58 protein-coding genes and 1 tRNA gene (1 of these 59 cut by a window edge) are annotated in these 55,711 nt (G+C 64.9%); 34 read left to right on the top strand and 25 right to left on the bottom strand.

The window, feature by feature from the left end:
- Positions 1–93, top strand: the 3' end of a protein-coding gene (locus VVT58_RS12610) for a tyrosine-type recombinase/integrase (protein ID WP_327752790.1). 516 nt of this gene lie to the left of the window's left edge; the window shows 93 of its 609 coding nt (coding positions 517–609); the start codon falls outside the window, past its left edge; the stop codon is at positions 91–93.
- An 80-nt stretch (positions 94–173) separates the two neighbouring features.
- On the opposite strand, the gene VVT58_RS12605 is transcribed toward VVT58_RS12610, so the two are convergent.
- From VVT58_RS12605 to mnmA, 17 genes are all read right to left on the bottom strand, one after another.
- Positions 174–249, bottom strand: a tRNA-Phe gene (locus VVT58_RS12605).
- Positions 250–300: 51 nt separating this feature from the next.
- Positions 301–495 (bottom strand): DNA gyrase inhibitor YacG, encoded by a 195-nt coding sequence (locus VVT58_RS12600; RefSeq protein ID WP_082748736.1) that lies wholly within the window; start codon positions 493–495, stop codon positions 301–303.
- Positions 485–1,474: a ribonuclease gene (locus VVT58_RS12595; protein WP_066561038.1), complete on the bottom strand. Its 990-nt coding sequence runs from the start codon at positions 1,472–1,474 to the stop codon at positions 485–487. Before VVT58_RS12595 ends, VVT58_RS12600 begins: the two co-directional genes overlap by 11 nt.
- Before the next feature lie 5 nt (positions 1,475–1,479).
- Positions 1,480–2,052, bottom strand: a complete 573-nt coding sequence (locus VVT58_RS12590; RefSeq protein ID WP_327752791.1) for a nucleoside triphosphate pyrophosphatase — start codon at positions 2,050–2,052, stop codon at positions 1,480–1,482.
- 12 nt (positions 2,053–2,064) lie between these two features.
- Positions 2,065–2,283, bottom strand: coding sequence for a translation initiation factor IF-1 (infA, locus tag VVT58_RS12585; RefSeq protein WP_003049127.1), 219 nt, complete (start codon positions 2,281–2,283; stop codon positions 2,065–2,067).
- 59 nt (positions 2,284–2,342) lie between these two features.
- On the bottom strand, positions 2,343–3,632 hold the full coding sequence (locus tag VVT58_RS12580; protein ID WP_327752792.1) for an adenosylmethionine--8-amino-7-oxononanoate transaminase: 1,290 nt from the start codon (positions 3,630–3,632) through the stop codon (positions 2,343–2,345).
- A 44-nt stretch (positions 3,633–3,676) separates the two neighbouring features.
- Positions 3,677–4,087 (bottom strand): DUF4168 domain-containing protein, encoded by a 411-nt coding sequence (locus VVT58_RS12575; RefSeq protein WP_066561030.1) that lies wholly within the window; start codon positions 4,085–4,087, stop codon positions 3,677–3,679.
- Positions 4,088–4,303: 216 nt separating this feature from the next.
- Positions 4,304–6,334 carry a M13-type metalloendopeptidase gene (locus tag VVT58_RS12570; RefSeq protein ID WP_327752793.1) on the bottom strand — a complete coding sequence of 677 codons (2,031 nt, stop codon included), beginning with the start codon at positions 6,332–6,334 and terminating at the stop codon, positions 4,304–4,306.
- Positions 6,335–6,516: 182 nt separating this feature from the next.
- On the bottom strand, positions 6,517–7,131 hold the full coding sequence (bioD, locus tag VVT58_RS12565; RefSeq protein ID WP_327752794.1) for a dethiobiotin synthase: 615 nt from the start codon (positions 7,129–7,131) through the stop codon (positions 6,517–6,519).
- Positions 7,128–8,252, bottom strand: a complete 1,125-nt coding sequence (locus tag VVT58_RS12560) for an 8-amino-7-oxononanoate synthase (protein WP_327752795.1) — start codon at positions 8,250–8,252, stop codon at positions 7,128–7,130. The genes bioD and VVT58_RS12560 overlap by 4 nt, the downstream gene beginning before the upstream one ends.
- A gap of 86 nt (positions 8,253–8,338) precedes the next feature.
- A complete protein-coding gene (locus VVT58_RS12555) occupies positions 8,339–9,019 on the bottom strand; it encodes a DUF2490 domain-containing protein (protein WP_327752796.1) in 681 nt (226 codons plus the stop codon).
- A gap of 230 nt (positions 9,020–9,249) precedes the next feature.
- A complete protein-coding gene (locus tag VVT58_RS12550; protein WP_066561018.1) occupies positions 9,250–11,373 on the bottom strand; it encodes a sodium-translocating pyrophosphatase in 2,124 nt (707 codons plus the stop codon).
- A gap of 239 nt (positions 11,374–11,612) precedes the next feature.
- The gene (thiL, locus tag VVT58_RS12545) at positions 11,613–12,527 is read right to left on the bottom strand and encodes a thiamine-phosphate kinase (protein WP_327752797.1); all 915 of its coding nucleotides are present in this window, start codon (positions 12,525–12,527) and stop codon (positions 11,613–11,615) included.
- Between the two features lie 66 nt (positions 12,528–12,593).
- Positions 12,594–13,040 carry a transcription antitermination factor NusB gene (gene nusB, locus VVT58_RS12540; RefSeq protein ID WP_066562086.1) on the bottom strand — a complete coding sequence of 149 codons (447 nt, stop codon included), beginning with the start codon at positions 13,038–13,040 and terminating at the stop codon, positions 12,594–12,596.
- Positions 13,041–13,126: 86 nt separating this feature from the next.
- Positions 13,127–14,416, bottom strand: coding sequence for a histidinol dehydrogenase (gene hisD / locus VVT58_RS12535; RefSeq protein WP_327752798.1), 1,290 nt, complete (start codon positions 14,414–14,416; stop codon positions 13,127–13,129).
- Positions 14,406–15,068: an ATP phosphoribosyltransferase gene (gene hisG, locus VVT58_RS12530; RefSeq protein WP_066561012.1), complete on the bottom strand. Its 663-nt coding sequence runs from the start codon at positions 15,066–15,068 to the stop codon at positions 14,406–14,408. Before hisG ends, hisD begins: the two co-directional genes overlap by 11 nt.
- An 82-nt stretch (positions 15,069–15,150) precedes the next feature.
- Positions 15,151–16,257, bottom strand: a complete 1,107-nt coding sequence (gene mnmA / locus VVT58_RS12525) for a tRNA 2-thiouridine(34) synthase MnmA (protein WP_066561009.1) — start codon at positions 16,255–16,257, stop codon at positions 15,151–15,153.
- Positions 16,258–16,382: 125 nt separating this feature from the next.
- On the opposite strand from mnmA, the gene VVT58_RS12520 reads away from it, so the two are divergent.
- From VVT58_RS12520 to VVT58_RS12510, 3 genes are all read left to right on the top strand, one after another.
- Positions 16,383–16,679, top strand: a complete 297-nt coding sequence (locus tag VVT58_RS12520) for a hypothetical protein (protein WP_046762224.1) — start codon at positions 16,383–16,385, stop codon at positions 16,677–16,679.
- A gap of 109 nt (positions 16,680–16,788) precedes the next feature.
- Complete coding sequence (locus VVT58_RS12515; RefSeq protein ID WP_066561002.1) at positions 16,789–17,088, top strand: DUF1153 domain-containing protein; 300 nt, start codon at positions 16,789–16,791, stop codon at positions 17,086–17,088.
- 160 nt (positions 17,089–17,248) lie between these two features.
- On the top strand, positions 17,249–17,503 hold the full coding sequence (locus tag VVT58_RS12510) for a GlsB/YeaQ/YmgE family stress response membrane protein (RefSeq protein WP_066560993.1): 255 nt from the start codon (positions 17,249–17,251) through the stop codon (positions 17,501–17,503).
- A 68-nt stretch (positions 17,504–17,571) separates the two neighbouring features.
- On the opposite strand, the gene VVT58_RS12505 is transcribed toward VVT58_RS12510, so the two are convergent.
- Entirely contained in the window at positions 17,572–17,820 is a 249-nt protein-coding gene (locus VVT58_RS12505) for a GlsB/YeaQ/YmgE family stress response membrane protein (protein WP_066560991.1), read from the bottom strand.
- Between the two features lie 198 nt (positions 17,821–18,018).
- Between VVT58_RS12505 and VVT58_RS12500 the strand changes: the two genes are divergently transcribed.
- The 9 genes from VVT58_RS12500 (at position 18,019) to ribH (ending at position 28,867) form a co-directional block, all read left to right on the top strand.
- A complete protein-coding gene (locus tag VVT58_RS12500) occupies positions 18,019–19,191 on the top strand; it encodes an efflux RND transporter periplasmic adaptor subunit (protein WP_066560988.1) in 1,173 nt (390 codons plus the stop codon).
- 109 nt (positions 19,192–19,300) lie between these two features.
- The gene (locus VVT58_RS12495) at positions 19,301–22,459 is read left to right on the top strand and encodes an efflux RND transporter permease subunit (protein ID WP_327752799.1); all 3,159 of its coding nucleotides are present in this window, start codon (positions 19,301–19,303) and stop codon (positions 22,457–22,459) included.
- Between the two features lie 226 nt (positions 22,460–22,685).
- Positions 22,686–23,951, top strand: a complete 1,266-nt coding sequence (locus VVT58_RS12490; protein ID WP_327752800.1) for a DUF445 domain-containing protein — start codon at positions 22,686–22,688, stop codon at positions 23,949–23,951.
- A 184-nt stretch (positions 23,952–24,135) separates the two neighbouring features.
- The gene (locus tag VVT58_RS12485) at positions 24,136–24,822 is read left to right on the top strand and encodes an energy transducer TonB (protein WP_327752801.1); all 687 of its coding nucleotides are present in this window, start codon (positions 24,136–24,138) and stop codon (positions 24,820–24,822) included.
- Between the two features lie 83 nt (positions 24,823–24,905).
- Positions 24,906–25,376 carry a hypothetical protein gene (locus VVT58_RS12480; RefSeq protein WP_066562084.1) on the top strand — a complete coding sequence of 157 codons (471 nt, stop codon included), beginning with the start codon at positions 24,906–24,908 and terminating at the stop codon, positions 25,374–25,376.
- On the top strand, positions 25,373–26,386 hold the full coding sequence (ribD, locus tag VVT58_RS12475) for a bifunctional diaminohydroxyphosphoribosylaminopyrimidine deaminase/5-amino-6-(5-phosphoribosylamino)uracil reductase RibD (protein ID WP_327752833.1): 1,014 nt from the start codon (positions 25,373–25,375) through the stop codon (positions 26,384–26,386). Before VVT58_RS12480 ends, ribD begins: the two co-directional genes overlap by 4 nt.
- Before the next feature lie 66 nt (positions 26,387–26,452).
- Positions 26,453–27,067, top strand: coding sequence for a riboflavin synthase (locus VVT58_RS12470; RefSeq protein ID WP_327752802.1), 615 nt, complete (start codon positions 26,453–26,455; stop codon positions 27,065–27,067).
- An 83-nt stretch (positions 27,068–27,150) separates the two neighbouring features.
- The gene (gene ribB / locus VVT58_RS12465) at positions 27,151–28,434 is read left to right on the top strand and encodes a 3,4-dihydroxy-2-butanone-4-phosphate synthase (protein ID WP_327752803.1); all 1,284 of its coding nucleotides are present in this window, start codon (positions 27,151–27,153) and stop codon (positions 28,432–28,434) included.
- Positions 28,435–28,444: 10 nt separating this feature from the next.
- The gene (gene ribH, locus VVT58_RS12460) at positions 28,445–28,867 is read left to right on the top strand and encodes a 6,7-dimethyl-8-ribityllumazine synthase (protein ID WP_327752804.1); all 423 of its coding nucleotides are present in this window, start codon (positions 28,445–28,447) and stop codon (positions 28,865–28,867) included.
- A gap of 112 nt (positions 28,868–28,979) precedes the next feature.
- On the opposite strand, the gene VVT58_RS12455 is transcribed toward ribH, so the two are convergent.
- Positions 28,980–30,443: a PLP-dependent aminotransferase family protein gene (locus tag VVT58_RS12455; protein ID WP_066562082.1), complete on the bottom strand. Its 1,464-nt coding sequence runs from the start codon at positions 30,441–30,443 to the stop codon at positions 28,980–28,982.
- Positions 30,444–30,533: 90 nt separating this feature from the next.
- Between VVT58_RS12455 and VVT58_RS12450 the strand changes: the two genes are divergently transcribed.
- The 6 genes from VVT58_RS12450 (at position 30,534) to VVT58_RS12425 (ending at position 36,217) form a co-directional block, all read left to right on the top strand.
- Positions 30,534–31,136: a hypothetical protein gene (locus VVT58_RS12450; protein WP_327752805.1), complete on the top strand. Its 603-nt coding sequence runs from the start codon at positions 30,534–30,536 to the stop codon at positions 31,134–31,136.
- Positions 31,137–31,242: 106 nt separating this feature from the next.
- Positions 31,243–31,749 carry a DUF1993 domain-containing protein gene (locus tag VVT58_RS12445; protein WP_327752806.1) on the top strand — a complete coding sequence of 169 codons (507 nt, stop codon included), beginning with the start codon at positions 31,243–31,245 and terminating at the stop codon, positions 31,747–31,749.
- A gap of 65 nt (positions 31,750–31,814) precedes the next feature.
- Positions 31,815–33,104, top strand: a complete 1,290-nt coding sequence (locus tag VVT58_RS12440; protein WP_327752807.1) for a transcription antitermination factor NusB — start codon at positions 31,815–31,817, stop codon at positions 33,102–33,104.
- 68 nt (positions 33,105–33,172) lie between these two features.
- On the top strand, positions 33,173–33,658 hold the full coding sequence (locus VVT58_RS12435) for a diguanylate cyclase (protein ID WP_327752808.1): 486 nt from the start codon (positions 33,173–33,175) through the stop codon (positions 33,656–33,658).
- A 103-nt stretch (positions 33,659–33,761) separates the two neighbouring features.
- Positions 33,762–34,424 (top strand): ribulose-phosphate 3-epimerase, encoded by a 663-nt coding sequence (gene rpe / locus VVT58_RS12430; RefSeq protein ID WP_327752809.1) that lies wholly within the window; start codon positions 33,762–33,764, stop codon positions 34,422–34,424.
- On the top strand, positions 34,421–36,217 hold the full coding sequence (locus VVT58_RS12425) for a heparinase II/III family protein (RefSeq protein WP_327752810.1): 1,797 nt from the start codon (positions 34,421–34,423) through the stop codon (positions 36,215–36,217). The genes rpe and VVT58_RS12425 overlap by 4 nt, the downstream gene beginning before the upstream one ends.
- Before the next feature lie 117 nt (positions 36,218–36,334).
- Here the strand turns inward: VVT58_RS12425 and VVT58_RS12420 are convergent, their stop codons facing one another.
- On the bottom strand, positions 36,335–37,420 hold the full coding sequence (locus VVT58_RS12420; RefSeq protein WP_327752811.1) for an alkene reductase: 1,086 nt from the start codon (positions 37,418–37,420) through the stop codon (positions 36,335–36,337).
- Positions 37,421–37,607: 187 nt separating this feature from the next.
- On the opposite strand from VVT58_RS12420, the gene VVT58_RS12415 reads away from it, so the two are divergent.
- From VVT58_RS12415 to ssb, 5 genes are all read left to right on the top strand, one after another.
- A complete protein-coding gene (locus VVT58_RS12415) occupies positions 37,608–38,273 on the top strand; it encodes a COQ9 family protein (protein WP_066560952.1) in 666 nt (221 codons plus the stop codon).
- An 88-nt stretch (positions 38,274–38,361) separates the two neighbouring features.
- Positions 38,362–38,634, top strand: a complete 273-nt coding sequence (locus VVT58_RS12410) for a FeoA family protein (protein WP_066562076.1) — start codon at positions 38,362–38,364, stop codon at positions 38,632–38,634.
- A complete protein-coding gene (locus VVT58_RS12405) occupies positions 38,631–40,493 on the top strand; it encodes a ferrous iron transporter B (protein ID WP_066560949.1) in 1,863 nt (620 codons plus the stop codon). Before VVT58_RS12410 ends, VVT58_RS12405 begins: the two co-directional genes overlap by 4 nt.
- A gap of 54 nt (positions 40,494–40,547) precedes the next feature.
- Positions 40,548–41,099, top strand: coding sequence for a hypothetical protein (locus tag VVT58_RS12400; RefSeq protein WP_327752812.1), 552 nt, complete (start codon positions 40,548–40,550; stop codon positions 41,097–41,099).
- Positions 41,100–41,157: 58 nt separating this feature from the next.
- Complete coding sequence (gene ssb, locus VVT58_RS12395) at positions 41,158–41,727, top strand: single-stranded DNA-binding protein (protein WP_087574762.1); 570 nt, start codon at positions 41,158–41,160, stop codon at positions 41,725–41,727.
- 250 nt (positions 41,728–41,977) lie between these two features.
- Here the strand turns inward: ssb and VVT58_RS12390 are convergent, their stop codons facing one another.
- Positions 41,978–42,424 carry a VOC family protein gene (locus VVT58_RS12390; RefSeq protein ID WP_327752813.1) on the bottom strand — a complete coding sequence of 149 codons (447 nt, stop codon included), beginning with the start codon at positions 42,422–42,424 and terminating at the stop codon, positions 41,978–41,980.
- A gap of 61 nt (positions 42,425–42,485) precedes the next feature.
- On the bottom strand, positions 42,486–44,666 hold the full coding sequence (locus tag VVT58_RS12385; protein WP_327752814.1) for an AsmA family protein: 2,181 nt from the start codon (positions 44,664–44,666) through the stop codon (positions 42,486–42,488).
- A 157-nt stretch (positions 44,667–44,823) separates the two neighbouring features.
- On the opposite strand from VVT58_RS12385, the gene rpmI reads away from it, so the two are divergent.
- The 8 genes from rpmI (at position 44,824) to VVT58_RS12345 (ending at position 51,472) form a co-directional block, all read left to right on the top strand.
- Positions 44,824–45,027, top strand: a complete 204-nt coding sequence (rpmI, locus tag VVT58_RS12380) for a 50S ribosomal protein L35 (RefSeq protein WP_007689506.1) — start codon at positions 44,824–44,826, stop codon at positions 45,025–45,027.
- 13 nt (positions 45,028–45,040) lie between these two features.
- Positions 45,041–45,403, top strand: a complete 363-nt coding sequence (gene rplT, locus VVT58_RS12375; RefSeq protein WP_007689504.1) for a 50S ribosomal protein L20 — start codon at positions 45,041–45,043, stop codon at positions 45,401–45,403.
- A gap of 92 nt (positions 45,404–45,495) precedes the next feature.
- Positions 45,496–46,116 carry a LysE family translocator gene (locus VVT58_RS12370; protein WP_066560932.1) on the top strand — a complete coding sequence of 207 codons (621 nt, stop codon included), beginning with the start codon at positions 45,496–45,498 and terminating at the stop codon, positions 46,114–46,116.
- Positions 46,117–46,158: 42 nt separating this feature from the next.
- Positions 46,159–46,485: a GIY-YIG nuclease family protein gene (locus VVT58_RS12365; RefSeq protein WP_087575256.1), complete on the top strand. Its 327-nt coding sequence runs from the start codon at positions 46,159–46,161 to the stop codon at positions 46,483–46,485.
- A 61-nt stretch (positions 46,486–46,546) separates the two neighbouring features.
- Entirely contained in the window at positions 46,547–47,638 is a 1,092-nt protein-coding gene (pheS, locus tag VVT58_RS12360) for a phenylalanine--tRNA ligase subunit alpha (RefSeq protein WP_066560926.1), read from the top strand.
- Positions 47,635–50,061 (top strand): phenylalanine--tRNA ligase subunit beta, encoded by a 2,427-nt coding sequence (pheT, locus tag VVT58_RS12355; RefSeq protein ID WP_327752816.1) that lies wholly within the window; start codon positions 47,635–47,637, stop codon positions 50,059–50,061. Before pheS ends, pheT begins: the two co-directional genes overlap by 4 nt.
- A gap of 1 nt (position 50,062) precedes the next feature.
- Positions 50,063–50,731, top strand: coding sequence for an energy transducer TonB (locus VVT58_RS12350; RefSeq protein ID WP_351999984.1), 669 nt, complete (start codon positions 50,063–50,065; stop codon positions 50,729–50,731).
- 24 nt (positions 50,732–50,755) lie between these two features.
- Positions 50,756–51,472 (top strand): DUF4386 domain-containing protein, encoded by a 717-nt coding sequence (locus tag VVT58_RS12345; RefSeq protein WP_066560919.1) that lies wholly within the window; start codon positions 50,756–50,758, stop codon positions 51,470–51,472.
- On the opposite strand, the gene VVT58_RS12340 is transcribed toward VVT58_RS12345, so the two are convergent.
- The gene (locus VVT58_RS12340) at positions 51,417–51,944 is read right to left on the bottom strand and encodes a hypothetical protein (protein WP_087575246.1); all 528 of its coding nucleotides are present in this window, start codon (positions 51,942–51,944) and stop codon (positions 51,417–51,419) included. The two genes, VVT58_RS12345 and VVT58_RS12340, sit on opposite strands and share 56 nt — an antisense overlap.
- A gap of 98 nt (positions 51,945–52,042) precedes the next feature.
- Here VVT58_RS12340 and VVT58_RS12335 point away from each other — a divergent pair, with 98 nt between their 5' ends.
- Positions 52,043–52,927, top strand: a complete 885-nt coding sequence (locus tag VVT58_RS12335) for an aldose 1-epimerase family protein (RefSeq protein ID WP_087575247.1) — start codon at positions 52,043–52,045, stop codon at positions 52,925–52,927.
- A 113-nt stretch (positions 52,928–53,040) separates the two neighbouring features.
- Positions 53,041–53,607, top strand: coding sequence for an NADPH-dependent FMN reductase (locus VVT58_RS12330; RefSeq protein ID WP_087575248.1), 567 nt, complete (start codon positions 53,041–53,043; stop codon positions 53,605–53,607).
- A gap of 19 nt (positions 53,608–53,626) precedes the next feature.
- Here the strand turns inward: VVT58_RS12330 and VVT58_RS12325 are convergent, their stop codons facing one another.
- Complete coding sequence (locus VVT58_RS12325; RefSeq protein ID WP_087575249.1) at positions 53,627–54,958, bottom strand: dicarboxylate/amino acid:cation symporter; 1,332 nt, start codon at positions 54,956–54,958, stop codon at positions 53,627–53,629.
- 171 nt (positions 54,959–55,129) lie between these two features.
- Positions 55,130–55,705 (bottom strand): pyridoxamine 5'-phosphate oxidase, encoded by a 576-nt coding sequence (pdxH, locus tag VVT58_RS12320; RefSeq protein ID WP_327752818.1) that lies wholly within the window; start codon positions 55,703–55,705, stop codon positions 55,130–55,132.
- Positions 55,706–55,711: the final 6 nt, after the last annotated feature.

The raw sequence follows: 55,711 nt of genomic DNA, 5'->3' as shown, positions 1-55,711 counted from the left end.
CTAGCTATGGTGGCGCGGTATGCTCATGCAAACGGCGAACATATCGATGCCGCCATGGACAACCTTGAGCAGCGTATCGCGTTGCCCATCTGACTCGATTACACCAAAATTACACACGGCATTGAACACTGTTAACTCACAAGAAGAAAAATCGTTATTTTTCAGTGAGTTGATGGTGCCCGGGGACGGAGTCGAACCGCCGACACTGCGATTTTCAGTCGCATGCTCTACCAACTGAGCTACCCGGGCACGGATCCCGGCGAGAACCGCGGGCCGTTTCGTGAGGCGTGCCTATAGGCATCAGTTCGGGGTGCTGTCTAGCCCATCATCGTCACTTTTTTTCATCTCGTCCGAAGCGGGTGAGCCGGGGACGCGATAGCCCTCGCCCAGCCATTGCAACAGGTCGCGGTCGCGGCAGGCCTTTCCGCAGAAAGGGCGGGTTTCGGGATGCGAGGGCTGGCCGCAGACCGGGCAGGAAGAGGATTTATGCGACATGGCCAGCCGATATGGCGAGGGTTGCGTCCGCCTTCAAGCTGATCGCGCCGCCACGGCGGCGGGCGAGCGTTTCGATCCAGTCGGTCGCCTTGTGCAATCGGTCGATGATCGCAGGGGCAGCGGTGATCGTCGCCGCGCCGCCATTGCCGTGGCGTTCGGCACGGCGCAGCAGCGCCAGCGCCGCCGTCTCAACGGGATCGGCGCGGAGCAGTTCCATCAGGTTCATGCGCTCGCGGCGGCGGATGATCTGGACGAAACCGAAGCCGTTGACCGCCGTGCGCTCAAAGGGAAGCGGCAGATATTTGTCGATCTGCGCCGAAGCGACGGCGCGCTCGTCCTTGTTGTTCATCGTCGGCAGGTCGATGCCGATCGAGCCGGTCAGGCCCATGCGGCGGATCGCCTGCGCCGCCAGTTTCGCGCCCTTGGGGCCCAGCTTGGCGGGTGGCATCGAGCCGTCGACGTCGATCAGGATCATGGCGGGCGTGGGGAAGATGCGCAGCGCCGCTTCCTCCGTTCCGATATCGCCGGAGATCGCCTCTTCCATCAGTTCGCTCCAGCCATGGGCTTCGAAGCGGTCTTCCTCATGCGCCGGGCAGGGCACGACCGGAATGCCGGTGGCGCGCAGGCGCTGGAGCAGGCTGGGGGCGGGATGAGCCTTGGAGCCGGGCTGGGCGATGCGCGCCTTGGCGAGCTTGGCGCGGCCCTCTTCCGGTATGGCTTCGCGCAGGATTTCGAGCAGGACGGTGGCGCCCTCCGCGATTTTCGGCGGGATGGGTTCGACCAGCACTTCCTCGCCGGAGATCAGGCGAGCGATGCCCCGTTTCTTCGGGATGACGGTGCGGATCAGCTTGCCCTGCATCACCGAGCCGGCGCGGGCGGCGTCACCCTCGCGTTCGATCTGCGCTTCGACCAGCCGGCCCTTTTCGATCAGCGCGGCGCGGGCCTCGCCAATGCCTTCTTCATAGAGCCATTCGGCCATGTCGGTCAGTCCAGTGGATAGCCCGCTGCCTTGAGCAGCGCGCGGGTTTCGTAAAGGGGCAGGCCCATGATCGCGCTATGGCTGCCCTGGATGGCGCGGATAAGGCCGGCGGCGCGACCCTGGATCGCATAGCCCCCCGCCTTGCCGTGCCATTCCTGGCTGGCGATATAGGCGTCGATCTCGGCGCGATCGAGGCGTTTGAAAGTGACGATATTGGTCGAGAGGCGATGGTGCGCCTTGCCCTCCGCGTCGATGAGGGTGACCGCGCTCAGCACGCGATGACGGCGGCCGGAGAGGATGCGGAGGCACTCCCGTGCTTCCGCTTCGCTCTCTGTCTTGGGCAGGATGCGGCGGCCTGCCGCGACCACCGTATCGCCTGAAAGGACCAGCGCGCCGGGATGGCGTGCAGCGACCAGAGCGCCCTTGTCTGCGGCGACGCGGGCGGCATAGGCAGAGGGGAGTTCGCCTTTCACGGGTGTTTCGTCAAGGTCGGCGGGGTCCACCGCGTCGGGAGACACACCGATCTGGCCCAGAAGGTCACGCCGTCTGGGAGAAGCCGAAGCAAGAATGAGCCGCATCAGAACAGCGGCTTATTTGAAGCGGTAAGTGATCCGACCCTTGGTCAGGTCGTAGGGAGTCAGTTCGACCAGGACTTCGTCGCCCACCAGCACGCGGATGCGGTTCTTGCGCATCTTGCCGGCAGTGTGGCCGAGGATCTCGTGATCATTTTCAAGCCGCACGCGAAACATGGCGTTGGGGAGAAGCTCCACAACCTGTCCGCGCATTTCAAGCAGTTCTTCTTTTGCCATAATATCCTGGGAAACCGAAAAATCGCGCCGCCATAGCGCCAAAATGCTGAAAAAGAAAGTCAGGCTGAAACGCCGAACGCATCACCGGCTTTTTGAAGGACCGCAAAGACGTGATCGAGCTGATCCGCGTCAAGGCAATAGGGCGGCATGAGATAGATGGTGTTCCCGAGCGGCCGCAGCAAGAGGCCGTTTTCATGCGCAAAGGCACGCAGGCGCGGCGCGAGGTCGGAAAGATAGCCGGCGTCAGGCGCGATCAGGTCGATCGCGGCGATGGCGCCGATCTGGCGCGGGTTGGCGAAGGCGGGATGGCCTGCCAATTTTTCGAGTCGGTCCGCCATGCCTTGAGCCAGAGCAGCGATACGGCCGAGCACATCCTCCTCGCGCCAGATGGCGAGGTTGGCGGCGGCGGCGGCGCAAGCGATGGCGTTGGCGGTGTAGCTGCTCGAATGGTAGAAAAGCCGGGCGCGGTCCGTCGACTTGTGCGCTTCGAAGATGCGCGATGTCGCGAGGGTCACGGCGAGGGGAATCGTGCCGCCGGTAATGCCCTTCGCCACGGCCATGATGTCCGGCACCACGCCCGCCTGCTCGCAGGCGAAGAGGGTTCCAGTGCGGCCCCAGCCGGTCATCACCTCGTCCGCTATGAAGAGGACGTCGTGACGAGCGCAGATCGCCGCCATCTCGCGCAGGACGGAGGCGGGGTAGATCAGCATTCCCCCCGCGCCCAGGATCAGCGGCTCGACGATGAAGGCGGCGGGCCTTTGTGCGCAGGCGGCTTCAAGCGCGTCGAGGGTCGCCTGTTCCGCGCCGGGGACGGGAAAGGGGATGGTCTCCACATCGAACAGCAGTGGCGACCAGGCGGCGTTGTAGACGCCGCGCTCGCCCACCGACATGGTGCCGATGGTATCGCCATGATAGCTGTGCTGGAGCACGAGGATGCGGTGGCGCGGTTCGGAGAGGCCATCGAGCGCCAGATTGTGCCAATAGCCGAGCGCCATTTTGAGCGCGACTTCGACCGCCGTGGAGCCGCTGTCGGAGAAGAAGGCATGGGCCAGCGGATCGCGATCCGCCGCGCGGGGTGCAAGGTCGACCAGCCCGCGCGCGACCTCTTCCGCCGGTTGATGGGTGTAGCCAGCGAAGATGAGCTGATCGAGCTTCCCCGCCTGTTCGGCAATGGCCGCCGAGATCCGGGGATGGCAATGGCCGTGGGTCGTCACCCACCAGCTTGAGATGCCGTCGATCAGCGTGCCGCCGTCGGCCAGATGCAGCAAAGCCCCCTCCGCCCGGTCGACATGGGGGATCGGCTCGTTCAGGCCGTGCTGGAAAAAGGGGTGCCAGACAGGAGAGGTCATGGCCGTTGCTTAGGCCGATGACCTCCCTCTGTGCAATGCCGCGCTTATTGAGCGGGCGGGGTAGCCGGAGCAGCGCTCGCGTCCGCAGCCGAGGACGTTGGAGCGGCAGCCTGAATCTTCTGCTGGAGCGCCGGATCAGCGGCAGCGGCCTGGCCGATCTGGTTGAATTTTTCCGGCGGGATGCCCGACGCCTGGAGCGCCGCCAGCATTTTGGGCTGCTTGTCGGCGGCGGCGATCGAGCTGTCCTGCTGGATCTTCGTCACCTCGACGGCGGCGGCGGCGAACTGCTTGATATCGGCGTCCGAGAAATTACTGGCACCAGCCGCTGGAGCGGCAGGCGCCGACTGGGCGGGCGCGGCGGGGGCAGCGGCACCCTGAGCCAGAACCGGAGCGGCAGCGGCCAGCGCGATCGACGCCATACCGGCCTTCAGAAAGATATTATTCAAACCCGACAAATTGCTTCTCCTCAACTTTACCTATGGTTTGAACGCCAAGCTGTGGAAGAGGTTGTCATGAGAAAAGAGCCATCCGACCAAATGTTGCATTTAAGAGACGGTCAACAGATAAAATGCAGTTAATCGCATGACTCAAACGTTTCGCCGTCGCGAAAATTCATTGCTTTTCCGGAATGAAAAAGGAGCCGGATTCTCTCGTCCGGCTCCTTCTGATTCTCACCAGATCTTCACCCGATCTTGCGGCGCAAGAAATATCTTGCCGCCCGCTTCCGGCTTGAAGGCCGAATACCATTGGTCGAAATTGCGCACCGTGTCGGCGCGATATTGCGATGGCGAATGCGGATCGGTGACGAGGCGCTGGCGCAAATTGGGCTCGCGATAATTGCGCCGCCACACCTGCGCCCAACCCAGGAAGAAGCGCTGGTCGCCGGTCGTGCCGTCGATCACCGGAGCAGGCTTGCCGCCCAGCGAGACGTGATAGGCGTCGAGCGCCACCGCGACTCCGGCGAGGTCGCCAATATTCTCGCCCAGGGTGAAGGCGCCCTTCACATGCGCGCCGGGGAAGGGTTCATAGGCGTCATATTGCTTGACCAGCTTGTCGGTCAGCGCCTTGAAATTGGCGACGTCCTGGTCGCTCCACCATTGGTTGAGCTTGCCCGTCTCGTCATATTTCGCGCCCTGATCGTCGAAATGATGGCTGAGTTCATGGCCGATCACCGCGCCGATGCCGCCATAATTGACCGCCGGATCGGCATGGGGATCGAAAAAGGGCGGCTGCAATATGGCGGCGGGGAACACGATCTCCACCATGCCGAAATTGGCATAGGCGTTGATCTCCATCGGCGTCATGCCCCATTCCCAGCGATAGATCGGCTTGCCGAGCTTGCCCATCTGATAGTCGAACTCAAACTGGTTCGACCGCAGGGCATTGCCGAACAGGTCGTCGCGTTTGACGGTCAGGCCCGTATAGTCGCGCCATTTGTCGGGATAGCCGATCTTCGGCGTGAAGGCGGCCAGCTTCTTATGGGCGCGGGCCTTGGCGGCGTCGCTCATCCATGTGAGGCCATCGATGCGGCGGCCCATGGCGGCGATCACATTCTTGACGAGCTGATCCATCGCCGCCTTGGTTTCGGGCGGGAAATATTTGGCGACATAGGCTTTGCCGACTTCCTCGCCCATGGAACCCTTCAGGAAATCCACGGCGCGTTTCCAGCGGGCCTCACGTTCCGGCGTGCCTGACAGGGCGGTGCCGTAGAAAGCGAAATTCTCATTGGCGACCGCGTCCGGCAGTTGGTCGGCAAAGCTGTGCAGCGTGCGCAGCAGCAGCGCGTCCTTCAGCACGCCGACGGGCGTCTTGGCGATCAACGTAGCCTCCCCAGTGACGGCGCTTGGTTGCGACACCAGAACATCCTTGGGATGGAGCTTGTTGGCGGCGAAATAGGCGGTGAAATCAAAGCCCGGCGCGGCCTTCTGCAATTCCGCCAGCGTCATCTTGTTATAGGTCTTGTCGGCGTCGCGGCTGTCGACCTGGGTCCAGTGGACTCTGGCGACCTCCGTCTCGAAGGCCATCAGCGCGGCGGCGCGGGCCTTGGCATCCGCTTCACCAGCGAGCATCAGCATCTTTTCCAGATGCGCGACATAAGCGGTGCGGATCGCCGCCATCTTCGCATCCAGCTCCAGATAGAAATCGCGGTCGGGCAGGCCGAGGCCGGACTGGTGCAGGACAAGGATGTAGGTTTCCGGGTCTTTGTCGTCCTGATTGACGTAGAAGCCGAAGGGGCCGTCAATCCCTGCGCGCGCGGCTTCGGCGGTCAGCTTTGCGTAGGATGCCTTGTCCTTCACCGCCTTGATCTTCGCGATCCAGGGCTTGGCGGGGTTCAGCCCCCTGGCTTCGACCGTGGCGGCGTCAAGATAGCTGGCATAGGCGGTCCCGATCTTGCTGTTCGGGTCGTTCTGCGCGGCGTCGAGAATGCCCTTGGTCCGCTCGCGCGACAGGTCGTCCAGCGTGTTGAAGGCGCCATAATTGGACTTGTCGGCGGGGATCGGCGTGTTCTTCGTCCAGGTGCCGTTGGCATGATCGTAGAAATCGTCGCCGGGCTTTACCGACTTGTCCATGCCAGCGCTGTCGAAGCCATAGCTGCCATAAGTGGGTTTCATTGCCGGATCGGACTTGGCCGGATCGGTTTGGGCGACGGACGCGCCTGCAACCAGCGCAACTGCCGCCGCGCCGAGGAGGAGATATTTCATCAAAGCTTCCCTTGCTTCATCTGGTCAGGGCGCGTGGACGCACCCATGATGGCCGGGAGTTGAGCGCCCGAAGACGGGGATGTCCATGTCGTTTGTCGAAAAATCTTCGACGCTTGCGGGTTTGGGAGGCTGTTTCGCTCAGAGGATATCATGCTGCTGCGAAGGCAGGAGGATGAGGCGCCTCAGGGCAGGGTGATGGATGCCGCAAAAGCCGTTTTCAGCGTCGCAGCATCCAGCGGATCGAGATATGGCAACCGTCCCAGGCTGGATACCCTCCCTAGTTCCGGAATGATCCGCTCATTCTCCTCATTCGGCTCACCGATGAAGGCGATCCCCGCGATCGAAATGCTCTGCGCCCGCAACGCCTCGATGCTGAGCAGGCTATGGTTGATCGTGCCCAGCCCCGTCCGCGCACAGAGGATGACCGGCGCGCGCCAATGAGCGAACAGGTCGATCATCAACAGCGTCTCGCTGACCGGCACCATCAGTCCGCCCGCGCCCTCGACCACCAGCGGGCCATCGACCTGCGGCAAAGCCAGCCGGTCGAGTCCGATCTCCACCCCGTCTATCCGCGCCGCCAAGTGGGGGGAGGCGGGTGTGGTCAGGCGATAGGCTTCAGGCAGGATGCGCGACGCGGGCAGGCCGGAGAGCGCGGCGACCCGCTCCTTGTCGCCTTGGGGGTCGATGCCCGCCTGGACCGGCTTCCAATAATAAGCGCCCAGCGCCCCGGCAAGGCCCGCCGCGAAGACGGTCTTGCCGATGTCGGTATCCGTGCCGGTGACGATGAAGACGCTCATGCCACCACCTTGCGCAACGCCTCGCCCAAAGCGGCGATATCGGCGCGGCCGACATTCAGCGTCAGCGAAATCCGCAGGCGGCTGGTGCCCGGCGGCACGGTCGGCGGGCGGATCCCGCGCACGTCGAACCCAGCCTCCTGCAAGGCGGCGGCGGCGGCCATGGCGCGGCGATCCTCGCCCAAAATGACCGGAATGATCTGGCTGCGCGGCGCGGGCAGGCCTAGCGGCGCGCATATCGCTTCGCCGGCGTCGACCCGCAGCGTCTTCAACCGGTCGCGCAGGTCGCTCGCCTGCTCGATCCGGTCGAGCGCGGCCGAAACCGCGACCGCCATCAACGGCGAGGGCGCGGTGGAGAAGATGAAGGCGCGCGCCCGGTTGATCAGATAGTCGATCAGGATTCGCGGCCCGCAGATCAGCGCGCCCTCCACCCCCATCGCCTTGCCACAGGTGTGCAAGGTCACGACATTATGCAGCCCGTCCAGTCCCGCCGACAAACCCCGTCCCGACGGCCCGAAAACGCCGGTGCCATGGGCTTCGTCCAGGATCAGCATGGCCTCATGCTTCGCCGCCAGCACCGCCAGATCGCTAAGCGGCGCCATGTCCCCATCCATGGAATAGAGCGTTTCCACGGCGATCCAGACGCGGCCCTTGCCGCCTTCCTGCCGCCAGGCGGCGATCAGGTCGGCAAAGCTCTGCACATCATTATGGCGGGCGAAGACGGCCACAGCCTTTGACATGCGGATGCCGTCATGGACGCTGGCATGGATCAGCTCGTCCGCGACGATCAGGTCGCCCCGCTGCGGCAGGGTGGAAAACAGCGCCAGATTGGCGGCAAAGCCGTTCGCCATGAACAACGCGGCCTGCGTCTTGAAGAAATCGGCGGCCTTGGCCTCCAGCCCTTCATGTTCGGGCGCATTGCCGCGCAGCAGCCGCGATCCGCCCGACCCCACCGGCACGCCCCGCGCCAAGGCGTCGGCCACGGCCTGCGCGATGATCGGGTCGGAGGCGAGGCCGAGATAATCGTTGGAGGCAAAGTCCCGCCCGGCGCGCGGCACCAGGCGGCGCAGGCGGCCCCGCTTCTCTAACGCCGCCAGTTGGGAACGGAAAGGTTCGCTGGTCATGGCGCGGCGTATAGGCCCGCAGGGGCGGGCCGGGCAAGCCGGTCGACGGGAGAATCAATTCTCCCGTCGACGGATGGGGAGGAATTTTAGAAGGAGAAGCTCAAAGAAAAGGAAGCGACATTGTCGTTGGGATCATCGGCATGCGGGCGGAAGCCGTGCTGGTGGAGATAGCCGATCTCCGCATTCACATTCTTCGCGATCGGGGTGGTGATGGCGATCAGGTTGCGCATCCGCTCCTCGCCCTCGACCCGCTGGAAATTGGTGGTGTTGAGATCGATGAAGCTTTCATGGCTCAGCAGCAGCGCGGTCTTGCCGCCTTCCCTGAACGGCAGCACATATTTGACATAGGGGCGCAGCCGCCAGGCGGTGCCGTCCACCCCCTCGCGCCAGCGTTCCTCCAGCCGCAGGCGCGCGCTGAGCTGACCGGGGCCGATCTTGACGATATTGTCGAAGGTCACCTGCTGGCGCCCGCGATGCTCCATCACCGTGAAGTCGCCGCCATTATATTGCGGGTCATGGGTATAGCCGGCCCAGACCGTGACTTTCTTGCTGACCTTATAGCCGATCAGCGAATTCATTTCGACCTCGTACAGCCCGTCGCGATCATCGCTGAACCGGGCGATGACCTCTTGCGAAAAGCGCCAATGATCGCTCAGCTTCACGGTCGCGCTGGCGGCGGTCCAGAGCTGTTCATCCTCGCTGGCGTGCGCCACGGCCGGAGCGGCCAGCAGGGCGAGCGCAGGCAGCAGTTTGCAGGTCAGTCGCATGATTGTGATTCTCCTCTCGCCATCCTGGCGAACGGGGGCCAACTATGACTATTACGTTACAATCTTGTGACTATATCATTTCTAATTTGTGACATTTCTATCTCCTTGGCCTAAAGGCCGTGCCGTCGCCGAAGAACCTTCAGCACCGCATCCTGCTTCCCGCAAAATAACGGCCCCGCCCCTTTGCAGGGCGGAGCCATCTTCCCGTCTTTCCCTTTTCAAGCGGCGAGTTACGCGCCGTGCGCGAGCGCAGCCAACAACAGCAGGGCGACGATATTGGTGATCTTGATCATCGGATTGACGGCAGGCCCCGCCGTATCCTTGTAGGGATCGCCTACCGTGTCGCCCGTCACGGCCGCCTTATGGGCTTCGCTGCCCTTGCCGCCATGATTGCCGTCTTCGATGAACTTCTTGGCGTTATCCCAGGCGCCGCCGCCCGAGGTCATCGAAATGGCGACGAACAGGCCCGAGACGATCACGCCCAGCAGCAGCGCGCCCAAGGCCGCGAAGCCGTTGGGCGTGCCCGCCACCGCCGAGATCGCGAAATAGACGACGATCGGCGCCAGCACCGGCAGCAGGCTGGGGATGATCATCTCCTTGATCGCGGCGCGAGTGACAAGGTCCACGGTGCGGGCGTAATCGGGCCGCGACGTGCCCTCCATAATGCCCTTGTTGGTGGCGAACTGGTCGCGCACGTCTTTCACCACGTCACCGGCTGCTCGACCCACGGCAGTCATGCCCATCGCGCCGAACAGATAGGGCAGCAGCGCGCCAAGCAGCAGGCCAACGATGACATAAGGGTTGGACAGGCTGAAATCGACCGGCTCGGTCAGGCCAAGCGCCGAGTTGTAGAATTTCAGATCCTCCGTATAGGCGCCGAACAGCACCAGCGCGGCGAGGCCCGCAGAGCCGATGGCATAGCCCTTGGTCACCGCCTTTGTGGTGTTGCCCACCGCGTCGAGCGCGTCGGTCTTGACCCGGACGCTGTCGTCCATATGCGCCATTTCCGCGATGCCGCCGGCATTGTCGGTGACCGGGCCATAGGCGTCGAGCGCCACGACCATGCCCGCCAGCGCCAGCATGGCCGTCGCCGCAAAGGCGATGCCGATCAGGCCCGCAAGCTGATGGGCGACGATGATGCCGGCCACGATCACCAGCGTCGGCAGCGCGGTCGCCTCCAGGCTGACGGCCAAGCCCTGGATGACGTTGGTGCCGTGGCCGGTTTCCGATGCGCGGGCGATACTGCGCACCGGGCGGTAGTTGGTGCCGGTATAATATTCGGTGATCCAGACGATCAGGCCCGTCACCGCAAGGCCGACCATCATCGACCAGAACAGCGCCATGCCGGTATATCCGCCCGACCCGTCCAGATCGGTGCCGAAGCGGGCATTGAGATCGCCCAGCGTATATTGGGTGACCGCGTAGAGCGCCGGGATCGACAGGATCGCCGTGGTCCAGAAACCCTTGTAAAGCGCGCCCATGATCGACTGGCTCGCCCCCAGCCGCACCATATAGGTGCCGATGATCGAGGTGATGATGCACACGCCGCCGACGATCAGCGGCAGCGACATGAGCTGCATCAGGAACGCATTGTCGACGCCCTTCACCAACAGCGCGGTCAGCACCATGGTCGCGCCGACCGTCACCACATAGGTTTCGAACAGGTCGGCCGCCATGCCCGCGCAGTCGCCGACATTGTCGCCGACATTGTCCGCGATCACGGCGGGGTTGCGGGGGTCATCCTCCGGGATGCCCGCCTCGACCTTGCCGACAAGATCCGCGCCGACGTCCGCCGCCTTGGTGAAGATGCCGCCGCCCAGACGCGCGAAGATGGAAATAAGGCTGGCGCCAAAGGCCAGGGCCACCAGAGAGTCGATCACCAGCCGGTCGTCGGGCGCATGCCCCGCAGGTCCGGTCAGATACCAGAAGAACAGGCTGATCGCGAGCAGCGCCAGCCCCGCCACCAGCATGCCGGTGATCGCGCCCGCCCGGAAAGCCACCGTCAGGCCGCTTTGCAAGGACGTGCGGGCGGCTTCGGCGGTGCGGACATTGGCACGGACCGAGATGTTCATGCCGATGAAGCCTGCCGAGCCCGAAAGGATCGCGCCGATCAAAAATCCTATCGCTGACGTCGCGCCTAAGAAGAAAAGGACCAGCCCCGCGACGACGACGCCGACCATGCCGATCGTCATATATTGACGGCTGAGATAGGCCTTCGCGCCTTCCTGAATCGCGCCCGCAATCTGTTGCATGGTTTCATTGCCGGCGGATGCCGCCAGCACCTGTCGACTGGTGAACAGGCCGTAGAGCACGGCCAGCAGGCCGCACCCTATGGCAATTGTGACAATCTGCATGAATGTTCCTCTCCCCCTGTTATGCCTGTCATCGGCCACTCCGCAGGGAATTACGGGCGGGCGAAGGGCGTAAGGGCGGGCGGCCGGATTTCATGCATCCGGCATCGGGCACCGCGTCAATCAGCAACAGGCTCACGCACATCATGCGGTCCTACCGGGGCTGAGAAAGGTCGGGGGTGAAGCTACAGGGCGGACGGGCCGCGTCAACCCGTTACGGCATTGACGCAAATCAGAAAAGTTCAGCCATGTTCCCAGCCGAGCCGGTCGGGCAAGGGCATGGCCACCCCGTCGATCATCAGCGTCAATCCCGTCCCTTGCGAAAACCGCCCGACCGGAATGGCCCGCACCGGGGGTTTCGCAGCGGCGGGCAAGGCAAAGAGCAGCTCATAATCATCCCCCGCCCGCGCCGCCGCGATCTGAACCGCATTGCTGGCGCCACGCGCGCTTTCCAGCGCTGGCGACAGCGGGATATGGTCGATGGTGACGGCCAGGCCGCTCGCCGCCGCCATGCGCGAGGCGTCGATCAGCAGGCCGTCGGATACATCCATCATGGCATGGACATGGGGCGCCAGCAGCGCCCCTTCGGCCAGACGCGGACGCGGACGGCGATAGGCGTCGACCAGCGGTCCAGAGGCGCCCGGCACGGTTCGCAGCAGCTCAAGGCCGATGCCCGCATCCCCCACCGGGCCGGTCAGGTACAGCCGGTCCCCGGCCTTGGCGCCACCGCGCAAGGGGACAGGGCCGGTCGCCTCGCCCAGCGCGGTCAGGCTGTAGCTGCGCGGAGCCCTGTTCGGCATCTGCACCGTGTCACCGCCCAGCAAAGGCATGGCGTGACGGGCCAGAGCCTCCCCCAACCCTTCGAGGAACGCGGCATCCCACGCATCATCGCCGGACAGCGCATAGTTGAGCAGGCAGCCGAGCGGCTTCGCGCCCTTGGCCGCGAGATCGGAGAGATTCACCGCCGCCAGCTTCCAGCCGATGTCGGCGGGCGGATCGGCGGGAAGATAATGCACCCCCTCCACCATCGTATCGCTGGTGAGGATCAGGCGGGACCCGCCGACTTCCAGCACGGCGACATCGTCCTGCAAGCCCTGCGCGGCGGGGTCATTCGCCAGCAGGCGAAGCAGGGTCAGGAAGCGCGATTCAGCGGACATGGCACGGCCGATCCTCTTTAGCGCCTCGCACTCCTGCCTTCGCAGGAGCGCAATCGGCCATAACCGTTATTTCCGCACGTCCTTCGCCACCGCATCGAGCAGGCCATTCACAAAGCCCGCCTCGCGCTTGTCGTAAAAGGCGTGGGCGACATCGACATATTCGCTGATCACGGTGCCGGTCGCCACATCCTTGCGGGCGAGCAGTTCATAGGTGCCCGCACGCAGGATCTGCCGCATCGGCTTGTCGAGCCGCTCCAGGCTCCAGCCCTTGGAGAGACGCGCCACGATCAGCCCATCAATCTCCTCCCGCCGCCGGTCCACGCCCTGCACGACATCGTCGAAGAAACTCTCCTCCGCCTGCGCATAGGTCACATCTTCGATGGTCGCGCCCAGGCGATGCTGGTGGAACTCATGCAGCAGCACATGGAGCGGCGTGCCCTCCATTTCGAGCTGGTAGAGCGCCTGAACCGCGGCAAGGCGCGCGGCGGAGCGGGATTTGGAGCGATCGTTCATCAACAGGTCCATAGCCGTTCGAACCGGAAATGTCGAAACCGGCCCGAGGGAGAAAAATGACCCCGCGCAATGCGCAGGGCAACGGATTATTTGAGCCGCAACGCCACCGAAGCCGCATGCGCCGGAAGCCCCTCCGCCTCCGCCAGCGCGACGGCGGCGGGACCGATGGCATCGATGCTGTTCTGATCGAGGCTGAGGAAGCTGGTGCGCTTCATGAAGTCCAGCACCGACAACCCCGAAGAGAAGCGCGCCCGGCGCCCGGTCGGCAGCACATGGTTCGGCCCGGCGACATAATCGCCCACCGCCTCGGGCGTCATCCGGCCGAGGAAAACCGACCCGGCATGGCGCACCTTGGCGAACAGCGCGTCGGGATCGTCCACCGCCAGTTCCAGATGCTCGGCGGCCAGGCGGTCGACCAGCGGCATGGCTTCGTCGAAATCACGCACGACGATGATCGCGCCATTGGCGTTCCAGCTCGTGGTCGCCACGACCTCCGTCGACAGCAAAGGCAAACGCCGCTTCACTGCCGCCGCCACTGCATCGGCAAAGGCCGCATCGTCTGTGAACAGGATCGACTGGCTGGTGGGGTCATGCTCGGACTGGCTGAGCAGATCGGCCGCGATCCAGTCAGGATCGTTCTTGCCGTCCGCGACCACGACAATCTCGGAAGGCCCCGCGACCATGTCGATACCAACCACGCCGTAAAGCTGGCGCTTGGCCTCGGCCACCCAGGCATTGCCGGGGCCGGTGATGACATCGACCGGCCTGATCCGATCCGTGCCATAAGCGAGCGCCGCCACAGCCTGCGCCCCGCCGACGCGCCAGATTTCCTCGATCCCGGCGATCTGCGCGGCGGCGAGGACCAGCGGATTGATCTCCCCTTTGGGGGTCGGCGTCACCATGGCGATGCGCGACACGCCCGCCACCTTGGCCGGGATCACGTTCATCAGCAGCGAGCTGGGATAGGCCGCCCGGCCGCCCGGGACGTAAAGCCCCGCCGCGTCCACGGCGTTCCAGCGCGCCCCCAGGCGAACGCCCGCCGCATCAATGCTGTCGCTGTCCTGCGGCCTCTGCTTTTTATGATAGGCGGCGATCCGCGCCGCCGCGAGTTCCAGCGCGTCGCGCAGCTCGGTGGAAAGACCCTCCAGCGCCGCGCGGCATTCGGCGGGTTCCACCGCCCAGCCGCTGACGTCCAGATCGTGGCGATCGAAACGGCTGGTATAGTCGGCCAGCGCCGCATCACCCTCGGCGCGCACCCGCTTGAGGATCGCGGTCACATCGCGCGACACATCCTCATCGGCCTCGCGCCGCGCATCGACCAGTGCGGTGAACGCAGCAGCGAAATCGGCGTCGCCCGTGTCGAGCCTAAGCGGCATCCTTCGTCCCCACGGCCTTGCGGAAAGCCTCCACCAGCGGCACCAGTTCGGCCGAGCGCATTTTATAGGCGGCGCGATTGACAATCAGCCGCGCCGACACCTGCATGATGATGTTGGTCTCGACCAGCCCATTGGCCTTCAGCGTCGCGCCCGACGACACAAGGTCCACGATCCGCCGCGACAGCCCCAGCGAGGGCGCCAGTTCCATCGCTCCGTTCAGCTTCACGCATTCGGCCTGAATGCCCCGCGCTTCATAATATTTGCGCGTGAGATAGGGATATTTGGTCGCGACGCGCACATGGCTGAGCGCGGCCTCGTCCTCTTGCGATAAGCCGACGGGTTCTGCGACCGACAGGCGGCAATGCCCCATGTCGAGGTCGACCGGCGCATAAATCTCGGAATAATCGAACTCTGCCAGCACGTCCGAACCGACGATGCCGATCTGCGCCGCGCCATGCGCCACAAAGGTCGCCACGTCGAAGGCGCGCACGCGAATGATCGACACTTCGGGCCGATTGGTGGCGAAGCGGAGAGCGCGGCTTTTCTTGTCATGGAACTCCGCCTCCGGCTCGATACCGGCTTTGGCGAGCAAGGGCAGCGCTTCATCGAGGATGCGCCCCTTGGGGATGGCGAAGGTGAGCGGACGAGTCATGACCCGCGCGCCTTACTTGGAGGGGCGTGAAAGGGCAAGGTCGGGCTGCCCACCCCGCTTGCGGGAGGGGTTGGGGGTAGGTTCAGGCCGCCTCCGCCAGCGCCGCCTCGGTCGCCGCGATCCAGCCGCCGCCCAGCACCCGGTCGCCCGCATAGAGAACAGCCGCCTGTCCCGGCGCCACGCCATATTCGGGCGCATCAAAGACCAACCGCTCGCCCTCCAGCCGCGCCGGGACCGGCTTGGCCATGGAGCGCACCTTGGCGGTCAGCGGCCCGGCGAAATCCCCGCCCAGCCAATTGATGTCGGAGAGCCGCGCCGCCGACACCGCCAGCGCCGCCTTCGGCCCGACGATCACGCGCCGGTCTTCGGCATCCAGACGTATGACATAAAGCGGTTCGGCCTGCCCACCGATCTCCAGCCCCTTACGCTGGCCGACCGTATAATGGATCATCCCCTTGTGCGTGCCCATCACGCGGCCATCGATATGAACGATGTCCCCGCCCTCATCGGCATCGGGCCGCAGCTTGCGCACGATCTTCGCATAGTCGCCATCGGGCACGAAGCAGATGTCCTGGCTGTCCGGTTTGAGCGCAACCGACAGGCCGAGTTCCGCTGCGATCTCGCGCACCTGCGGCTTGGGCAGGCCGCCCAAAGGAAAGCGCAGATAGTCGAGCTGCGCCTGAGTCGTGGCGAAGAGGAAATAGCTCTGGTCCCGCGCCGGATCGGCTGCGCGATGCAGTTCCGCGCCCCGCGCCCCTTCCATCCGGCGCACATAATGGCCGGTGGCCAGACAGTCGGCGCCAAGGTCGCGCGCTATCTGGAACAGGTCGGTGAATTTCACCCCCATATTGCACTTCACACAGGGGATAGGGGTGCGCCCGGCCATATATTCATCGGCAAAATCAGCGATCACCGAATCCCGGAACCGGCTTTCATAATCAAAGACATAATGGGCGATGCCGATGCGGTCCGCGACCGCCCGCGCATCGCGAATATCCTGTCCCGCGCAGCAGCTTCCGGTGCGTCCCACCGCCGCGCCATGATCGTAAAGCTGAAGCGTCACGCCAATGGTTTCCGCGCCCGTGCGCGCGGCAAGCGCGGCGACGACGCTCGAATCCACGCCGCCCGACATGGCGACGACGATGCGCCGCGCATTCAGCGGCTCGGTAAGCTGGAACTGGGGCTGCATGGGCGCGCATATAGTCGTCCCCGTCCCAGGGTGCCAGCCGGATTCAATCTTTCGTCGCATCGCCGTACCCATTTCGGGGGACAAGTTTACCGGACCTTATCCTTTAGGCTCTAAATCCCTCTCCCATGGATCTGGGATTCCTTCGGACAGGCGGGCTCAAGCCCAGCTTCGTCAAGCCTTCGGGCCGGCGGCGCGTGCCGGTCTGGCCGTCCTTGCGGGCCGCTTCGGCGGCGGCGCAGGCGGCCAGCCCGACCGCGCAGGCGGTCGCGGGCGTCCTGCGGGGGCAGGAAATCGAAGGCGACTGGGTCCAGGAACTGGCCGATATCCTCGCGCCACGTTCCGGCGGCAATATCGAGGCCGTAGGGCTCGCGGGCAGCTTTAACCCGTTGATCGCGAACCGATTAAGGGTGGGGCAAGGATGATGAAGGGGGCGTTTACCGTGGCGCTTTAGGCCCTGTTCAGGGCTTGGAGCGCAAACAGTTCGCACTGCTGAACAATCGGCAACGCCAGTGCCGCTTATTGAGGGTGATAATGATCGAGAACCAGAAAATCAGACCTGCACAGGTCGTCGGGCCGCTAGGAGAACCCCTGACTCTGGATAGCCTGCCGCCCGTGGACACGACTCGCTGGGTCGTGCGCCGCAAGGCTGAAGTCGTGGCGGCCGTCAATGGCGGCCTGCTGACCGTGGATGAAGCCTGCGCCCGCTATTCGCTGACGCTGGAGGAATTTGCGAGCTGGCAGCGCGCCGTCGACCGTTCGGGCATGCACGGCCTGCGCGTGACGCGCATCCAATATTACAAGTCCCTCTACGAACGGCAGCAGAAATACTGATCATCCGTTTCTAGAAAAAAGGGTCGCATTACAGCAAGGCCGCCGGATCTGGCATCCGGCGGCCTTCTGCTTTGTCAAGGTGAAATGGAACGTAAAGCCGACTTCTCCGTTGAACAGATCAGCCCACCCGAAAGGGGCTGTGGACCAAGGAGAGTGAGAAATGGGCATCATTTTGTGGCTCGTTGTCGGCGGCGTCATCGGCTGGCTTGCCAGCATGGTCATGCGGACCGACGCGCAACAGGGCATCCTGCTGAACATCGTCGTCGGCATCGTCGGCGCGTTCATCGGTGGCCTGATCTTCAGCGGCGGTTCGATCAATGACGGCCTGACGCTTTACAGCTTCCTCGTGTCGCTGGTTGGCGCTGTCATCCTGCTCGCGATCGTCAATCTGGTGCGTCGCGGTTCGGTCCGCTAAACACCCGGCAAGAACAAAGAGGCCGTGTCCGTAGGGGCGCGGCCTCTTTTATGCGCATATGCGGCTGTTCAACCCCGCCCGGCAAAGAATCGATAGAGCGCCAGCACGCCGATCGACCCCAGCACGGCCGCGATGAAGCTCGCCTGCTCGCCGGGTTCATAAACGCCCAGCAGTCGCCCGACATAGCCCGCCAGCAGGGCGCCGGCGATGCCCAGCAGGATGGTGACGACGCAGCCGCCCGGATCGCGGCCAGGCATGACCAGCCGGGCGAGCGCCCCGGCGAACAGGCCGACAATGATCCATCCCAGCAATTCCATCGCCGCCTCCCGCCGCCATGCGGGCTATAGCGCCACAGTCGGGCGCCTTTGGCAAGGGCCGGTCGAGCGGACGCCCCGCGCCTGCCAAATGGCTTTGCGATCCTTCCCACGGCCGTGATAATGGGGGCTTGAGCCGGGTGATGTATTCATATAATACAGCAACCCGAACGGCGCTGATGGCCGAAAGATGGATTCAGGATGAATTACGAAACCCCGCTGGTCGGTGATGCGCCGGCAAATGTCCTTGGCGATCAGGATGAGCGCTCGATCTGGCGCCGCAGGCTGGTGATCGGCGCCGTCGTCGCCATCATCCTGATCGCTGTCGCCACCTGGGTCAGCATGCGCGGCAAGGGCGCGGAAACCCCCGCCAGCGCCACGCAGGCGCCGGTCGTGACGGTGATCAGCCCCGGCCAGTCGACTGTGTCGCACACCATCAGCGCCACCGGATCGCTCGCCGCGCGGGTGGAAATGCCGGTGGGCGTCGTGGGCGAAGGCGGTGCGGTGACGCGGGTGCTGGTGCAGCCGGGCGACTGGGTCCGCGCTGGCCAGATACTCGCGACCGTCGAGCGCTCCGTCCAGACCGAACAGATCCGCTCGCTCGCCGCGCAGGTGGAGGTCAGCCGCGCCGACGCCAAGCTGGCGCAGGCCCAGCTCGACCGCGCCAAGGCGCTGGTGTCGCGCGGCTTCATCAGCCAGGCCGACATCGACCAGCGCACCGCGACCCGCGATGCCGCCAATGCCCGCGTCAATGTCGCCATTGCCCAACTGGCCGAACAGCGCGCCCGCACCGGCCGCCTCGACATCCGCGCGCCCGCCGCCGGGCTGGTGCTGACCCGTGCGGTGGAACCGGGCCAGATCGTCGGATCGGGCAGTGCCACGCTGTTCCGCATGGCCAAGGGTGGCGAGATGGAAATGCTGGCCCAGGTCAGCGAAGGCGATCTGGCCACGCTGCGCACCGGCAACAGCGCCACCGTCACCCCGGTCGGTGGCACCGAGCAATTTACCGGACGCGTCTGGCAGGTGTCGCCGGTGGTCGACAATCAGAATCGTCAGGGCATTGCCCGGATCGCCATCCCCTATAATCCGGCGATCCGTCCGGGCGGTTTCGCCTCCGCCGCGATCGTCAGCGGCACCGGCTCCGCGCCGATGCTGCCGGAATCGGCGGTGCAGAGCGACGAGAAGGGCAATTATGTCTTTGTCGTCAACGGCCGCGACGAAGTGCAGCGGCGCGACGTCAAGATCGGCCAGGTGACGGATGCGGGCGTGTCGATCCTGAACGGCCTCAACGGCAATGAACGCATCGTGGCTTCGGCCGGCGCCTTTCTGACGCCGGGGCAGAAGGTGAAGCCAGAGGTCAGCAAGTCCAAATGAAGCGGCGTGGCGCGCCAAAGCATCGTGCGGAAAAGTGGGAACCGGTTTTCCGCTTGAAACGATGCGACAACAAAAACTTGCGCGCCCACCGGCAGGCGAGGAAGCCGTCATGAGTTTTCGTAATATTTCCGCCTGGGCCATCCGCAACCCGGTGTCGCCGCTGGTGCTGTTCGTGGCGCTGCTGCTGGCGGGCATCGTCAGCTTCAGCCGGATGGACGTCAACCAGAATCCCGACATCAGCTTCCCCATGGCCAGCGTCGTCGTGCGCCAGCCCGGCGCGGCGCCGACCGAACTGGAAACGCAGGTGACGCAACGCGTCGAGGCGGCGGTGCGCGGCATCAGCGGCGTGGACGAGATCACCTCCTGGGTGTCGGAGGGCCAGTCCAACACCAATGTGCAGTTCCAGATCGGCACGCCGGTCGACCGCGCCGTCAACGATGTGAAAAACGCCGTCGACCAGATCCGCAGCGACCTGCCCGAAGGCATTTTGGAACCGCAGGTCAGCCGCGTCGACATTGACGGCGGGCCGATCGCCTATTTCAGCGCCGAAGCGACCGACATGACGTTGGAGGAACTGTCCTGGTATGTCGACAATAGCGTGGCCAAGCGGCTGCTGGCGGTGCCCGGCATGGCGGGGGTCAAGCGCGGCGGCGGCGTGTCCCGCGAAATCCGCGTCATCCTGAACCCCGCCAAGCTGCAATCGCATGGCATCACCGCGTCCCAGGTCAACCAGCAGCTTCAGCAAGTGAACCTGAACGCGGCGGGCGGCCGCACCGAAATCGCCGGGGCCGAACAGGCGATCCGCGTGCTGGGCAACGCCCGCGACGCCTATGCGCTGGGCCAAACCCAGATCGCCATTTCCGGCGGCCGCACCGTCAAGCTGGCCGACCTGGCCGATGTGCGCGACATGTATGCCGAACAGCGCACGCTGTCCCTGATGAACGGGCGGCAGGTGACCAGCTTCAGCATGGAAAAGGCCAAGGGATCGTCCGACGTCACCGTCTTCGACGACGCGATGAAGGTGCTGGAGCAGCTTCGGAAGGAAAATCCGAAGGTCCAGTACAAACAGCTCTACACCAGCGTCGAATATACCAAGGGCCAATATCACAGCGCCATGCAGGCGATGATCGAGGGCGCGGTGCTGGCCGTGGTCATCGTCTTTCTCTTCCTGCGCGACTGGCGCGCCACTTTGATCTCGGCGCTCGCCATTCCGCTGTCCGCGATTCCGGCCTTCTGGTTCATGGACATGATGGGCTTCACCCTGAATGGCATCTCGCTGCTGGCCTTGAGCCTGGTGGCGGGCGTGCTGGTGGACGACGCCATCGTGGAGATCGAGAATATCGTGCGCCACATGCGCATGGGCAAAAGCGCCTATCAGGCCTCCATCGACGCCGCCGACGAAATCGGCCTGGCGGTGCTGGCCACGACCATGGCGATCGTCGCGGTGTTCCTGCCGGTGGCGCTGATGCCCGGTATTTCGGGCCAGTTCTTCATCCAGTTCGGCATGACCGTGGTGGTCGCCGTGCTGCTCAGCCTGGCGGTCGCGCGCCTGATCACGCCGATGATCGCCGCCTATTTCCTGAAGGCCCATGGCCAGGAAAGCCATGGCGAAGGCTGGCTGATGGACGTCTATATGGCGGTGCTGCGCTGGTCGCTGGACGAACGCCGGGCCGTCGCCCATCGCGCCCGCGGCGGTGCGGCGCGTTTTACCGCATGGCTTCGCGACCATCGCATCTGGACGATGGGCTTCGGCTTTCTGGCCTTCATCGCGACCATCGCGGCCTTCGGCACGCTGCCCATGTCGTTCCAGCCGACGATCGACACGGATTTCAGCCAGGTGAAGGTCGAAACCGTGCCCGGCAGCACATTGCAGCAGACCACGGCGATCACCCGCAAGGTGGCGGACATGCTCGCATCCGACAAGGACATGGTCGAAGCCGCCTTTGCCGATATCCAGACGACCGGCGCCGACATTTACCTGACGCTGAGGAAGGACCGGCCCATCTCCTCGGTCGAATGGGAACGCAAGATCGCGCCCAAATTCCAGCAGGTCGCGGACGCCCGCGTCAATTTCCAATCGCAATCGGGCGGCGGCTTCGGCCGGGACATCATCATCATGTTCGGCAGCGACGATCCGGTAAAGCTGGAGCAGACCGCCAACAAGCTGGTGTCGGAAATGGCGGGGATTCATGAAATCCGCGCGCCGCGGGTCGCGGGCGACATGAACCGGCCGGAAATCGTCATCAAGCCGCGCTTCGACCTGGCCGCCAGCCTGGGCGTCACCACCGCCGCGCTCAGCCAGACCATCCGTGTCGCGACGATCGGTGATATCGATCAGAACAGCGCCAAATTCTCCCTGTCCGACCGGCAGATTCCGATCCGCGTAGCGATAGCGGAAGACAGCCGCCGCGACCTTGCGACGATCGAGAATATGCCGGTGCCCACGGTCAGCGGCGGCTCCGTGCCGCTGAAGGTCGTGGCCGACATCGAATTCGGCGCGGGACCGACGCAGATTCGCCGCTACAACCAAATCCGCCGCATCGTCGTGGGCGCGGACCTGGCGCCGGGCATCGTCACCAGCCAGGCGATGGTCAAGATCAATGCCTTGCCGACCATGAAGGCGATCACCGCCGGCCAGATCCCGGGCGTGCAGAAGCTGAACACCGGCGACAGCAAGTGGCAGGCGGAGATGATCCAGAATTTCGTCATTGCGGTCATTTCCGGCATCATGCTGGTGCTGGCGGTGCTGACCCTGCTTTACAAGCGGCTGATGCCGCCCTTCGTCAACCTGGGATCGCTGCTGCTGGCGCCGCTGGGCGGGGCGGTGGCGCTGCACCTGACTGGCAATCCGGTGTCCATGCCGGTGCTGATCGGTCTGCTGATGCTGCTGGGCATCGTCGCCAAGAATTCGATCCTCGTCATCGACTTCGCCCTGGAGGAGATGGGCAAGGGCGTGCCCAAGCTGGAGGCGATCATCGATGCCGGGCACAAGCGCGCCCAGCCGATCGTCATGACCACCGTGGCGATGGTGGCGGGCATGGTGCCGACCGCCGCTTCGCTGAGCGGCGACGGCGCCTGGCGCGCGCCGATGGGCATCACCGTGATCGGCGGCCTGATCCTGTCGACCGTGCTGACGCTGGTGATCGTGCCCGCGACCTTCAGCCTGGCGCTGGGGATCGAGGAATGGGTCGGCCCGCGCCTCGGCCGCCGCCTGCTGACCTACAAGCCCGGCGACAACAGGGCGGGGGCGGCGCAACCGGCGGAATAGGCGGGAAGGCGGACTGGCGACTTGCGTCGCTGTCCTTGAAGTACATCGTGCTCCTGCGAAGGCAGGAGCCCAGTCCTACCGTCTGTGGATTATCGCACCGCCCGAACTGGGCTCCTGCCATCGCAGGAGCATGATGCGTTAATGGCCTGGTCGATCGCAGCCACCACACCAGCCTTGAAAAGAAGCACTTGCCTGAACGAAACGGCGGCGTAACCGTTAGCTGGTCATGAAAATGCTCGCCCCGCCCCGCCCCGTTGCCGCCAGTCCTGTCCATCCGGCGCGGCGCATGCGGCTGGTGGCGACAGGCATGCTGCTGGTCATGGCGGCGCTGTTCCTGGCGGCGCGGGCCACCGTCCACCTCCATCCCGCCATCGGCTTTGTTCAGGCCTTTGCCGAGGCGGCGATGGTCGGCGGCCTGGCCGACTGGTTCGCGGTCACCGCCCTGTTTCGCCACCCGCTGGGCCTGCCGATTCCGCACACCGCGATCATCCCGCGCAACAAGGACCGAATCGGAGACACGCTCGCCCTGTTCCTGCGCGACAATTTCCTGACACCCGCGGTGGTCGCCCGGCGGATGCAGCGGCTGGACATGGCGGGCGTGGCGGGGCGCTTCCTCGCCAGCCCCTCCAGCGGCAACGGGCGGCTGCGCGAAGGCGCGTCCCGTCTCGCCGCCGACATATTGGAGGCGCTCGACCAGGAACGGCTGGGCGGCATGGTGAAGGGCGCCATCGCCCAGCGGCTGCGGGCGATGAACCTCGCCCCGCTGATCGGCCAGGCGCTGGAGGCGGCGATGCGCGACGGCCGCCATGCCCCGGTGATGGACGGCATCATCCTCTGGGCGGACCGCACGCTGGAGGCCAATGACCATCTGATCCGCCAGATGGTGCATGACCGATCGGGCAAGATATTGCGCTGGACCGGCCTGGACGAAAATCTTGCCAACGCGATCATCGACGGGCTGCGCAGACTGCTGGCCGACATGGCGCAGGACGCCGGACACAGCCTGCGGCTGAAGGCGGAGGAAGGCCTGACGAAGCTCGCTGCCGACCTCCAGTTCGACCTGGAGATGCAGGCCCGCGTCGCCCGCATCCGCGATGAGATCGTCGACAATCCGGCGATGCAGCGCTGGATCGACGGCTTGTGGGAGCAAGCGCGCAGCGGCCTGCTGCGGGCCGTGCGCGATCCCGGCAAGGCCATGGCCGGGCGCCTGGGTGAAGCGCTCCACCAACTGGGCGCTACCTTGCAGGAGGATGCCCGGCTGCGCCTGCTGATCAACCGCTTCATGCGGCGCGCCGCCGTGGGGGCGACGGCGACCTATGGCGACTCCATCGTCAAGCTGGTGAGCGAAACCGTGCGCGGCTGGGATGCGGGCACGGTCACCAGCCGGCTCGAACATGCGGTGGGGCGCGACCTGCAATATATCCGCGTCAACGGCACGCTGGTGGGTGGGCTGGTGGGACTCGCCATCCACGCCGTCGACACCCTGCTGTAGAACTGCCCCGCTAATTCCAACCATGTTCCTGCGCAGGCAGGAGTCCAGTTTCCGATGTTGGAAAGACGCTGGTGCATGCCGTCGCTCACTCCATCAATCAAAATTAATGTTGCAACATATCATAAAATTATGTTGTAACATGTCATGACGATCCGTGAGGGATCGCATGACAGGAGGGTGCGATATGCGACTGATGACGTTGCGGACAGCAGGTGGCGAGGCTCAGCTTTCCGGTTATAGCGGCGGCGCCCGATCCCCTTTCGGCATAGGCGGTGCGATCGCCGTTCATGCGCTGGTGGTCGGAGCCTATCTGCTGATGCCCAAGGAGATGATCGACGTCTTTCGCGATCCTCCGCCACTGACCACCTATCCGGTCGCTGACACGCCGCCCCCGCCGGAACAGCCCCAGCCGGAAAGCGATGCCAAGCCCCTGCCCCATTCCCATCCGACCGTGGTGGAAAAACCGGCCGTCCCCACACCGCCGACCGGCTTCACAGCGAAGGCCGACGATCATATTGCCACTGGCGATCCCGGTACGGGCACGATCACGCCACCCATAATTCCGCCGTCCCCCGAGCCTATGCTGGCCGAGGCCACCATCGACCCCCGCGCGCTGGCCGCCTTCCAGCCCGACTATCCCGGCATGATGATTCGGCAGGGGATGGAGGGCAAGGTCGTGGTCCGCGTCACCATCGGTCCCGATGGCCGCGTCACTGACATAGAGCGGCTGTCCGCCACCGACGAAGCCTTCTGGCTCGCCACCCAGCGCCACGCCTTGCGCAAATGGCGCTTCCGCCCGGCGACTCGGGATGGGGTGGCGATCAGTTCAGCCAAGGTGCTGACCGTCCATTTCCGCCTCGCAGACGTTTGAAATCCAAGGGAAGGGGGCCGGAAATCACCGCATCGGGCAACAGCGCTTTTGCATCCGGCCCCGCCTTCCCCTATATCGGCGCGATGGCGATATTCCCCCGTCCGGTGTCTCCCAAGAGCGCGATGAGCGACCTGTGGAGCTATTTTCGTGAGAACCGGCCTCATAAATGGCCGTTGCTCGGCCTGTCCGTCGCGTTCACCTGGGTCATCATCTGGGCCTTCATCGTCGACGCCAACACCAACACCATGCCGACGCGCAACCAGATCTTCTATGTGCAGAGCTGGGACGCCAGCCGTTCCGACGCGGCGATCATCCTCCAGCAGAAGATCGACCTCGCCAAGCGCGAGGCGGCGATCGAGAAGAAGCAGAAGGAGATGCAGGGCGTCGCTGATATTTTCGGCATCGACTGGAAGAAGGACGAAGCCCGCAACACCGCTCGCCGCAAGGAAGCGCTGAAGCAGATCAACGCACAGCTCGACGCCCGGCTGGCCAAGGCCGAGGCGACGGAAAGATCCGGCCCCGGATCAGCCCAAAGCGGAGCTGCCCAGCCCTGAGCGCCCGATCCAAAACCGCCCGATCCCCCGCCGATCCCGCGCAGGACCGGCGTTTCATGGCGGCCGCCATCGCCCTGTCGGAACGCGGGCGCGGGCTTTCCACCCCCAATCCCAATGTCGGCTGCCTGATCGTGCGCGATGGCCATGTCGTCGGCCGGGGATGGACGCAGAAGGGCGGCCGCCCCCATGCCGAAGCCCAGGCGCTGGAGCAGGCGATGGACCGCGCCCACGGCGCCACCGCCTATGTGACGCTGGAGCCGTGCTTCCATCTGTCCCCTCGCGGCCCGCGCTGCGCCGACCTGATGGCGCGGGCGGGCGTGCGCCGCGTCGTCATCGCCCTGCGCGATCCCGATCCGCGCACCGACGGACAGGGCGCCGCCTGGCTGCGCAAGCGCGGCATCGCCGTCGAGATGGGGCTGATGGCGCAGGAAGCCGCCGCCGCCATGCGCGGTTTCGTGTTGCGCCAGACGCTGGGCCGCCCGGCCGTCACGCTCAAGCTTGGGCTGTCGCTCGACGGCCGGATCGCGCTGGCCGACGGGTCCAGCCGCTGGATCACCGGCGATGCGGCCCGCGCCCATGCCCATATGGAACGGGCGCGGCATGACGCGATATTGGTGGGCGGCGGCACGCTACGCGCCGATGCGCCGCGTCTGGATGTGCGTCTGGCGGGTCTGGAGGATCGTTCCCCCCGGCGCGTGCTGTTCAGCCATGCCGCCGTGCCCAAAGGCTGGGAAAGCATCGCCGCGCCGGAGGACATCGCCACTCTGCCCCAGGTCGATCATCTGCTGGTCGAGGGTGGCGCGCAGACCGCCGCGGCCTTTCTGCGCGCCGATCTGGTCGATCGGCTGCTGCTCTATCGCGCGCCGATCGTTATCGGGGCGGGGCTGGCGGGCATAGGCGATATCGGCCTGACCGATCTTGCCGACGCCCATGGCCGCTGGTGGCTCAGCGACGAACGGCGGCTGGGCGAGGACCGGCTGGAGGTTTACGTTCGCACGCGCAGCGCCTAGATCACGGCAAAACTCAAACATAAGTTCGTCCGGCTCGGCCCGAACGGGAAAAATGGATCAGCGATCATGTTCACCGGCATCATCACCGACATCGGCACCATCCGAACCCATGAACAGCGCGGCGACCTGCGCCTGGTGATCGGCTGTTCCTATGACATGGAAACGGTTGCCATCGGCGCATCCATCGCCTGTTCCGGCGCCTGCCTGACGGTGGTCGAAAAGGGCGCGGACTGGTTCGCGGTAGACCTGTCGGCCGAAACCGCCGCCCGCACCGCGCCGGGCCTGTGGGAACAAGGCGGCCGCCTCAATCTCGAACGCGCGCTCAAGGTCGGGGACGAACTGGGCGGCCATATCGTGACCGGCCATGTCGACGGCGTAGGCACGCTGGTGTCCGCCACCAGCGAAGGCGATTCGACCCGCCTTCTGATCGCCGCGCCCGCGGAACTGGCGCCCGCTCTGGCCGCCAAGGGATCGATCACGGTCGACGGCATCTCGCTGACCGTCAACACGGTGGAGGACCAGGCCGATGGCTCCGTCCATTTCGGTCTGAACATCATCCCCCACACTGCCGCCGCGACGACTCTGGACAGCCTGACACCGGGCCGGGCCTTCAATCTGGAGATCGACGTGCTGGCGCGCTATCTCGACCGCATGCAGAGCCTTCGCAGCGGCACAATGTGATTATCTCTTGCCATAATCACATCATGATGTGATATGCGACACCATTCCGTTTCGGACCCCGCCTCGGGGAAGGAGTCGTTAGCATGTCGTCAGCCCTTATCGATACCGTCCGCTCGCTCGTCACCGATGGGGGCATGTCGCGATCCGGCCTCGCCCGCGCGGCGGGCCTTCACGCCAATTCCCTGCGCAAGCTGGGCGAGGCGGACTGGAACCCGACTGCCGAAACACTGGGTAAGCTGGAAAGCTATCTCATCAAGCGCGAGGGCGGCACCGCGCTCGCTTCCCCCGAAGAAATCATCAACGAAGCCCGCAACGGCCGCATGTTCATCCTGGTCGATGACGAGGACCGGGAAAATGAGGGCGACCTGGTCATCCCCGCGCAGATGGCGACGCCCGACGCGATCAACTTCATGGCCACCCATGGCCGCGGCCTCATCTGCCTGGCGCTGACCAAGGACCGGGTCGATCATCTGGGCCTGGGTTTGATGAGCCGCAACAATGGCACGCGGCATGAAACCGCCTTCACCGTGTCGATCGAGGCGCGCGAGGGCGTTACCACCGGCATCAGCGCCGCCGACCGCGCCCGCACCATTTCCGTCGCGATCGACGGGTCCAAGAGCCGCGACGATATCGTCACCCCCGGCCATGTCTTCCCGCTGGTGGCCAAGGATGGCGGCGTGCTGGTCCGCACCGGCCATACCGAAGCGGCGGTGGACGTCGCCCGCCTTGCCGGCCTCAACCCCTCCGGCGTCATCTGCGAGGTGATGAAGGATGACGGCACCATGGCGCGGCTGGACGACCTGATCCCCTTCGCCCAGAAGCACAAGATGAAGATCGGCACGATCCGCGACCTCATCGCCTATCGCCGCCGGCATGACCATATGGTCGAACGTCGCGCCGAAACCACCTTCAACAGCCAGTGGGGCGGCGACTGGAGAGCGATCAGCTTCTACAACAAGGCGACCCAGACCGAGCAGCTTGTGCTGCAAAAAGGTAATGTCTCGTCCGATGAGCCGACGCTGGTCCGCATGCACCAGCTCTCCTTGCTTGACGATGTCTACGGATCGACTGGACCGCGCAACGGCCTGCTCGCCAAGTCGATGGAGATCATCGCGGAGGAAGGGGCGGGCATCATCGTTGCCCTTACCCCCCAATCGCCGGGCGATGTCGTCACCCGCATCCTGCGCCATCATGCCGGTCAGCCCGGCTCGGGCATGGACGAATTGCGCGACTATGGCGTGGGCGCGCAGATTCTGGCCGAACTCGGCGTGCATGACATGATCCTGATCAGCAACACCCATCACAGCCTGATCGCGCTTGACGGCTATGACCTGGCCGTGGTTGGGCAGCGGTCGATCGAGCTTTAAGGAACCATCCATGGCAAAATTCCTGATCGTCGAAGCGCGCTTCTACGACCATCTCAACGACCTGCTGATCGAAGGCGCCACCACGGCGCTGGAGGATGAGGGGCATAAATATGAAGTGGTGACGGTTCCCGGCGCGCTGGAAATTCCCGGCGCGGTGGCGCTGGCGGCGGAAAGCGGCCGCTATGACGGCTTCATCGCCATCGGCGTGGTGATCCGCGGCGAAACCTATCATTTCGAAGTGGTATCGAACGAAAGCGCTCGCGGCCTGATGGCGCTCAGCATGGACGGCATTCCGATCGGCAATGGCATATTGACCGTTGAGAACGAAGCCCAGGCGCTGACCCGCGCGAAAAAGGACGAGAAAGACAAGGGCGGCGAAGCGGCCAAGGCCGCCATCGCCATGCTCGCCCTGCGCGAGAAATTCAGCGCCTGAGACGCTGGATATATGAATGAGCAAAAAGGGGCTGCTTGCCGGGCGGCCCCTTTCATGTGTTCCAGATATTGAGATTGGGCAAGGGCTGGAGTTAGCCAATTCCCGCCATAGCTCAGATCAGCCGGTCCGCCTCCAGCGCGGCGGCCAGTGAATCGCGGCCGCGTGGCATGCGCGCGTGAAGCCGCGCATCGGCTTCGGCCAGCCGTTCCACGCCCGCCGTCAACTGCTCCTCGGACAGGGTGAAAGGCAAGCGCAGGAAACGTTCAAATGCACCGCTCACCCCGAAGCGCGGCCCCGGTGCCACGCGCACGCCATGGCTTTCGGCAATGGCGGCCAGCGCCGTCGCCTCGCCACGCGGCAGTTCCGCCCAGAGCGACAGGCCGCCCGCTGGGGATTCCGCGCGCCAGTGAGGAAGGTGCCGTTCGATCAGCCCGAGAAGATGATCGCGACGCCCCCGCAGCATGGCCGCCCGCGCGCCCAATCCCTCATCGCCGTCGATCAGATGCGCGACGGCAAGCTGCTCCACCACCGGGCTTGCCATGTCCATCGTGGTGCGCAGGCGACCCAGCGCCGCGACGGTCTGCGGATCGGCGCGAATCCAGCCGACGCGCAGCCCGCCCCAGAAAATCTTGCTGGCGGAACCCAGGGTGATGACCTGCCGGCCCGAAGGATCATGCACCGCGACCGGCGGCGGAGGCATATTGTCCAGCCCCATCGCCACCATGGTCTCGTCGATGATCAGCGGCATGTGCGATCGGATGGCGGCGGCCACCAGCGCGCGGCGGGTGGCCGGGTCCATGCTGCGCCCGGTGGGATTGTGGAAATCAGCGATGATATAGGCGAAACGTGGGCTTGTCTGGCGGAAGGCCGCCTCCATCGCATCGATGTCCCATCCCTGCGCGGGCAGGCCGACCGGCACCGGCACGACATGGGCGCGCTGCAGAGCCTGGATCGCATTATGATAGGTCGGGTGATCGATCACTGCCCGGTCTCCCGGCCCCGCCAGCCAATGCAGCAGCAGGGAAAATCCCTGCTGCGCGCCGTTGGTGACGATGATCTGGTCCGGACTCGTCGGGCATCCCCGCCGTTCGTAATGCGCGGCGATCGCCCGGCGCAGCGGCGGCAGGCCCAGCGGATCATAGCCCAACTCGCCCAGAAAGGTGGGAAGTGCCTCCACCGCCGCCTGATAGGCCCGGCCGACTCCCGGCGCGGCGGGCAGGGCGGCATGGGTCCAGTTCAGGATATTGCCGCCGCTGACCGTGTCGATCTCCGGCGAAGTCTGTTCCATCCGGCCGGGCGGCAAACGCGTGACGCTGCCGGACCCCTGCCGGCTCTCGAGAAAACCTTCGTCGCGCAGCCGGTCGAAGGCGGCAGCGATGGTCGTGCGGCTGAGGCCCAGTGCGGCAGCCAGTTCCCGTTCCCCCGGCAGGCGGACATTGAGGCCGATGCGACCGTCCAGCACCAGCATCCGCAGCGCCTGCGCCAATTGACGATAGGCAGGCTCGGCGCTGTCCCCGGCGCGCCAGGCGCCCAGCAGGCGGAGCAGGGAAGGGGGCCGCAGCAGGGAAGTGGACATGGCGATCAGTTCCAATCCAAGGGGTGAAGGGGGCCACTTATCCAATATTGGCTGTTTTGTAAAAGGCCATTTTGGACGATTTCGACCGTCATGATGATGCACCGCCGCCTCTTTCAGCTTTTCTGGGGTCTTGGCCTCTACGGCTTTTCCATGGCGTTGATGCTGCGCGCTAATCTGGGGCTGGACCCCTGGGACGTGCTGCATCAGGGACTGGCACCGCGCCTGGGGCTCAGCTTCGGCATGACGGTCAATCTGATCGGCGCGATCGTGCTGCTGCTCTGGTGGCCGCTGCGCCAGTGGCCCGGCATCGGTACGGTCTGCAACATATTGGTGATCGGAACCGCGGTGGACCTGAGCCTCCTGATCCTGCCGACGCCGGAAAGCTATGCCATGCGCTTTGCCTGGCTGGCGGCCGGGATCGTCCTCAACGGCATTGCGGGCGGTGCCTATATCGGCGCGGGACTGGGGCCGGGGCCGCGTGACGGGTTGATGACCGGATTCTGCCGTCGCACCGGGTTGCCGGTCAAATGGGTGCGGACCGGGATCGAGATCGGTGTGCTGGCGATCGGCTGGCTGTTGGGCGGCACGGTCGGGCTTGGCACCATATTCTATGCGGCGACGATCGGCTGGATCGTGCACCACGCTTTGCCCTTCTTCACCATCGCCCCGCCAGAGCGCCCCGCTCTTGCCTGATTTGGTTGCCCCCTGACCCGCCGGCATGGAGCTTTTATTTCGGCCGGGTATCGACAGAGGCGGTCGGAGCCATATGATGCCCCCTCAAGATGATGAGGAGAGCTTGGTGGCGACCGACCTGTATGACCTGACCGTGCCTCTATTCATCCGGGGTCTGCGCAATCTGTCCGCGATTCTTGACAAGGGGGCCGCTTATGCCGCCGAAAAGGGGATCGATCCGCTGACGCTGACGCAGGCGCGGCTGATCGAGGACATGGCCCCGCTCAGCGCGCAGGTGCAATATGCCAGCGACAGCGCCAAAGGTGCGATCATCCGCATCGGCGCGCTCGACCCGGCGCCGATGCCCGACACCGAACGGAGCTTTGCCGATTTGCAGGAGCGGATCGCCAAGACCATCGCCTTCCTGGAATCCGTGCCCCGCGAACGGATCGACGGACGGGAGGATGCCGAGGTGATCCTCAAGACCCCGCGGGGCGATTTCGCCTTCACCGGGCGCAGCCATGCGCTCGGCTTTGCCCTGCCCAATTTCTATTTCCATGTGACGACCGCTTATGCGCTGCTGCGACAGGCGGGGGTGCCGGTCGGCAAGCTCGATTATCTGGGCGGGATCTAAACGACGGATCGTGGCCTGAACGAACAAAACTTACTTTCCCGCGCATTTTGCCCTAGGCGCGAGCGATGGCAAAATCCCCCCGCCCCGAAGACGTCCCCGGCCTCTCCGCCCGCCGCGCCGCGCTCCGCCTGCTCGATGCTGTGCTGCGCCGGGGCGATCCGCTCGAACTCGCCCTGCACGGCGCCGCCCAGGGACTGGCCCCGGCCGACCGCGCCCTTGTCCACGCCATTGCCGCCGAAACGCTGCGCCACCTGCCCGATCTCGACGCCCTGATCGACAGCGCCACGCGCCAGCCGCTCCCGCATGACGCCAAGGCGCGCATGGTCCTGCGCATCGCCCTCATTCAAGTCCTTGCGCTTGGCACGGCTCCTCATGCCGCCATCGCCACCGCCCTGCCGCTGGTCGACGGCGGCCCGCGCAAGCTGGTCCACGGCGTCTTCGGCACGCTGACCCGCGCCAACCCGACGCTGCCCTCACCGCCAGCCCTCCCGCCCGAGGTCGCCAGCCGCTGGGCCGGGCAATGGGGCGACGCCATGCCGCAAGCCGCCGCCGCGGCCTATGCCCAGCGTCCGCCCATCGACCTCAGCCTGCGCGACGCCGGCGAAACCGCCCGCTGGACCGAAGATCTGGGCGGTCAAAGCTTCGCCCCCGGCCATGTCCGCCTGCCGGAAAGCGCCAATATCCCCGACCTTCCCGGCTTCACCGAGGGCGCCTGGTGGGTGCAGGATCTCGCCGCCTCCATCCCCGCCCGCCTGTTCGGCAAGGGTGAAGGCCGCCACATCCTCGATCTCTGCGCCGCCCCCGGCGGCAAGACCATGCAGCTTGCCACCGCGGGCTGGCGCGTCACCGCCGTCGACCAGTCGAAAAAGCGCCTTGATCGCCTCCGGGAAAACCTCGCCCGCACCGGCCTGTCTGCCGAGGTTGTGCAAGCAGATCTGCGCACTTGGACCCCGGACAGCCCCGCCGACGCCATCCTGCTGGACGCCCCCTGCACCGCCACCGGCATCTACCGCCGCCATCCCGACGTGCTGCACCGCATCGGCCCGCGCCAGATCGCGGAGCTGGCCGAGCTCCAGACCGAACTGCTCGCCCGCGCCGCCGACTGGCTGAAGCCCGGCGGCACGCTGATCTACGCCACCTGCTCGCTCGAACAGGCCGAGGGCGAGGAACAGGTCGCGCAATTCCTGAACGCCCATCCCGATTTCGCTTCACGCCCCGTCGACCCCGCCGAACTGCCCAAAGGCATCGCTCCGACGGCGCAAGGCTGGGTCCGCACCTTGCCCGAAACGCTGGCGGACCGGGGCGGCACGGACGGCTTTTTCATTGCGCGGCTCGTGCGATCCACTAAGCCTTAACCAAGCATCCATTATGGTGCGATCAGACCGTGCCGTTGTTGTCCGAGCCGCTCCAGGAAAGACCCGCTTTGCGCCCGACCGAGCCTCTTCCCCTGAACCATAGCTGGCCGCTCTACGCCCTGCGGGAGCATCTGGCGCCGGTCATGCTGGACGACCGGCTGGCCCGCGACGACGAGGCGCTGGCCGAGCGCGGCCTGGGCCTATGGCACTGCGACCTCAGCGACAACAGCCTGAACTGGACCGACGGCGTCTACGACATTTTCGGGCTGGAGCGGGGCATGCTCGTCCCGCGCGCCCTCGCCGTGTCGCTCTATGCGCCGGAAAGCTGTGCCGCCATGGAGCAGCTCCGCGCCTATGCCATCCGCCACCGGCGCGGCTTCACGCTGGACGTCGACATTCGCCCGGCGGACGGCGGCGAATGCGTCATGCGCCTGATCGCCGCTCCCATTGTCAAGCAAAATCAAGTGGTTGCTTTACACGGCGTTAAGCAATTCCTGCCCAAGGGCGCAGGCCCGTCCAAGGGGTTGGACCCCACGCTGTTCGTCCTGTCCTGAAGACTATCGCCACAGCCGCCAAAATCCCTGTCATCAAAAGCCTGTGGATAGCGCGAATCGGGCGTTGCCCTTAACCACGGCCAAGGCTAAGGCCGAAGGTCAAATGACCAGTCCGATCCTGATCTCGCCCTCCATCCTGTCCGCCGATTTCGCCCGCCTGGGCGAGGAGGTCCGCGCCATTGACGAAGCCGGCGCCGACTGGATTCACATCGATGTGATGGACGGCCATTTCGTGCCCAACATCACCATCGGCCCCGGCGTGGTGAAGGCGCTGCGTCCGCACACGAAGAAGCCGTTCGACGTCCACCTGATGATCTCCCCGGTGGATCAGTATCTGAACGCCTTTGCCGAAGCGGGCGCCGACATATTGACCGTCCATCCGGAAGCCGGTCCCCACATCCATCGCTCGATCCAGCACATCAAGTCGCTGGGCGTGCAGGCGGGCGTGGTGCTGAATCCCGGCACCCCGGCCAAGATGCTGGATTACCTGATCGATGACGTCGACCTGATCCTGGTGATGAGCGTCAACCCCGGCTTTGGCGGCCAGAGCTTCATCACCAACCAGCTTCGCAAGATCGAGGCTATCCGCAAGATGATCGAGAAATCGGGCCGCGACATCCGCCTGCAAGTCGACGGCGGCATCGACTTCAAGACCGCGCCTTTGGCGATCGAAGCGGGCGCCGACGTGCTGGTGGCGGGCACCGCGACCTTCCGCGGGGGGCCAAGCGCCTATGCCGACAATATCCGGACGCTGCGCGGCGGGTGAGCGACCGCCGCCGCCTTTCCCCCCAATCCGTCCCGCCTCATTCTTCCGGGATTGAGGCCGAAACCGACCGGCCGGAAGACGGAATCGAACAGGGCAAGCGGCTCATCCGTATCGCGGATGACAAGGGGCTTTCGCTGGCTCAGCGCGTCGCCAACCGCTTCTACCTGCTCAGCTGGAAGACGCCGATCCACGGCCGCCGCTTGAAGGGCAAATATCCGCTCAAGCTGCTCGCCGTTCCCGATGATGAAATCCCCGGCAACGCCCATGCGGGCCAGGCGATCCGGGCGGGCTATTTCCTGTTCCGGGGTCTGAAACAGCCCTTGGGCAAATTGGATTTCGCCAATCCGGGCCAAAATCCCGGTATGTCGCCCGGCTTCACCGATTATCTGCACGGCTTTCACTGGCTGCGCGATCTCGCCACCGTCGCCACCCGCGAACAGGCCGCGCCACTGGCCGAAGGCGTGATGCGCAAATGGCTCGACGCCCATGCCGAGACGCCCAGCGAACCCGCCTGGCGCGCCGACAATGCGGGGTGGCGCCTGCTCTTCTGGTCGGCCCATGCGCCGCTGATCCTGTCCTCCAGCGACCTCGTCTATCGGTCGCTGGTGCTGAACTGCATCGCCCGCACCGCTCGCCATCTCGATCGTGGCGCTGACAAGGCGCATATCGGCCTGCCTCGCCTTGTCGCCTGGGGCGGCATCGTCGCGGCGTCGATGCTGCTGCCGGGCGGCGCGGCGCGCAAGCTGTTCGGGGAAGCGGGCCTGAAACGCGCGCTCGACAGCGGCCTTCACACCGATGGCGGCATCATCTCCCGTTCCCCGCTCGACCAGTTGGAAACGATCATGCTGCTGACCATGGTCGCCGCAGTCTATGAGGTGCGCCGCGAACAGGCGCCGGCCTTCCTGAAGGACGCGCTCGGCAAGGCGGTTCCGGCTTTGCTCGGCCTCACCCATGGCGATGGGGGTCTGGGCAACTGGCAGGGCGCGGGCGCGATCGATCCCGCCACCATCGAAGCCGTGATCCGCGCCAGCCGCGTGCGCGCCCGTCCGCTGCGGCAGGCCAATGGGTGGGGCTATCAGCGCCTTGCCGCCGGCGGCACAGTGGTCCAGATCGACGCCGCCCCGCCGCCGGTCGCGCAATTGGCCGACGCGGGCTGCGCCTCCACCGGCGCGATCGAGATCAGCGACGGCCAGCAGCGGCTCGTCATCAATTGCGGCGGCGCCGCGCTGGTAGGCGCATGGATCGGCCGCGACCTGGCGCAGGGTCTGCGCACCACCGCCGCGCACAGCACTTTGGTGCTCGATGACAGCAATTCCACCGCCCTGCTGCCCGACGGCACGCTGGGCAAGGGCGTGACCGAGGTGGAGATCAACCGCCAGGAAACGGAAGGCGGCAGCCGCCTCGACCTTTCCCATGACGGCTATGTCCGCCGCATGGGCTATGTCCACCGCCGTCTGCTGTTGATGAGCGGCGACGGCAAGGAAATCAGGGGCGAGGACATGCTGACCCCCGCCGCCCGCCGGAGGAAGCCGGTGAAGCTGCCGGTCCAGCTCCGCTTCCATTTGGCGCCGGGCGTTGAGCCCACGTCCACCGCCGACGGCATGGGCGCGCTGCTGCGCATCGACACGGGCGCCACCTGGCAATTCCGCGCCAATGCCGGAAAACTGGCGATCGAGGAAAGCCTCTGGACCGATGCCGAAGGCCGTCCCCACGGCACGCGGCAGTTGGTGGTCACCAGCGAAGCGCTTCCTGGCGGCTCCTCCATAGGCTGGCTTTTCAAGAAGGTGGGCTGACCGGCCAGAAGGGCTGTTTGGGGTGAATATTCAGCCGAAGCATTTTACCTGCTCCTGTGAATGCAGGAGCAGGGTGCACTCAAACGGAATGAATGTTTGCCCTGCCCAGACCACGCCTCAGGCGGCCGCTTCCTCCAACGCCGGATAATCGACATAGCCCTCGGCACCCTGGCTATAGAGCGTCGCCAAGTTCGGGCTGTTGAGCGGCGCGTTGATCTGTAGACGCTTCGGCAGGTCCGGATTGGCCAGGAAGGCGCGGCCGAAGCTCACCCCATCCGCCAGACCGCTGTCCAGATCCTGCTGCGCCCGTTCCAGGTCATAATCGCTGTTCAGGATCAGCGGCCCGGAAAAATGCCGGCGAATGACCGGCGACTGGCGCGGCACGTCGGTCCGGCCGAAGGTGCCGTCCGGTCCCGGTTCGCGCAGTTCGAGGAAGGCGATGCCGATCTGTTGCAACACCTCCGCCGCTGCCGCAAACAGCGCGGAGGGATTGCTGTCGTCGACGCCCTGCGAGTCCCCATTGGGCGACAGGCGTACGGAAACGCGATCGGCGCCTAGGGCATCGGTCACCGCCTGCGTCACCTCCCGCAGCAGGCGTACGCGGTTCTCGATCGACCCGCCGTAACTATCGTCCCGATGGTTGCTGCCGTCGCGCAGGAACTGGTCGATCAGATAACCGTTCGCGGCATGGATCTGCACGCCGTCGAAACCCGCTGCAATGGCGTTGCGTGCGGCATGGACATAGTCCGCGATCACGCCCGGAATTTCCTCGATGGCCAACGGCCGCGCCGGTTCATAGGGCTGCTTGCCCGCATAGGTGTGGGCATCGCCAGGCCCGGTGGTGGCGCTGGCCGACACCGGCTGTTCGCCGGTCACGCTGCTGTGCACCACCCGGCCCATATGCCAGAGCTGCGCGACGATCCGTCCGCCCGCCTCATGCACGGCCGCCGTCACCGGCTGCCACGCCGCCGCCTGTTCATCCGACCAAAGCCCCGGCGCATAGGGCCAGCCCAGCCCCTGCCGGGAAATGCCCGTCGCCTCGCTGATGATCAGGCCCGCCGAAGCGCGCTGGCGATAATAGTCCGCCATGATCGGCGTCGGCACATGGTCGCGGGTTGCGCGGCCGCGGGTCAACGGCGCCATCAGCATGCGGTTGGGCGCATGGATCGCGCCGAGCTGCACCGGTTCGAACAGATTGGCCATGAAATATTCCCTCTTCAAAGTTGCAGATTGCAACGGGATGTGCCTGCCAAAGCCAACTAGGAAGCCGCCATGGCCGCTTCAACCCCTCTTCCCGCAGAAGATGGGCAAGATTTGCTTTCCCCGCGCTGATTCCGGCTAATCGGCGCGGGTGCTTGTGCGCCTGCCCGGCCGGGCTTAATAGCCTGTCATGACCCCGACGCACCAGGACATGACGCTGGACGAAGTCCGCGCCGCGCTTGCCCCGATCCTGCCCCGTCACGCCGCCTTCGACGGCTGGCGTCCGGAGGCCGTGACGATGGCGGCGGAGCAATGCGGCATCGATGCCGATATCGCCGCGCTGGCCTTCCCCGACGGCGCGATGGACATGATCGATGCGTGGTTCGAAAGCATCGACACGCGGATGCTGGCAGCGCTGCCGCCGGAAAAGCTGGCCGCGCTCTCGATTCGCCAGCGCATCATCGCGCTTGTCGAAACCCGCCTCACCCTGCTCGCGCGCGACCGGGAAGCGCTGCGCCGGGCCCAGGCGACCCTGGCCATGCCGCGCAACGCCGCCCGCGCCGCCAAGCTCGGCTGGCGCGCCGCCGACGGCATGTGGCGCGCCGCAGGCGACGAGTCGACCGACCTCAACCACTATACGAAGCGCCTGACGCTGGCGGGCGTTTATGCCGCGACCCTGCTGGTCTTCGTCGATGACGAGAGCGAGGATTGGACGGAAACCCGCGCTTTTCTGGCCCGGCGGATCGAGGGCGTGATGCGGTTCGAGCGCGCCAAGGCCCAGTGGAAGGGCATAGGCGGCGGCGAACGGCTGAGCTTCGCCCGCTTCATCGGGCGGCTGCGTTACCCCGCCATATAATCTGCCGCGCCGCCGCGCCGATTCGCGCTGGCCTTTTCCAATCGGTATTGATAGTCACTCGCAGAAGTAAATGACGAGTGCCTTACCCTTGCGCCTGACCGAACTGCCGTTGCGCCAACCCGCTTATGTGGACCTGATCGACTGGAAAGCCTTGTCCGCATCCGACGGGCAGAGATTGCGGGAATTCGGCCTGTGCGAAGGCGCCAGCGTGGAGGCGCTGCACCATGGCGGCCTGCTGGGCCGTGGCCCCATCGCCTGTAAGGTCGGCCGCATGACCATCGCCATGCGCCGCAACCATGCCGCCGCCATCACGGTCCGCACCGGGCCGCAGGACGACATCGCGACGGAAAAAGGCGCATGACCGGCCTGCCGCTGATCGCGCTGGTCGGCAATCCCAATGCCGGCAAGAGCGCCCTGTTCAACGCGCTGACCGGCGCCCGCCAGAAGCTGGGCAATTATCCCGGCGTCACCGTGGAGCGCAAGGCTGGCCGCTTTTCCCTGTCCGACGGTCGCCCGATCGAACTGGTCGACCTGCCCGGCACCTACAGTCTCAACCCCACCAGCCCTGACGAACAGGTGACGCGGGACGTCATATTGGGCAAGCAGGCGGGCGAGCGGCTGCCCGATGCACTGGTGGTGGTGGTCGACGCCTCCAATCTCGACAATCATCTCCGCTTCGCGCTGGAACTGATCGGACTCGGCCTGCCGACCATCGTGGCGCTCAACATGGTCGACCTCGCCACCCGTGACGGGCTGGAGCTGGACGCCAATATCCTCTCCCGCGAGCTGGGCGTGCCGGTGATCTCCACCGTCGCGGTCCGCAAGCGTGGCTTGGACCATCTGCGTACAGAACTGGAATCGATGCTCGACGGCAGCGTAGGCAGGGTCCGCGCTTCAGGCGAACAACGCGATTTCGACGGCCTGCGCCAGGAAGCGCGCCGCATCGCCCGCGCCGCCATCGTGCGTGAAACCCCCTCCCGCCGCCTGACCGCCGCGGTCGACCGGGTGGCGCTCCATCCGGTAGCGGGGCTGATCCTGCTGCTCGCCCTGCTTTTCATCATGTTCCAGGCGGTCTACGCCTGGTCCGAAGCACCGATCGCCATGATCGAGGGCTTTGTCGCCAGCGCCAGCGATGCCGTGATGGCGGCACTGCCCGGCGGACTGCTGCGCTCCTTCCTGGTCGACGGGGTGCTGAACGGCGTCGGTTCAGTCATCGTGTTCCTGCCGCAGATCCTGATCCTCTTCTTCTTCATCCTGATGCTGGAGGCGACCGGCTATATGGTCCGCGCCGCCTTCCTGATGGATGGCATCATGGCGAAGGTCGGGCTGTCGGGCCGCGCCTTCATCCCGCTGCTCTCCTCCTTCGCCTGCGCGGTGCCGGGGATCATGGCGACCCGCACCATCGCGGACCCGAAGGATCGGCTGACCACCATATTGATCGCGCCGCTGATGACCTGCTCGGCGCGGCTGCCGGTCTATGCGGTGATCATCGGCGCCTTCATCCCGGCGCGCACCGTGGCGCTCGGCATCGGCCTGCAAGGGCTGGTCCTCTTCTTCCTCTATATTTCCGGCATCGTCGGCGCGATGCTGGCCGCGCTGGTCCTGCGCCGGACCGTCACCAAGGGCGCCAGCGGCGGTTTCCTGATGGAGATGCCCAAATATCAATGGCCCCGGTCGCAGGACATATTGCTCGGCCTGTGGCAGCGCGCGGTGATTTTCCTCAAGCGCGCGGGCACGATCATCTTCACCTCGACCGTGATCCTCTGGGTGTTGCTCAGCTTCCCCAAGGCGCCGGAGAATAGCGGCGTCAGCCAGGTCAATTATTCGATTGCGGGCCGCGTCGCCAACGGCCTCAACCTCGTGCTGGAGCCGATCGGCTTCAACCGCGACATTTCGCTGGCCCTGATCCCCGCCATGGCGGCGCGAGAAGTCGCCGTTTCAGCCCTCGCCACCGTCTATTCGCTCGACGCGGACGAGGATGAGGCGAAGTTGGAACGCAGCCTGGGCGACCGGCTGAAGGATAAGTGGCCGCTGCCGACCGCACTCGCCTTCCTCGCCTGGTTCGTGTTCGCGCCGCAATGCATCTCGACCATCGCCGTGACGAAGCGGGAAACCAATGGCTGGAAATGGCCGCTGTTCATGATCGGCTATCTGTTCGTGCTGGCCTATGTCGCGGCGGGCCTCACTTATTGGACCGCGACCGCCATCGGGCTGGGTTGAGAATTTTGCGCCCGGTCAAGGCGAGGCGAACCAAAAAAGCCTAGCCCGCCGGTCATGGCCAGCCCCCTTCTCTTCACATTCGCCCTCTGGGCCTTGCTGCTGACCCCCGGTCCCACCAACAGCCTGATGGCGCTGGCGGGCGGGCAGAAGGGTCTGTGCCGCGCGGCATCGCTGATCCCGGCGGAACTCGGCGCCTATTTGATCGTGGTGATTCCGCTCGCCATGCTGGGCAAGGATGGCATCGCAAGCTGGCCCTCGCAGGCGATCAAGCTCGGCGCCGCGATCTGGGTTCTCCATCTGGCGCTCAAGCTCTGGCGCGCCGCCATGCCAACCGGCGGAACCGCCGACATCACCGCCCGGCAGTTGTTCGTCACGACCCTGCTCAACCCCAAGGGACTGATCATCGGCCTGGCCCTTCTTCCCGCCGCAACGCATCCCGCCTTTGCGCTCGATCTGCTGATCCTGTCTCTGTCGGTGATCGCCGCGGCCCTGCTCTGGGCGGGACTCGGCGCCGGGATTGGCCGCGTGCGCTGGCTTCCCCGGATCGCGGCTGCCTGGCTGGCGCTGCTCTCGGGAGGCCTGGCCTTTGGCGCGATGGCGCATTGAGCCGGTTCCATTCCGGAAACAGCCCGCTATAAGAGCCTGCTAACGCTTCGGAGGAAACATGGCGGGTTCGGTCAACAAGGTCATTCTGGTGGGCAATCTGGGCGCGGACCCGGAAGTGAAGAGCTTTCAGAATGGCGGCAAGGTGTGCAACCTGCGGATCGCGACCTCCGAAAGCTGGAAGGACCGCAATTCGGGCGAGCGCAAGGAGCGCACCGAATGGCACAGCGTCTCGATCTTCTCCGAAGGCCTGGCTGGCGTTGCTGAACGCTTCCTGCGCAAGGGCAGCAAGGTCTATCTGGAGGGCCAGTTGCGCACCCGCAAATGGCAGGACCAGTCGGGCAATGACCGCTACACGACCGAAGTCGTGCTGCAAGGGCCGGGCGCGGTGTTGACCATGCTGGACGGCGCACCGGGCGGCGGTGGCGGCCAGGGCGGCGGCTTCGGTGGTGGCCGCTCGCAGGGCGGCAGCGACTGGAGCGGCGGATCGAGCGGCTTTGGCGGCGGTGACTATGATGATTTCGGCGGCGGCGGCTCTGGCAGCGGTCCCGGCCGCTCCTCGGGCGGTGGCCGCGGCAGCGCGGGCGGGCCGAATTTCGACAATGACCTGGATGACGAAGTGCCGTTCTGACGGCTTTTGCCTTGGATAGAGAGACGCGCTCCGACCTTCCGGCCGGGGCGTTTTTCTTTGGCGGTTAAGGGTGGAGGGCGCACATTGATGTCGATTCTAGTGCGCCATGCTCCTGCCCTCGCAGGAGCAGTGATCGTTTAGTGGCGGCAACTGGCCATTGGCTAATATGGCGTTCCCGCGAACCGGGAGGGGGCGATGACAGTAATCCACGCTGAAGCGGATATATTTCAAAACCCGGCGCGAACGCTCATCACGCCGCACCTTGATCGGACCGCTTGATCGGACCGCCGATCGACCAGACATGGCCATAGGGATCGGTCAGTTGGCCATAACGCTCGCCCCAGAATTGGTTTTCGATCGGGAAACGGACGCTCGCCCCCGCTTCGATCGCGCGTTTCCACCAGGCGTCGGCATCGTCGACCACCAGATGCAGGGTGATGCCCCTGGGCGCCTCGGCCGGGGTGCCGCCACTCATTTCAGGGAAATGGTCGTTCAGCATCAACGAACCGCCATTGATGCGCAAATGCGCGTGCATGATGCGCTGGCGACCCTCCGCGACATGGCGCATCAGTTCGGCGGCGCCAAAAGCGCGGGAATAGAAGGCGATGGCTTCGGCCGCCTTGTCATTGCCGATGGTCAGGTGCGGGACGACGCCTGCTGTGGGACGTATGGCCGTGGGGCTTTGTGCTTCTGTCATGTGCGGCTTCCCCTCTTCAAAAAGCGTCGGACCGGCGCAGGATAGGCGCTTTGCAGGCGGATCAGAAGATGCCCAGGAATTTCTTCTCCTGACTTTTTTTCTCCTTTTGGCTGCCCTTCCCGGCCTCGTCCTTGGCCGTGGTGCCACGACCGACATCGTCGCGGGGCTTGCCGCCTTTGGTGCGTTGGGCGGCAGCGGTCGCGCCGGCAAGGACCGGGCCGCAGGCCGCGCTTTTTGCGTCGCCTATGTCGACAAAGGCGAGAACGGCAGCGAGTGGGCTGGCGGCGACGCCCAGCGCCGCCGCCGCGCCGCCGCGGGCGATCAGTTCGGGGCTGATAACGTCGATATGGGGTTTGACGAAAGTGCCGTCGAGGCTGACCGGGGACTGGCCGGAGAAGAGGCTGAACTTCTTGCCGTCGGCGCGGAAGGCGAGGTCGAGGCTTTCATTGCGGAAGGAAAAGCCGCCCCGGCCCAGCAGCACATTTTTTTCCGTGTCGATGATGATCGGGTCCGCCGCCGCCACGCCGTTGCGAACGGTGAAGGCGATGAGGCCGCAATTGATCTGGACCGGCTTCTTGAGCTTGCCCGAGAACATCTTGGTGATGAAGGTGCCGATATCGAGCTCGGAAAGCTGGATGTTGCGGGTCCACATCGATCCGGCGGGCAGGATGACGGCGATGCGCCCGTCGGATGTGCTGAGCGAATCGTGCAGCGTGTCGCCCAGGCCGGTCATCTGGACACGGGCCTTGATCATGCCGGTGGTGCCGGATTCCTCGACGCCCCAGCGGGCGAGCAGCTTGCCCATGGGCGTGGGAGATAGGCGGATGTCGTAGGTGGTGTGCACCGGCTGGCTGCGCGCGTTGATGGAAATATCGGAACTCAGATGGCCGCCGGACATGTCGAAGGTGAGCGGCGACAGCTTCAGCAGGCTGTGATCGAGCGCCAAAGTGAGACCGATATTGGAGATCGGCACATGTTCCGCGCGGATGCGGCGAACGTCATATTGGAGCCGGGCGTCGAAATTGCGCAGCGCTTCGACCCGGAGTGGCGCGTCAGGCAGGATGCGCGGCGTGCCGCCCACGGTGCTGATCGCGCCGTCCGCGCCCTGGGCCTCCAGCTTCTGCGGGTCGTAGCCGATGAAGGGACCGATATCGAGGATGTCGAGCGTCTGGGTCGTCAGATCAGCCTTCAACAGCAGGCGGTTATTGGGGAGCGAGGCGGTCAGCCGCCCGGCGAGGTCGCTATCGCCAAAGCGGCCCTTGAGGTGCGTGAATCGCCATTCGCCGCCTTGCCTGGTGAGCGCGGAGGTCAGGCGGTAATCCCGGGTCTCGGGAATGGCGACGCCCAGGAAGTCGAACAGCCGGGCGAGATTGGGACCGTGGGTGATGAGCCGCAGATCGGCGCCCTCGATCTCGGTCGCGCCGGGGAGGGTGCCGCTGACTTCGAGAATGGTGACGCCAGCCTCGGCATGGAGGGCTAAGCTGTTTTTGCCGCCCGTCACCGTTTCATTGGGCGAGAGCAGGCCGCCGCGCAGGGTGAAGGGTCGCTGCCGCATCGTGCCGGTGCCCGAGAAACGCACATCGCTGGCAAAGCGGCTGTCCTGCGCCTTCACCGTTTCGAAGCCGATATCAGTGGCGAGCTGCATCCGGGGATCGCGGTAGCGCAGCATCGTGCCCGCCAGCAGTGCGCGGCGGATCAGGGGAAGGTTGAGCGGCTCGCCCTTCTTGTGGGGATCACCGAAGGTCCATGTATTGCTCTTGCCGTCGCGGGACCATTCGAGGTCGGCCGCCGCATTGCGCAGTTCGAGCCAGCGGACGCGATATTTGTCTCCGAAGAGGAGGCTTAAAGGCGCGATCCGGCTGTCGATCAGGTCGGCGTGGAAGAAATCGGGGCGGCTTGCCCATGGAGTGTTCGCGACCGTCATCTTTTCGGCGCGGAACTTGATGGTGACGGGATCGAAATAGAGCTGGAAGTCGCCGCCGACCTTGACGGGGCGTTCGAGGCGGCTGGTCAGGAAGCGCTCGAAGGGGTGTTTGAGGAAGCGGCCCTTGGTGACGAACAGGATCAGCCACAGCGCGAAGATGATGCCGACGATCCAGAGCAGGACGCGGAAGGGCAGCGGGATTTTGCGCCAATGTTCCCGGGCACGGTGCAAGTGATGGCGCACGCCCCAAACACCATCATCTTGGTGCGGCACTTGCTTTGCCGGCATGTCCGGCCGGAGGGGATCGGCGTCGGCCATGGCGGTTCAACGCCGGGCGACGCTTTTGGGTCCGAATCGCTTGCTTTGGCGCGATCTTCCGACTATGGGCCGCCCTTCGCGATATTCGGAAGGACCGCCCGGCTAACTAGGGCTGCCGTGGCTGTCCGTAATCGTCGCGCTGAAGAAGGAGACGAAAATGCCCAAGCTCAAGACCAAGAGCGGTGTGAAGAAGCGCTTCAAGTTCACCGCTTCCGGCAAGGTCAAGCACGGCGTCGCTGGCAAGCGTCACCGCCTGATCAGCCACAACGCCAAGTATATCCGCCAGAACCGCGGCACCTCGGTCATGTCCGACGCCGACGTGGCACATGTGCGCCTCTGGGCGCCCTACGGCCTGAAGTAAGGAGTAGAGGCACATGGCACGCGTAAAACGTGGTACGACCACCAAGGCGAAGCATAAGAGGATTCTGGATCAGGCGAAGGGCTATTATGGCCGTCGCAAGAACACGATCCGTATCGCTCGCCAGGCCGTCGAAAAGGCCGGCCAGTACGCTTATCGCGACCGCAAGGTCAAGAAGCGGACCTTCCGTGGCCTGTGGATCCAGCGCATCAACGCTGGCGTCCGCGCCGAGGGTCTGACCTATTCGCAGTTCATGCACGGCCTGAAGCTGGCCGGCGTGGAGCTGGACCGCAAGGTTCTGGCCGACATTGCGATGCACGAAGGCGAGGCGTTTAGCGCCATCATCGCCCAGGCAAAGGCTGCGCTGCCCGCGGCCTGAGCCGGATCGGTCGCAAGATCGTCCAAAGGGGCGCCGGGGCAGATGCCTTCGGCGCCCTTTTTCGTTTCTGCCTTTTTCGGAGGCTTGATCCCATGTCGCTGCATGTCTGGTGGTTGTACGTCACGGCGGTTTTCCTGATCTCGGCCACGCCGGGACCGAACATGCTGCATGTGATGACGCAGAGCATTCACCATGGGCCGCGACGGGCCATCGCCACCATGGCGGGGCTGATGAGCGCGATCCTGCTCTGCCTGATCGCTTCGGCGCTGGGGTTGGGGGCGTTGCTGAAGGCCTCGCCTCGACTGTTCGACGGGCTGCGCTATGCGGGGGTCGCCTATCTGCTCTGGCTGGGCGTCAAGGCTTGGTGTGCGCCGGTGGGCGAAGCGGGCGAGATCGGCGCCACGCGGGCGCGGTCGCTGCGGGCGCTCTATGGGACCGGGCTGTTGACGGGATTGTCCAACCCCAAGCTCATCATCTTCGCCGCCGCGCTGTTTCCGCAGTTCATCGATACGGACCGGCCCTTTGCGGTGCAGTTGGCGATATTGGTGATGAGCTTCGTCGCGATCGAGTTCGGCTGGCAGTGCGTCTATGCGCTGGGCGGGGTGAAGCTCGCCCGCTGGCTGACGCCCGCGAACCGGCAGCGGCTGTTCAACCGAGGGACGGGGCTGATGTTCATCGGTTTCGGTGGGGCGCTGCTGGGCGCGCGGGCTTAATCGTCATTCCCGCGAAGGCGGGAATCCATCTCCGGACTGGCCATGCAACGCGACTTCGATCCGACAGTTTACATTTTGGCCAGTCATAAGAATGGCACGCTGTACATCGGAGCCACTTCAAACCTCATTCAACGGCTGCATCGGCATCGTTCCGGCTTGATTGATGGCTTCACAAAAGACTACGGCGTGCACCGGCTGGTCTGGTTCGAGAGCGGCGGTTCGATGGAAGAGGCGATCCGGCGCGAGAAGCAGATCAAGAAGTGGAACAGGCAGTGGAAGATCGACCTGATCGAGCGGGATAATCCCGAATGGCGTGATTTCGCTCTCGATTTGGGTTTTGAGGCTTTGGAGAGTCGGCGCATCGATTGAGCGCCTTGGAATTTGGATAGTGCGGGAGATGGGTTCCCGCCTTCGCGGGAACGACTTTAAGATGAGTGAGATTGCCAATCTGAAAGCCGGCCTGATCGCCGACATCGAGGCTGCGGACACGCTGGAGGCGCTGGAAGCGCTGCGTGTGGGCGCCATGGGCAAGAATGGAGTGGTGACGGGGCTGCTCAAGACCCTTGGGCCGATGAGTCCGGAAGAGAGGCTGGAGAAAGGCCCGCCGATACAGGACTTGCGCGAGAGCGTGACAGCGGCGCTGACGGAGAAGAAGGCGGCGCTGGAGCAAGCGGCGCTTGATGCGAAGCTGGCCGCCGAGAAGATCGACATGACGCTGCCTGCTGAGCTGGGTGCGCAGGGGTCGGTTCATCCCGTCAGCCAGGTGATGGACGAACTGGCGGAGATTTTCGCGGACCTGGGGTTCTCCGTGGCGACCGGGCCGGAGATTGAGGACGACTGGCATAATTTCACCGCGCTCAACATCCCGGAGACGCATCCGGCGCGGGCGATGCATGACACCTTCTATTTCCCCGACGCTGAGGACGGGAAAAAGATGCTGCTGCGCACCCACACCTCCCCGGTGCAGATCCGCACGATGATGAACGGGGAGCCCCCGATCCGTATCATTGCGCCGGGCCGGGTCTATCGCTCGGACTCGGACGCGACGCATACGCCGATGTTCCATCAGATCGAGGGGCTGGTGATCGACAAGGGGATCACGCTCGGTCATCTGAAGTGGACGCTGGAAACCTTCTTGAAGGCTTTCTTCGAGCGCGACGATATCGTGCTGCGGCTGCGGCCGAGCTATTTCCCCTTCACCGAGCCGTCGGTCGAAGTGGACGTCGGCTATACGCTGACCAACGGCCAGCGGGTGATCGGCGGCGACGGCGATGCGCCGGGTGGCGGCTGGCTGGAAGTGCTGGGCAGCGGCATGGTCAACCGCCGCGTGATCGAGGCGTGCGGACTGGACCCGGATGAATGGCAGGGCTTTGCCTTCGGCACCGGCGTCGACCGGCTGGCGATGCTGAAATATGGGATGAACGACTTGCGCGCTTTCTTCGACGGCGATCTGCGCTGGCTGAAACATTATGGCTTCTCCGCGCTGGATGTTCCGACGCTCAGCGGAGGAGTGGGCGCATGAAGTTCACGCTGAGCTGGCTCAAGACGCATCTCAAGACCGATGCCGACCTGCCGACGATCCTTAAAGGTCTGACGAACATCGGGCTTGAGGTCGAGGGTGTCGAAAATCCGGCGGAGAAACTGGCCCCCTTCCGCATCGCCAGGGTGCTGACCGCCGATCCGCATCCGCAGGCCGACAAGTTGCAGGTGCTCACCGTGGATGCGGGCGACGGCGCGTTGCAGGTCGTGTGCGGCGCGCCCAATGCCCGCGCGGGCTTGGTCGGCGTGTTCGGGACTGAGGGCGCGGTGGTGCCGGTCAACCGTATGGTGCTGAAAAAAACGGCCATTCGCGGGGTCGAATCCAACGGCATGATGTGCTCGTTCCGCGAACTGGAACTGGGCGAGGATCATGATGGGATCATCGAGCTGAACCCGGATGCGCCTGTGGGCCAGGTCTATGCGCAATGGGCTGGCCTCGACGATCCGGTGATCGACGTGTCGATCACGCCGAACCGGCAGGACTGCATGGGCGTGCGCGGCATTGCGCGCGATCTGGCGGCGGCGGGGCTGGGCACGCTGAACGCCATCGTCGTGCCGATCGTTGAGGGCGTCGGGCCGGGGCCGGATGTGCGGGTCGAGGATGCGGATGGCTGTCCGGCCTTCTTTGCGCGAACGGTCAAGGGCGTGACGAACGGTACTTCGCCCGAATGGATGGCGAAGCGGTTGAAGGCCATCGGGCAGAAGCCGATCAGCACCTTGGTCGACATCACCAATTACATCATGATCGACCTGGGGCGGCCTTTGCACGTCTATGATATGGCGACGCTCAAGGGGCCGCTGGTGGCGCGCAAGGGTCGTCCCGGCGAGCAGGTGCTGGCGCTGAACGGCAAGAGCTACACCGTCGACGAGACGATGACCGTGATCGCGGACGATGAAGCCGTGCACGACATTGGCGGCATCATGGGCGGCGAGCATTCGGGCGCGCAGGACGGCACGACCGATGTGCTGATCGAATGCGCCTATTTCACGCCGGAGCGGATCGCGGTGACGGGGCAGAAGCTGGCGCTGACCAGCGATGCGCGTGGGCGGTTCGAGCGCGGGGTGGACCCGGCTTTCCTGGACGATGGCCTGTCGATCGCGACCGATCTGGTGGTGAAGCTGTGCGGCGGCACGCCGAGCGAGGCGACGCGGGCGGGTTCGCCGCCGGTGGCAAACAAGACCGTGACCTATGAGCCGTCGCAATGCCTGGCGCTGGCGGGGGTCGACGTGCCCGAGGATAAGCAGAAGCGCATCCTCGAAAGCCTGGGTTTCGGGATCACCGGCAATGATTCCACCTTCGAATATCAGGACGGCGTGCCGGTGACGACGCCGGCCAACTGGACCGTCAGCGTGCCAAGCTGGCGCCGCGATGTCGACGGCTGGCCCGACATTGTCGAGGAAGTGGTGCGCATCGTCGGGCTGGATCAGGTGCCCTCCACCCCCTTGCCTCGCGCGCCCGGCGTCGCCAAGCCGACCGCCACGCCCGAACAGAATGTCGAACGGCGCGTGCGCCGGACGGCGGCGGCGCGGGGGCTGGCCGAAGCGATCAACTGGTCCTTCATTTCGGAGAAGGAAGCGGCATCGGTCGGTGGCGGCGACTGGACGGCAGCATGGGTTTTGGCCAATCCGATTTCCGAAGACCTCAAGGTCATGCGGCCTTCGCTGCTGCCCGGCCTGCTGTCGGCCACACGGCGGAACATGGATCGCGGCGCGGCTTCGGTGCGGCTGTTTGAGCTGGGGCGGCGATACTTTGCCGATAAGGAGCGGGCGACGGTCGGCTTCGTGCTGGCGCGTGAGAAGATTGCGCGCGGTTGGCAGACGGGTAAAGCACAAGCCTTCCAAGCTGGTGATGCGAAAGCGGAAGCCTTGGCACTGCTCGCCGCAGCCGGTGCGCCGGTGGCGAATTTGCAGAGCTTCGGGGATGCGTCGGGCGCCTATCATCCAGGCCAGTCGGGCACATTGCGGCTGGGGCCGAAGGTGTTTCTGGCCGAATTCGGGGTGCTGCATCCCAGCCTCGCCAAGCAGTTCGGGCTGACCGGCGCGGTGGTCGCGGGCGAGATCTTCCTCGACGCTATCCCGGCCAAGCGGGCCAGCGGCTTCATGCGCGCGCCATATGCGCCGCCCGCGTTGCAGGCGGTGAAGCGTGACTTCGCCTTCGTCATCGATCAGGCGGTCGAGGCCGATGCGCTGGTACGTGCAGTCAAGGGCGCGGACAAGAAAGCCATTGTCGATGCGCGGCTGTTCGACGTCTTCGTGGGCCCAGGCGTGGAAGAGGGCAAGAAGAGTCTCGCCATCGAAATCACCCTGCAACCGGGCGAAAAGAGCTTCTCCCAGGAGGAGCTGGACGCGATCAGCGCAGCGGTGGTGAAGGCGGCCGAGAAGCTGGGCGGCAGTCTGAGGGGGTAATATGAATCGGTCGGCTTGGTGTAAAAGCATGCTGCTGTTTTGGGCGATATGCTGCTTGGGCCAAGCGGTTAGCGCTTCGTCATCCGCGCTGGTCGTGAGGATTCAGAGGAATGACTATCCTCCAGAAGCGCTGATAAACGGGCTTGCCGGTGATATTCCGATCCGGGTGCGGGTTGAGCCGGATGGCCAAGTGCGGTGCGAAGTAATGGCCAACGAAGGGCCGGAAATATTACGCAAGCCAAGTTGCTCTCTCGTTGCACATAGATGGCCCTTTTCGCCTGCTTTGGACGCGAACGGAAAACCGGAATCCGTTGATATCCCTCTCGTTGTGAGATGGGCGAGGATGAGCAACGGGCCGGCGGCAAAAGACAGCGCCGATGCTCTGGGTTTCGGAGGAGCAACGCCAATTTCACCGGAGAATTGGCTTGACACATTATATCAAGAAAGACCGGCTTTGGCGGCTTTCCAGGGTAGGGACGTGCTGATTGGCTTCATTGTCACTACCGCCGGTCGGATGCACAATTGCCTTGTCGAAGATAGGGCCAGAGCTTCGTTCTTTACTGAACAGCTATGCCCCGTTCTCGAAAGGCATGCTTTGCTCTTGCCCGCCATCGACAGCGAAGGCCGCGCCATACCGACCAGAGGAACGATCCGATTCACTTTTGGGTGAACGGGCTGGAAAGGCACGCCGCGCATGAAGCTGTTCGCCGGGGTTGACGGAAAAGCACGGCTCGCCGGACTCTTCATTCTCGGCGCGATGGCTGCCCGCATCCTTGGCGATGCGGTGGCGCGGGCGGCGCTGGTCGTGCCCGGCAATGGGCGGGAGACGGCGCGCAATATCGCGGATTATCCCTGGCTCTATCGGATCGGGGAAGCCGCCGATGTCGTCGTGTTGTGCGGGATGGCCGTGGCGACGGCGCTGCTTTACGCGCTGTTCGCGCCTGTTGCGCGCAATCTGGCGCGGGTGGCGGCTTTGATGTCGCTGACCGGGATTGCCACATTGGCCGCGAGCAGCCTCATGACCATGGCGCCGCCGGTCCTGCTCGACAGCGCGCCGCATCCAGGGATCGGCATGGCGGAAGTGCATTCGCTGGTGCAGATTTTCCTTGCGCTGGGGCAAGCCGTGCAGGGGATCGGACGCATCTTCATCGGGCTTTATCTGCTGCTGATCGGCTTGCTTGCCTTTCGATCGGGGCGGCTGCCCAAAGCCGTCGGCGTCGGGCTGGCGCTGGGCGGTTTCATCCAGATGGCGGTGCGATCGGTCGCGCTGATCGCGCCTGACCTGGCCGATGCGACGGTGATCCAGGCGGACATCGTCGCGTTGCTGGCCGAAGCGGTATTTGCGCTATGGCTGCTTATTTCCGGGGCGCATCCTCGGCATTTTCCTGCGGAGTCGGCGGCGGGCTCATGATCTTGCAACCCCGTTCGGCCGCAATCCCGCGCAGATAGCCGCGCCGGGCTATGCCGGCGGTGACGGCGGCCTCCAGACGGCGCTCGGCGGGGGCGGCGCCGCTGATCTCCCGCACCAGGCCGCGAAAGGGGATGATCGAATTGACGATCGTCTTGCCGACGGCCTCCGCGATCTTGCCGGTGCGGTTTTCATTGGCCTTTTGACCGACAGTGAAGTCGGGACCGAGGACGGCGTTCAGTTCGTCCAGCGACGCCTTGAGGTTCTTGCAGCTACGCGATGCTGGGCGTCCATAAGGGTCTTCGACCGCCCTTTGCAGGACTTGGGGAATCTTATCCTTGTCGATGCCGACATCCCGCGCCGGTTGCGTGGCGATGCTGCCGGCTTTTTTGAGGGTGTCGTCCTTCTTCTCCTGCACCTGCGCCGGAGCGGCAGTCGAAAAAAGCAGCGGCGCAGCCACGAATATCCATTTCATCCCTTTTTCTCCCTGACTTTCAAACCTTTAAGATAGGGCGTGGTTCCCGGCCTGCTTCGCCGCTATGCCGGGGCGTGGCAATGGGAGATTCTTGGCGCATGGCGGACGAATTCATCACCATCGGTTCAGACGGCCTGAGCGCCAGCGTCCATCCCCTCGGCGCGGAGCTTTGGTCGCTCAAGGACAGCCAAGGGCGCGAGTTGATGACCGATGCCGATCCGCGCTGGTGGGCGGGGCATGCGCCGTTGCTCTTTCCCTTTGTCGGGCGATCGCGAGGCGACGTTTATCGTTTCGAGGGGCAGGACTATCCGATGCCGCAGCATGGCTTTGCGCGGCTGAGAAATTTTGCAGCGGTGGAGCGGAACGCCGATGCCGTGACCTTCCGGCTGGAGGCGGATGCGGAGACGCGGGCGGTCTATCCCTTCGATTTCCGGATGGACATGCGCTTTGCGATCGAAGGTTGGACGCTGCGGATGGCCGCCATCATATCGAATGAGGGTCAGGCCGACATGCCCTTTTCCTTCGGCTATCATCCGGCCTTCGCCTGGCCGCTGCCCTATGGCGGCGCGGTGGAAGAGCATCGGGTGCTGTTCGAGAAGGCCGAACCCGCGCCGATCCGCAAAGTGGGCGAGGAGCCGGGGCTGATTGCGCTGGAGAATGTGGCGACCCCGGTGGAGGGGAATGTGCTCGCGCCGACCCATGCGATGTTCGAGGCGGACGCGTTGATCTGGGACCGGCTGGAGAGCCGCAGCCTGTTCTGGGGCGTGCCGGGGCGGACGGGGTTGAAGATCGACTTTCCCGATACGCCCTGGCTGGGGCTGTGGCAGAGGCCGGGCGCGCATTATCTTTGCGTTGAGCCCTGGGCGGGGATGGCCGATCCGGTCGGCTTTTCCGGCGATGTGTGGGAAAAGCAGGGGATCATGCGGCTCAGGCCGGGGACGGAGCGGGCATTCCGGATGGATGTGACGGTGGTCGAGCGCTGAATTGGGGATTTCGTAATCCTGCCTCCGCAGGAGCACGATCCACTTCAACTCACTGGACGTCATCGAGCGTCAGTGAGACACTCCCTCCACCCATTCAGGGAAGGGAGTCTCCCATGGCGCTCGATATCCTCGTCCTTTACGGCTCCTATCGGCGGGGCCGCCTCGGCATCCGCCTGGCCGATTATCTGATCAACGGCTTTCAGGCTCTGGATCACAAAGCCGAACTCATCGACGCAAAGGCGATCGGTCTGCCGATGCTCGACCTGCGCTACAGCGACTATCCGCCCGGCGAAGCGCCCGCCGCCATGACGGCGCTCTCGCAGCGCCTCAAGGCTGCGGACGCCTTCGTCTTCGTCGCGGGCGAATATAATCGCGGCGTCCAGCCGGGGCTCAAGAACCTGACCGACCATTTCCTCAAGGAATTCGATCGCCGGCCCGCGGGCATCGCCAGCTATTCCATGGGCCGCTATGCCGGCGTCAACAGCCATGCCGCCTGGACGGTGACGCTGAACGCCATGGGCATGACCGTCATCCCCGAGCGCCTCAGCGTCGGCCAGATCGGGGATACGCTGGACGCCGAAGCCCGCCCCCATGGCGAAAGCGGCGCCGCGCTGGAACGCGGCTTCGCCAGTTTCGCCCGGAGCCTGGTCTATTGGGCCGAGGCGGTGAAGAAGGCCTAAAGGGGAGTGGCGTGACGTCTTAGCTGCGCTTTTCTTCCTCCACCATGTCCGACGCCAGTTCCAGCCCGGCGCGGCCATGCGCGGGCGTGTGCGACGGCGCCTTGGGATGGGCCACATATTCCGGTTCCTCGACCTCCAGCATGCCTTCCCATTTGGTGATGACGGAGGTGGCGATGGCATTGCCCAGCACGTTTGTCGCGGTGCGGCCCATGTCCATGAAATGGTCGACGGCCAGAATGAAGGCCACGCCCTCCACCGGCAGGTCGAACTGCCCCAGCGTCGCCGCCACGACGACGAGTGAAGCGCGGGGAACGGCGGCGATGCCCTTGCTGGTGACCATCAGCACCAGCAGGATCGTGATCTGCGTCGCGATCGGCAGGTCGATGCCATAGGCCTGCGCGATGAAGATGGTGGCGAAGGTCGAATACATCATCGACCCGTCCAGATTGAAGCTGTAGCCCAGCGGCAGCACGAAGCTGTAGATCCGCCGCGGCACGCCGAAGCGGTCGAGCTGCTCCAGCATCTTGGGGTAGGCCGCCTCCGACGAGGCGGTCGAGAAAGCGATCAATATCGGCTCGCGGACATATCGGATCAGCTTCACCATCCGCTTGCCCAGGAAGATCGATCCCGCCGCGAACAGCAGCACCCACAGCGCGATCAGCGACAGGTAGAATTCGCCCACCAGCTCACCGAAGGTCTTGAGCACGCCCAGGCCTTCGGTCGTCACCACCGACGCGAGCGCCCCGAACACGGCGAAGGGGGCCACGCGCATGACATAGCCGGTGACCTGCAGCATCAGTTCGACCATCGCCTCGATCACGGTGACGATCGGCTTGCCCTTCTCCCCGATGGCGGTCAGCGCGATGCCCACGAACAGGGAGAAGACGACGATCTGCAGGATCGAATTTTCCGCCATGGCCCCGACCATGGAGGTCGGGAAGACATGCAGCACGAAATCCTGGAAATTGAGCGCTTCGGTATTGACCCCCGCATCCGCGCCGGATCGCACGAGGTTGAGTCCCTCGCCCGGCGCGAAGAAATTGACGAAGATGAGGCCCAGGGTCAGCGAGATCAGGCTGGCGATGATGAACCAGGCAAGCGCGCGCCCGCCGATCCGCCCCAGCGCCGCGCTGTCGCCCATATGGGCGATGCCCGCGACCAGCGTGGAAAAGACCAGCGGCGCGATGATCATCTTGATCAGATGCAGGAAGATGTCGGCCAGCAGATGATAATAGCCTGCCACATCCTTGGCCAAGCTCTTGTCGCCGCCCGCCCAGATATTGGTGGCGAAGCCCACGATCACCCCCAGAACCATGCCCGTCAGGATGAACGCCGTCAGTCGATTTCGCATCTCGTTCCTTTAACCGGCACGTGGGCGCGCCGCATTCATGGTCTGTCCTGCAAGGCGGCCACACCTAACAGGCACCCGCAGCGCCCGCAATCGGAGGCGCCCCGAGCCGTCATCGCATTAAACGAATGAAGGATCATATTCCGCGCCCATCCCGCGCCCAAATCCATGCCCTCAGGGGTAGAGCAGCCCCTCGCGCCAGCCGTCGGCGGTCCGCTCGAACAGGCGGCGCTCATGCAGGCGATGTTCGCGATCCTGCCAGAATTCGATGTGTTCGGGGGCAACGCGGAAGCCCGACCAGTGGGGCGGACGCGGCACCGGCCCGCCTTCGAACCGCAGGCTGACTTCCTCATACCGCGCCATGAACACATCGCGCGATTCCAGCGGGCGCGACTGGTCGGACGCCCAGGCGCCCAATTGGCTGTCGCGGCTGCGCGTGGCGAAATAGGCGTCGGCGGTGGCGTCGTCCACCGGGCCCACTGGTCCTTCGATACGGACCTGCCGCCGCAACGACTTCCAGTGGAACAGCAGCGCCGCATGGGGATTGGCGTGCAGTTCCTCCGCCTTGCGCCCCTCGAAATTGGTGTAGAAGATGAAGCCGTCGGGTCCATGCCCCTTCAGCAGCACCATCCGCAGCGAGGGCCGACCGCGCGCGTCGGCGGTGGCGAGCGCCATGGCGTTGCTATCGTTGATCTCGGTTTCGCGCGCCTCGACATACCAGGCATCGAACAGGTCGAAGGGATTGGTCATGCGCGG

The sequence above is a fragment of the Sphingobium sp. SJ10-10 genome, from assembly GCF_036038995.2.
Taxonomy (GTDB): domain Bacteria; phylum Pseudomonadota; class Alphaproteobacteria; order Sphingomonadales; family Sphingomonadaceae; genus Sphingobium.
Note: the sequence above shows the minus strand (reverse complement) of the source record. Positions and strands in the feature narration are given on the sequence as shown.

Bases quoted from the DNA above. Each gene is read 5' to 3' on its own strand.
- VVT58_RS12505 (WP_066560991.1), bottom strand. From the start codon at position 17,820: ATGGAATTGCTGGGATGGATCATTGTCGGCCTGTTCGCCGGGGCGCTC.
- infA (WP_003049127.1), bottom strand. From the start codon at position 2,283: ATGGCAAAAGAAGAACTGCTTGAAATGCGCGGACAGGTTGTGGAGCTT.
- VVT58_RS12560 (WP_327752795.1), bottom strand. From the start codon at position 8,252: ATGACCAGCGAACCTTTCCGTTCCCAACTGGCGGCGTTAGAGAAGCGG.
- rpmI (WP_007689506.1), top strand. From the start codon at position 44,824: ATGCCCAAGCTCAAGACCAAGAGCGGTGTGAAGAAGCGCTTCAAGTTC.
- rpe (WP_327752809.1), top strand. From the start codon at position 33,762: ATGACCAGTCCGATCCTGATCTCGCCCTCCATCCTGTCCGCCGATTTC.
- VVT58_RS12440 (WP_327752807.1), top strand. From the start codon at position 31,815: ATGGCAAAATCCCCCCGCCCCGAAGACGTCCCCGGCCTCTCCGCCCGC.
- VVT58_RS12580 (WP_327752792.1), bottom strand. From the start codon at position 3,632: ATGACCTCTCCTGTCTGGCACCCCTTTTTCCAGCACGGCCTGAACGAG.
- VVT58_RS12510 (WP_066560993.1), top strand. From the start codon at position 17,249: ATGGGCATCATTTTGTGGCTCGTTGTCGGCGGCGTCATCGGCTGGCTT.
- pheS (WP_066560926.1), top strand. From the start codon at position 46,547: ATGAGTGAGATTGCCAATCTGAAAGCCGGCCTGATCGCCGACATCGAG.
- VVT58_RS12405 (WP_066560949.1), top strand. From the start codon at position 38,631: ATGACCGGCCTGCCGCTGATCGCGCTGGTCGGCAATCCCAATGCCGGC.
- pheT (WP_327752816.1), top strand. From the start codon at position 47,635: ATGAAGTTCACGCTGAGCTGGCTCAAGACGCATCTCAAGACCGATGCC.
- ribB (WP_327752803.1), top strand. From the start codon at position 27,151: ATGTCGTCAGCCCTTATCGATACCGTCCGCTCGCTCGTCACCGATGGG.
- VVT58_RS12590 (WP_327752791.1), bottom strand. From the start codon at position 2,052: ATGCGGCTCATTCTTGCTTCGGCTTCTCCCAGACGGCGTGACCTTCTG.
- VVT58_RS12370 (WP_066560932.1), top strand. From the start codon at position 45,496: ATGTCGCTGCATGTCTGGTGGTTGTACGTCACGGCGGTTTTCCTGATC.
- VVT58_RS12385 (WP_327752814.1), bottom strand. From the start codon at position 44,666: ATGGCCGACGCCGATCCCCTCCGGCCGGACATGCCGGCAAAGCAAGTG.
- hisD (WP_327752798.1), bottom strand. From the start codon at position 14,416: ATGCCGCTTAGGCTCGACACGGGCGACGCCGATTTCGCTGCTGCGTTC.
- mnmA (WP_066561009.1), bottom strand. From the start codon at position 16,257: ATGCAGCCCCAGTTCCAGCTTACCGAGCCGCTGAATGCGCGGCGCATC.
- VVT58_RS12400 (WP_327752812.1), top strand. From the start codon at position 40,548: ATGGCCAGCCCCCTTCTCTTCACATTCGCCCTCTGGGCCTTGCTGCTG.
- VVT58_RS12455 (WP_066562082.1), bottom strand. From the start codon at position 30,443: ATGTCCACTTCCCTGCTGCGGCCCCCTTCCCTGCTCCGCCTGCTGGGC.
- rplT (WP_007689504.1), top strand. From the start codon at position 45,041: ATGGCACGCGTAAAACGTGGTACGACCACCAAGGCGAAGCATAAGAGG.
- VVT58_RS12325 (WP_087575249.1), bottom strand. From the start codon at position 54,958: ATGCGAAATCGACTGACGGCGTTCATCCTGACGGGCATGGTTCTGGGG.
- VVT58_RS12600 (WP_082748736.1), bottom strand. From the start codon at position 495: ATGTCGCATAAATCCTCTTCCTGCCCGGTCTGCGGCCAGCCCTCGCAT.
- VVT58_RS12470 (WP_327752802.1), top strand. From the start codon at position 26,453: ATGTTCACCGGCATCATCACCGACATCGGCACCATCCGAACCCATGAA.
- VVT58_RS12485 (WP_327752801.1), top strand. From the start codon at position 24,136: ATGCGACTGATGACGTTGCGGACAGCAGGTGGCGAGGCTCAGCTTTCC.
- VVT58_RS12350 (WP_351999984.1), top strand. From the start codon at position 50,063: ATGAATCGGTCGGCTTGGTGTAAAAGCATGCTGCTGTTTTGGGCGATA.
- VVT58_RS12340 (WP_087575246.1), bottom strand. From the start codon at position 51,944: ATGAAATGGATATTCGTGGCTGCGCCGCTGCTTTTTTCGACTGCCGCT.
- pdxH (WP_327752818.1), bottom strand. From the start codon at position 55,705: ATGACCAATCCCTTCGACCTGTTCGATGCCTGGTATGTCGAGGCGCGC.
- VVT58_RS12345 (WP_066560919.1), top strand. From the start codon at position 50,756: ATGAAGCTGTTCGCCGGGGTTGACGGAAAAGCACGGCTCGCCGGACTC.
- VVT58_RS12490 (WP_327752800.1), top strand. From the start codon at position 22,686: ATGAAAATGCTCGCCCCGCCCCGCCCCGTTGCCGCCAGTCCTGTCCAT.
- VVT58_RS12500 (WP_066560988.1), top strand. From the start codon at position 18,019: ATGAATTACGAAACCCCGCTGGTCGGTGATGCGCCGGCAAATGTCCTT.
- ribH (WP_327752804.1), top strand. From the start codon at position 28,445: ATGGCAAAATTCCTGATCGTCGAAGCGCGCTTCTACGACCATCTCAAC.
- ssb (WP_087574762.1), top strand. From the start codon at position 41,158: ATGGCGGGTTCGGTCAACAAGGTCATTCTGGTGGGCAATCTGGGCGCG.
- hisG (WP_066561012.1), bottom strand. From the start codon at position 15,068: ATGACTCGTCCGCTCACCTTCGCCATCCCCAAGGGGCGCATCCTCGAT.
- VVT58_RS12415 (WP_066560952.1), top strand. From the start codon at position 37,608: ATGACCCCGACGCACCAGGACATGACGCTGGACGAAGTCCGCGCCGCG.
- VVT58_RS12550 (WP_066561018.1), bottom strand. From the start codon at position 11,373: ATGCAGATTGTCACAATTGCCATAGGGTGCGGCCTGCTGGCCGTGCTC.
- VVT58_RS12450 (WP_327752805.1), top strand. From the start codon at position 30,534: ATGATGATGCACCGCCGCCTCTTTCAGCTTTTCTGGGGTCTTGGCCTC.
- VVT58_RS12480 (WP_066562084.1), top strand. From the start codon at position 24,906: ATGGCGATATTCCCCCGTCCGGTGTCTCCCAAGAGCGCGATGAGCGAC.
- VVT58_RS12330 (WP_087575248.1), top strand. From the start codon at position 53,041: ATGGCGCTCGATATCCTCGTCCTTTACGGCTCCTATCGGCGGGGCCGC.
- VVT58_RS12520 (WP_046762224.1), top strand. From the start codon at position 16,383: ATGGATCTGGGATTCCTTCGGACAGGCGGGCTCAAGCCCAGCTTCGTC.
- nusB (WP_066562086.1), bottom strand. From the start codon at position 13,040: ATGAACGATCGCTCCAAATCCCGCTCCGCCGCGCGCCTTGCCGCGGTT.
- thiL (WP_327752797.1), bottom strand. From the start codon at position 12,527: ATGTCCGCTGAATCGCGCTTCCTGACCCTGCTTCGCCTGCTGGCGAAT.
- VVT58_RS12335 (WP_087575247.1), top strand. From the start codon at position 52,043: ATGGCGGACGAATTCATCACCATCGGTTCAGACGGCCTGAGCGCCAGC.
- bioD (WP_327752794.1), bottom strand. From the start codon at position 7,131: ATGAGCGTCTTCATCGTCACCGGCACGGATACCGACATCGGCAAGACC.
- VVT58_RS12390 (WP_327752813.1), bottom strand. From the start codon at position 42,424: ATGACAGAAGCACAAAGCCCCACGGCCATACGTCCCACAGCAGGCGTC.
- VVT58_RS12555 (WP_327752796.1), bottom strand. From the start codon at position 9,019: ATGCGACTGACCTGCAAACTGCTGCCTGCGCTCGCCCTGCTGGCCGCT.
- VVT58_RS12515 (WP_066561002.1), top strand. From the start codon at position 16,789: ATGATCGAGAACCAGAAAATCAGACCTGCACAGGTCGTCGGGCCGCTA.
- VVT58_RS12420 (WP_327752811.1), bottom strand. From the start codon at position 37,420: ATGGCCAATCTGTTCGAACCGGTGCAGCTCGGCGCGATCCATGCGCCC.
- VVT58_RS12495 (WP_327752799.1), top strand. From the start codon at position 19,301: ATGAGTTTTCGTAATATTTCCGCCTGGGCCATCCGCAACCCGGTGTCG.
- VVT58_RS12365 (WP_087575256.1), top strand. From the start codon at position 46,159: ATGCAACGCGACTTCGATCCGACAGTTTACATTTTGGCCAGTCATAAG.
- VVT58_RS12595 (WP_066561038.1), bottom strand. From the start codon at position 1,474: ATGGCCGAATGGCTCTATGAAGAAGGCATTGGCGAGGCCCGCGCCGCG.
- VVT58_RS12570 (WP_327752793.1), bottom strand. From the start codon at position 6,334: ATGAAATATCTCCTCCTCGGCGCGGCGGCAGTTGCGCTGGTTGCAGGC.